The organism is Rhodobacter sp. TJ_12 (assembly GCF_020023995.1).
Taxonomy (GTDB): Bacteria; Pseudomonadota; Alphaproteobacteria; order Rhodobacterales; family Rhodobacteraceae; genus Rhodobacter.
Window position 1 is genome coordinate 166,908 of sequence record NZ_NRRD01000004.1, and the last position, 57,480, is coordinate 224,387.

Annotated in this window: 51 protein-coding genes and 2 tRNA genes (1 of these 53 cut by a window edge); 21 read left to right on the forward strand and 32 right to left on the reverse strand. The window is 62.6% G+C overall.

Annotation, left to right across the window (positions count from 1 at the left end; all coding sequences use genetic code 11):
• The 6 genes in view from CKO11_RS05645 to CKO11_RS05670 are tightly spaced (at most 15 nt apart) and all read left to right on the forward strand, a layout consistent with a single transcriptional unit that may run on beyond the window.
• Positions 1–358, forward strand: partial view of a D-alanyl-D-alanine carboxypeptidase family protein gene (locus CKO11_RS05645; RefSeq protein WP_411741990.1) — the 3' end only. It extends 833 nt beyond the left edge of the window; only the last 358 of its 1,191 coding nucleotides appear in the window; the start codon falls outside the window, past its left edge; it ends in the stop codon at positions 356–358.
• Between the two features lie 3 nt (positions 359–361).
• On the forward strand, positions 362–985 hold the full coding sequence (gene tmk / locus CKO11_RS05650; protein ID WP_223634093.1) for a dTMP kinase: 624 nt from the start codon (positions 362–364) through the stop codon (positions 983–985).
• Positions 982–2,094, forward strand: coding sequence for a DNA polymerase III subunit delta' (locus tag CKO11_RS05655; RefSeq protein ID WP_223634095.1), 1,113 nt, complete (start codon positions 982–984; stop codon positions 2,092–2,094). Before tmk ends, CKO11_RS05655 begins: the two co-directional genes overlap by 4 nt.
• 15 nt (positions 2,095–2,109) lie before the next feature.
• On the forward strand, positions 2,110–2,907 hold the full coding sequence (locus CKO11_RS05660) for a TatD family hydrolase (RefSeq protein ID WP_223634098.1): 798 nt from the start codon (positions 2,110–2,112) through the stop codon (positions 2,905–2,907).
• Positions 2,900–3,703, forward strand: coding sequence for an MBL fold metallo-hydrolase (locus CKO11_RS05665; RefSeq protein ID WP_223634101.1), 804 nt, complete (start codon positions 2,900–2,902; stop codon positions 3,701–3,703). Before CKO11_RS05660 ends, CKO11_RS05665 begins: the two co-directional genes overlap by 8 nt.
• A complete protein-coding gene (locus CKO11_RS05670; protein WP_223634103.1) occupies positions 3,700–4,650 on the forward strand; it encodes an AEC family transporter in 951 nt (316 codons plus the stop codon). The genes CKO11_RS05665 and CKO11_RS05670 overlap by 4 nt, the downstream gene beginning before the upstream one ends.
• A 232-nt stretch (positions 4,651–4,882) precedes the next feature.
• On the opposite strand, the gene CKO11_RS05675 is transcribed toward CKO11_RS05670, so the two are convergent.
• The 7 genes from CKO11_RS05675 to CKO11_RS05705 form a co-directional block, all read right to left on the reverse strand.
• Positions 4,883–5,833, reverse strand: coding sequence for an ABC transporter permease (locus CKO11_RS05675; RefSeq protein ID WP_223634106.1), 951 nt, complete (start codon positions 5,831–5,833; stop codon positions 4,883–4,885).
• Between the two features lie 13 nt (positions 5,834–5,846).
• Entirely contained in the window at positions 5,847–7,112 is a 1,266-nt protein-coding gene (locus tag CKO11_RS05680; RefSeq protein ID WP_223634109.1) for an ABC transporter permease, read from the reverse strand.
• A gap of 97 nt (positions 7,113–7,209) precedes the next feature.
• Positions 7,210–8,280 carry an ABC transporter substrate-binding protein gene (locus tag CKO11_RS05685; RefSeq protein WP_223634118.1) on the reverse strand — a complete coding sequence of 357 codons (1,071 nt, stop codon included), beginning with the start codon at positions 8,278–8,280 and terminating at the stop codon, positions 7,210–7,212.
• A 113-nt stretch (positions 8,281–8,393) separates the two neighbouring features.
• Positions 8,394–9,497 (reverse strand): ABC transporter ATP-binding protein, encoded by a 1,104-nt coding sequence (locus CKO11_RS05690; RefSeq protein ID WP_223634122.1) that lies wholly within the window; start codon positions 9,495–9,497, stop codon positions 8,394–8,396.
• A 74-nt stretch (positions 9,498–9,571) separates the two neighbouring features.
• Positions 9,572–13,204: a Hint domain-containing protein gene (locus tag CKO11_RS05695; RefSeq protein ID WP_223634125.1), complete on the reverse strand. Its 3,633-nt coding sequence runs from the start codon at positions 13,202–13,204 to the stop codon at positions 9,572–9,574.
• A 297-nt stretch (positions 13,205–13,501) separates the two neighbouring features.
• A tRNA-Leu gene (locus CKO11_RS05700) sits at positions 13,502–13,588 on the reverse strand.
• Positions 13,589–13,838: 250 nt separating this feature from the next.
• Positions 13,839–15,626, reverse strand: a complete 1,788-nt coding sequence (locus tag CKO11_RS05705) for a peptidoglycan-binding domain-containing protein (RefSeq protein ID WP_223634284.1) — start codon at positions 15,624–15,626, stop codon at positions 13,839–13,841.
• Between the two features lie 183 nt (positions 15,627–15,809).
• On the opposite strand from CKO11_RS05705, the gene lipB reads away from it, so the two are divergent.
• Together lipB and CKO11_RS05715 are read left to right on the forward strand one after the other, a co-directional pair.
• Positions 15,810–16,475: a lipoyl(octanoyl) transferase LipB gene (lipB, locus tag CKO11_RS05710; protein ID WP_223634128.1), complete on the forward strand. Its 666-nt coding sequence runs from the start codon at positions 15,810–15,812 to the stop codon at positions 16,473–16,475.
• Positions 16,476–16,768: 293 nt separating this feature from the next.
• Positions 16,769–17,185 (forward strand): c-type cytochrome, encoded by a 417-nt coding sequence (locus CKO11_RS05715; RefSeq protein WP_223634134.1) that lies wholly within the window; start codon positions 16,769–16,771, stop codon positions 17,183–17,185.
• A 105-nt stretch (positions 17,186–17,290) separates the two neighbouring features.
• On the opposite strand, the gene CKO11_RS05720 is transcribed toward CKO11_RS05715, so the two are convergent.
• The gene (locus CKO11_RS05720) at positions 17,291–17,749 is read right to left on the reverse strand and encodes a GatB/YqeY domain-containing protein (protein ID WP_223634137.1); all 459 of its coding nucleotides are present in this window, start codon (positions 17,747–17,749) and stop codon (positions 17,291–17,293) included.
• 162 nt (positions 17,750–17,911) lie between these two features.
• On the opposite strand from CKO11_RS05720, the gene carA reads away from it, so the two are divergent.
• Together carA and CKO11_RS05730 are read left to right on the forward strand one after the other, a co-directional pair.
• A complete protein-coding gene (carA, locus tag CKO11_RS05725; RefSeq protein WP_223634140.1) occupies positions 17,912–19,078 on the forward strand; it encodes a glutamine-hydrolyzing carbamoyl-phosphate synthase small subunit in 1,167 nt (388 codons plus the stop codon).
• A gap of 286 nt (positions 19,079–19,364) precedes the next feature.
• The gene (locus CKO11_RS05730; protein WP_223634286.1) at positions 19,365–21,347 is read left to right on the forward strand and encodes a glycosyltransferase family 2 protein; all 1,983 of its coding nucleotides are present in this window, start codon (positions 19,365–19,367) and stop codon (positions 21,345–21,347) included.
• A gap of 61 nt (positions 21,348–21,408) precedes the next feature.
• Here the strand turns inward: CKO11_RS05730 and CKO11_RS05735 are convergent, their stop codons facing one another.
• Entirely contained in the window at positions 21,409–22,044 is a 636-nt protein-coding gene (locus CKO11_RS05735) for a GntR family transcriptional regulator (protein ID WP_223634143.1), read from the reverse strand.
• Between the two features lie 159 nt (positions 22,045–22,203).
• Between CKO11_RS05735 and CKO11_RS05740 the strand changes: the two genes are divergently transcribed.
• From CKO11_RS05740 to CKO11_RS05755, 4 genes are all read left to right on the forward strand, one after another.
• Positions 22,204–22,863, forward strand: coding sequence for a pyrimidine 5'-nucleotidase (locus tag CKO11_RS05740; RefSeq protein WP_223634146.1), 660 nt, complete (start codon positions 22,204–22,206; stop codon positions 22,861–22,863).
• 148 nt (positions 22,864–23,011) lie between these two features.
• Positions 23,012–23,233 (forward strand): hypothetical protein, encoded by a 222-nt coding sequence (locus CKO11_RS05745; protein ID WP_223634149.1) that lies wholly within the window; start codon positions 23,012–23,014, stop codon positions 23,231–23,233.
• 151 nt (positions 23,234–23,384) lie between these two features.
• A complete protein-coding gene (locus tag CKO11_RS05750) occupies positions 23,385–23,567 on the forward strand; it encodes a hypothetical protein (RefSeq protein ID WP_223634152.1) in 183 nt (60 codons plus the stop codon).
• Positions 23,568–23,664: 97 nt separating this feature from the next.
• Positions 23,665–24,879, forward strand: a complete 1,215-nt coding sequence (locus CKO11_RS05755) for a UbiH/UbiF family hydroxylase (protein WP_223634167.1) — start codon at positions 23,665–23,667, stop codon at positions 24,877–24,879.
• 26 nt (positions 24,880–24,905) lie between these two features.
• Here CKO11_RS05755 and urtE read toward each other — a convergent pair whose 3' ends face one another.
• The 8 genes from urtE to CKO11_RS05795 form a co-directional block, all read right to left on the reverse strand.
• Positions 24,906–25,601 (reverse strand): urea ABC transporter ATP-binding subunit UrtE, encoded by a 696-nt coding sequence (gene urtE, locus CKO11_RS05760; protein ID WP_223634169.1) that lies wholly within the window; start codon positions 25,599–25,601, stop codon positions 24,906–24,908.
• Between the two features lies 1 nt (position 25,602).
• Positions 25,603–26,343, reverse strand: coding sequence for an urea ABC transporter ATP-binding protein UrtD (gene urtD / locus CKO11_RS05765; RefSeq protein WP_223634172.1), 741 nt, complete (start codon positions 26,341–26,343; stop codon positions 25,603–25,605).
• Positions 26,340–27,566, reverse strand: a complete 1,227-nt coding sequence (gene urtC, locus CKO11_RS05770; RefSeq protein WP_223634175.1) for an urea ABC transporter permease subunit UrtC — start codon at positions 27,564–27,566, stop codon at positions 26,340–26,342. Before urtC ends, urtD begins: the two co-directional genes overlap by 4 nt.
• A 70-nt stretch (positions 27,567–27,636) precedes the next feature.
• Positions 27,637–29,619 (reverse strand): urea ABC transporter permease subunit UrtB, encoded by a 1,983-nt coding sequence (gene urtB, locus CKO11_RS05775; protein WP_223634179.1) that lies wholly within the window; start codon positions 29,617–29,619, stop codon positions 27,637–27,639.
• A 62-nt stretch (positions 29,620–29,681) separates the two neighbouring features.
• Positions 29,682–30,974, reverse strand: a complete 1,293-nt coding sequence (urtA, locus tag CKO11_RS05780; protein ID WP_411741991.1) for an urea ABC transporter substrate-binding protein — start codon at positions 30,972–30,974, stop codon at positions 29,682–29,684.
• Between the two features lie 228 nt (positions 30,975–31,202).
• The gene (gene ureG / locus CKO11_RS05785; protein WP_223634182.1) at positions 31,203–31,829 is read right to left on the reverse strand and encodes an urease accessory protein UreG; all 627 of its coding nucleotides are present in this window, start codon (positions 31,827–31,829) and stop codon (positions 31,203–31,205) included.
• Positions 31,826–32,467, reverse strand: coding sequence for an urease accessory protein UreF (locus tag CKO11_RS05790; protein WP_223634184.1), 642 nt, complete (start codon positions 32,465–32,467; stop codon positions 31,826–31,828). Before CKO11_RS05790 ends, ureG begins: the two co-directional genes overlap by 4 nt.
• Positions 32,454–32,963 carry an urease accessory protein UreE gene (locus tag CKO11_RS05795; protein ID WP_223634186.1) on the reverse strand — a complete coding sequence of 170 codons (510 nt, stop codon included), beginning with the start codon at positions 32,961–32,963 and terminating at the stop codon, positions 32,454–32,456. The genes CKO11_RS05790 and CKO11_RS05795 overlap by 14 nt, the downstream gene beginning before the upstream one ends.
• Positions 32,964–33,043: 80 nt before the next feature.
• On the opposite strand from CKO11_RS05795, the gene CKO11_RS05800 reads away from it, so the two are divergent.
• Positions 33,044–33,385, forward strand: coding sequence for a hypothetical protein (locus CKO11_RS05800; protein ID WP_223634189.1), 342 nt, complete (start codon positions 33,044–33,046; stop codon positions 33,383–33,385).
• 5 nt (positions 33,386–33,390) lie between these two features.
• On the opposite strand, the gene ureC is transcribed toward CKO11_RS05800, so the two are convergent.
• From ureC to CKO11_RS05830, 6 genes are all read right to left on the reverse strand, one after another.
• Positions 33,391–35,097: an urease subunit alpha gene (gene ureC / locus CKO11_RS05805; protein ID WP_223634192.1), complete on the reverse strand. Its 1,707-nt coding sequence runs from the start codon at positions 35,095–35,097 to the stop codon at positions 33,391–33,393.
• Positions 35,097–35,402 carry an urease subunit beta gene (locus CKO11_RS05810; protein ID WP_223634196.1) on the reverse strand — a complete coding sequence of 102 codons (306 nt, stop codon included), beginning with the start codon at positions 35,400–35,402 and terminating at the stop codon, positions 35,097–35,099. The genes ureC and CKO11_RS05810 overlap by 1 nt, the downstream gene beginning before the upstream one ends.
• 9 nt (positions 35,403–35,411) lie before the next feature.
• Positions 35,412–35,714: an urease subunit gamma gene (locus CKO11_RS05815; RefSeq protein WP_223634199.1), complete on the reverse strand. Its 303-nt coding sequence runs from the start codon at positions 35,712–35,714 to the stop codon at positions 35,412–35,414.
• A gap of 9 nt (positions 35,715–35,723) precedes the next feature.
• A complete protein-coding gene (locus CKO11_RS05820) occupies positions 35,724–36,536 on the reverse strand; it encodes an urease accessory protein UreD (RefSeq protein ID WP_223634202.1) in 813 nt (270 codons plus the stop codon).
• Positions 36,537–36,674: 138 nt separating this feature from the next.
• On the reverse strand, positions 36,675–37,133 hold the full coding sequence (locus CKO11_RS05825; protein WP_223634206.1) for an Lrp/AsnC family transcriptional regulator: 459 nt from the start codon (positions 37,131–37,133) through the stop codon (positions 36,675–36,677).
• The gene (locus CKO11_RS05830) at positions 37,130–37,588 is read right to left on the reverse strand and encodes an Lrp/AsnC family transcriptional regulator (RefSeq protein ID WP_223634209.1); all 459 of its coding nucleotides are present in this window, start codon (positions 37,586–37,588) and stop codon (positions 37,130–37,132) included. The genes CKO11_RS05825 and CKO11_RS05830 overlap by 4 nt, the downstream gene beginning before the upstream one ends.
• 126 nt (positions 37,589–37,714) lie before the next feature.
• Here CKO11_RS05830 and ilvC point away from each other — a divergent pair, with 126 nt between their 5' ends.
• The 3 genes from ilvC to CKO11_RS05845 all read left to right on the forward strand — a co-directional run bounded on the left by ilvC (position 37,715) and on the right by CKO11_RS05845 (position 40,732).
• A complete protein-coding gene (gene ilvC / locus CKO11_RS05835; RefSeq protein ID WP_223634212.1) occupies positions 37,715–38,737 on the forward strand; it encodes a ketol-acid reductoisomerase in 1,023 nt (340 codons plus the stop codon).
• 265 nt (positions 38,738–39,002) lie between these two features.
• Positions 39,003–40,289, forward strand: coding sequence for a DUF2254 domain-containing protein (locus CKO11_RS05840; protein ID WP_223634215.1), 1,287 nt, complete (start codon positions 39,003–39,005; stop codon positions 40,287–40,289).
• A gap of 74 nt (positions 40,290–40,363) precedes the next feature.
• Positions 40,364–40,732 carry a hypothetical protein gene (locus tag CKO11_RS05845; RefSeq protein ID WP_223634217.1) on the forward strand — a complete coding sequence of 123 codons (369 nt, stop codon included), beginning with the start codon at positions 40,364–40,366 and terminating at the stop codon, positions 40,730–40,732.
• Between the two features lies 1 nt (position 40,733).
• Here the strand turns inward: CKO11_RS05845 and glmM are convergent, their stop codons facing one another.
• The 8 genes from glmM to CKO11_RS05885 all read right to left on the reverse strand — a co-directional run bounded on the left by glmM (position 40,734) and on the right by CKO11_RS05885 (position 51,312).
• Positions 40,734–42,080: a phosphoglucosamine mutase gene (gene glmM, locus CKO11_RS05850; protein WP_223634219.1), complete on the reverse strand. Its 1,347-nt coding sequence runs from the start codon at positions 42,078–42,080 to the stop codon at positions 40,734–40,736.
• Entirely contained in the window at positions 42,077–43,093 is a 1,017-nt protein-coding gene (folP, locus tag CKO11_RS05855) for a dihydropteroate synthase (protein WP_223634223.1), read from the reverse strand. The genes glmM and folP overlap by 4 nt, the downstream gene beginning before the upstream one ends.
• Before the next feature lie 48 nt (positions 43,094–43,141).
• Complete coding sequence (locus tag CKO11_RS05860) at positions 43,142–44,053, reverse strand: dihydroneopterin aldolase (protein WP_223634226.1); 912 nt, start codon at positions 44,051–44,053, stop codon at positions 43,142–43,144.
• Positions 44,054–44,145: 92 nt separating this feature from the next.
• Complete coding sequence (locus tag CKO11_RS05865) at positions 44,146–44,823, reverse strand: cell wall hydrolase (RefSeq protein WP_223634229.1); 678 nt, start codon at positions 44,821–44,823, stop codon at positions 44,146–44,148.
• Between the two features lie 274 nt (positions 44,824–45,097).
• Positions 45,098–47,635 carry a putative PEP-binding protein gene (locus tag CKO11_RS05870; RefSeq protein ID WP_223634232.1) on the reverse strand — a complete coding sequence of 846 codons (2,538 nt, stop codon included), beginning with the start codon at positions 47,633–47,635 and terminating at the stop codon, positions 45,098–45,100.
• 102 nt (positions 47,636–47,737) lie between these two features.
• Entirely contained in the window at positions 47,738–49,957 is a 2,220-nt protein-coding gene (glyS, locus tag CKO11_RS05875; protein ID WP_223634241.1) for a glycine--tRNA ligase subunit beta, read from the reverse strand.
• Positions 49,958–50,386, reverse strand: a complete 429-nt coding sequence (locus CKO11_RS05880) for a DUF6446 family protein (RefSeq protein ID WP_223634245.1) — start codon at positions 50,384–50,386, stop codon at positions 49,958–49,960.
• Positions 50,383–51,312: a glycine--tRNA ligase subunit alpha gene (locus CKO11_RS05885; RefSeq protein WP_223634248.1), complete on the reverse strand. Its 930-nt coding sequence runs from the start codon at positions 51,310–51,312 to the stop codon at positions 50,383–50,385. Before CKO11_RS05885 ends, CKO11_RS05880 begins: the two co-directional genes overlap by 4 nt.
• 209 nt (positions 51,313–51,521) lie before the next feature.
• Between CKO11_RS05885 and CKO11_RS05890 the strand changes: the two genes are divergently transcribed.
• Positions 51,522–53,336 (forward strand): trypsin-like peptidase domain-containing protein, encoded by a 1,815-nt coding sequence (locus CKO11_RS05890; RefSeq protein ID WP_223634251.1) that lies wholly within the window; start codon positions 51,522–51,524, stop codon positions 53,334–53,336.
• Positions 53,337–53,484: 148 nt separating this feature from the next.
• Positions 53,485–56,919: a pyruvate carboxylase gene (locus CKO11_RS05895; protein WP_223634254.1), complete on the forward strand. Its 3,435-nt coding sequence runs from the start codon at positions 53,485–53,487 to the stop codon at positions 56,917–56,919.
• 110 nt (positions 56,920–57,029) lie between these two features.
• Here CKO11_RS05895 and CKO11_RS05900 read toward each other — a convergent pair whose 3' ends face one another.
• Complete coding sequence (locus tag CKO11_RS05900) at positions 57,030–57,227, reverse strand: CsbD family protein (RefSeq protein WP_223634267.1); 198 nt, start codon at positions 57,225–57,227, stop codon at positions 57,030–57,032.
• A gap of 165 nt (positions 57,228–57,392) precedes the next feature.
• On the opposite strand from CKO11_RS05900, the gene CKO11_RS05905 reads away from it, so the two are divergent.
• Positions 57,393–57,467 (forward strand) — tRNA-Gly (locus CKO11_RS05905).
• Positions 57,468–57,480: the final 13 nt, after the last annotated feature.

Here is a 57,480-nt window from a genome sequence, read left to right on the forward strand (position 1 = left end):
TCAATTCGTGCTGAAAACCGTGGCCGAGAAAGACACGCGTCTGGCGCAGGCCCCGGTTTGGCTCGGCAAAGAAAAAACCGTCGATCTGGTCCCGGCGGCCGATGTGCGCATGCTATTGCCCGCAGGCGCAGGGCCGGGCGTCACCGCCGAGGCGGTCTATGACGCGCCGCTGACCGCGCCGGTGGCGGCAGGCACGCAGGTCGGACGGCTGGAAATTTCGGTCCCCGGTTTTGACGCGCCGCGCATGGTGCCGCTGGTCGCGGCCACCGATATTGCCCCCGGCGGTTTCGTGACCCGCTTCACCGCCGCCGCCGAACGTCTGTTCGCCCGGGCGATGGCGATGACGGCCAGCAGCTAAACGATGTTCATCACCTTCGAGGGCATCGACGGCTCGGGCAAATCCACGCAGGTGCGGCTTTTGGCCGAGGCGCTTGAGAGCTTGGGCCATGATGTGATCCGCACCCGTGAACCGGGCGGCAGCCCCGGGGCCGAGGAAATCCGGGCCCTTGTCTTGCAAGGCGATCCCGAACGCTGGTCCCCCGAGACTGAGATTTTGCTGTTTACCGCGGCGCGACGCGACCATTTGGAACGCACCATCACCCCGGCGCTGGCGGCCGGTAAGGTGGTGCTGTGCGACCGCTTTGCCGATAGCACGCGGATGTATCAGGGGCTCTCGCGCGGTGATTTGCGCGCCCATGTGGATGATCTGCACCGGCTGATGATCGGGCGCGAACCGGATTTGACCTTTTTGATCGATATCGACCCTGCCGTGGGGCTGGCGCGCGCCAAGGGGCGGCAGGGCCATGAGGAACGGTTTGAGGATATGGGCGTGGCGATGCAGGCGCGGATGCGCGCGGGCTTTCTGGATTTGGCCCGCGAATTCGCGCCGCGCTTTCGCGTGATCGATGGCGCGCGCACGCCCGAGGCAGTGGCCGCCGATGTGCTGGCCCAAACCCGCGCCGCATTGGCGGCGAAGCGCGCATGAGCACGACCGATTTTCCAGACCCTACACAGGTCGAAGGCGCGCCCCATCCCCGCCAAACCCTGCACCTTTACGGCCAAGGCCATGCCGAACAGGCCTTCTTGGAGGCGTTCAACTCGGGGCGTTTACACCACGCTTGGATGCTGACTGGCCCGCGCGGGGTGGGCAAGGCCACGCTGGCGTGGCGCATCGCGCGCTTTTTGCTGACCCAGCCCTTGGACGAGGGCGGCGGTCTTTTTGGCACCCCCGAACCGCCCCATAGCCTTGACGCCGACCCGGAAAACCCGGTCTGCCGCCGCATTCTGGCCGAAGCGGAACCGCGTGTCTTTCACCTCAAACGCGGGCTGAATGACAAAAAAACCGCGCTTTCCGATGAAATCCGGGTCGAAGAAGTGCGCAAGCTGACCGCCTTCTTGCATTTGTCCGCCGCCGATGGCGGGCGGCGGGTTGTCGTCGTGGATGCCGCCGATGAATTCACCACCGGAGGCGCGAATGCGCTGCTGAAACTGCTCGAAGAACCGCCGCCGCTGGTGACCTTTTTGCTGGTCACCCATCAGCCCGCGCGGCTTTTGCCCACGATCCGCTCGCGCTGCCGCGAATTGCGGCTGACCACGCTGGCCCCCGAAGACCTTGCCTTGGCGCTGACCGCCGCCGAAGCCGATGCAGGCGATGAAACGCTGGCCCTGTCGGCACTTGCGGGCGGTTCGGTGGGCGAGGCGATCCGGCTTTTGAACCTTGAGGGGTTGGAAAGCTACGCGATTCTGGTGGAGCTATTTTCCACCCTGCCCCGGCTTGACCGGATCAAGGCCTGGGCCCTGGCCGAGGGCGCGGCGGGCAAAACCAATGCCGCACGGTTCGATCTTATCTTGCGGCTGATGGATCTGTTCTTGTCACGGCTGGCGCGTGCGGGGCTGACCGGCCCCCCCGAACCCGAGGCCGCAAAGGGCGAAGCACAACTGATGGCGCGCCTGTCCCCCAACGGCGCCACCGCACTGAAATGGGCCGAATTGCATCAGGATTTGGGCGCCCGCGCGCGCCATGGCAAGGCCGTCAACCTTGACCCGGCGGCCTTGGTCATGGATATGGTTCTGGCAATCAATACCGCCGCCTAAACGGCAGGAGACAGCGTGACCAAGCCCCTTCCCCAGATCGTCGACAGCCATTGCCACCTTGATTTCCCGGACTTTGGCGAGGAACTGCCCGAGGTGATCACCCGCGCCAAAGCCGCCGGCGTGACCCGTATGGTCACGATCTGTACCAAGCTGCGCGCGGTTGATCAGGTCAAGGCAATTGCCGAGGCGCATGAGGGGGTGTTCTGGGCTGCAGGCACCCATCCGATGAGCGCCGCCGAGGAACCGATGGCCACCGTCGAAGAGCTGGTGGCGCTGGCCGCGCATCCAAAATTTGTGGGCATTGGCGAGACGGGGCTCGATTATCACTACACCGCCGACAGCGCCGAAGTGCAAAAGGTCTCGCTCCGCCTGCATATCGAGGCCGCGCAAGAAACCGGTCTGCCGCTGATCATTCATTCGCGCGCCGCCGATGAAGATATGGCCGAAATCCTGACCGAGGGGATGAAACGCAAGCCCTTTGGCTGCGTGATGCATTGCTTCTCGTCTGGGCCGGAGCTGGCGCGCCAAACACTGGAACTGGGCTGTTATCTATCGATGTCGGGCGTTGCAACCTTCCCCAAAAGCGGCGAGATCCGTGATATTTTCGCGCAAGCGCCGCTGGATCGGATCTTGGTGGAAACCGACAGCCCCTATCTGGCCCCGCCGCCGCATCGCGGCCGCCGCAACGAACCCGCCTATACCGTGCAGACCGCGCAGGTGGGCGCCGATGTCTTTGGGCTGAGCCTTGAAGAATTTGCGGCCGCGACCACGGCGAATTTCGACCGTCTGTTTACAAAGGCCCGCCATGGCTGACCGGCTGCGCTTCACGATCCTTGGCTGTGGCTCCTCTGGGGGCGTGCCGCGGATTGGGGGGCATTGGGGCGATTGCGACCCGCAAAACCCCAAAAACCGCCGCTCGCGCTGTTCGATGCTGGTGGAACGGGTCGGTGCGGCAGGCACCACGCGGGTGCTGATCGACACCTCCCCGGATCTGCGCGAACAGCTTTTGCGCGCCAAGGTGGCGACATTGGATGCCGTGGCCTTCACTCACCCCCACGCCGATCACATGCATGGGCTTGATGACATCCGCCAGATCACCTTCAACATGCGCGCGCGGCTACCCGTTTGGGCCGATGCGCCCACGCGCGCAGCGCTGCTAAGCCGGTTCGATTACGCTTTTGTGCAACCCAAGGGCAGCGATTACCCGCCGATTTGCGATCTGCACCAAATCGACGGCCCCTTTACCATCACCGGCGCGGGTGGGGCGATCCCCTTCACGCCGTTCACGGTAGAACATGGCAATATCCCCGCACTTGGGTTCCGAATTGGCGATCTTGCCTATCTGCCCGATGTTTCGGCCATTCCCAAAGCCGCTTGGGACCATTTGCAAGGGCTGGAATGCTGGGTGCTGGATGCGTTGCGCTACAAGCCGCACCCCAGCCATGCGCATCTGGCGCTTTCGCTGGACTGGATCGCGCAGGCCGGTGCCAAAACCGCTGTGCTGACCAATATGCATATCGATTTGGACCACGCGCGGGTGGAGGCGGAAACGCCCGACCATATCCGCGGCGCCTATGATGGCATGGTGCTGGACCTGCCCGCGCCATGAGCGGGCTGATCGACGTCATCTTGCCGGTCTTTCTGGTCATCGGCTTTGGCTATATCGTCGCGTGGAAGGGCCTTTTCTCCGAGGCAGCGGTCGAAGGTCTGATGCGTTTTGCACAAAACTTCGCCGTGCCGGTGCTTTTGGCGCGGTCGATCGCGCGGCTCGATCTGGGGGCAAGCTATGACCTTGGGCTGATGGTCAGCTTCTACGCGGGGGCGCTGATTTCCTTTGCCATTGGCGCCACGCTGGCGCGCGGGGTGCTGCGCCGCACTGGGCCCGATGCGGTGGCGATTGGCTTTGCATGCCTGTTTTCAAACTCGCTCCTATTGGGCGTGCCGATCACCGAACGCGCCTATGGGCACGAGGCGCTTTCGGGCAATTTCGCTATTATCTCGGTGCATTCGCCGTTTCTCTACACGATCGGTATCGTGGCGATGGAATGGGTGCGCAGCCAAGGCACCGGCGCCGGGCTTAGCCGCGTGGGGCTAAATGCGCTCATTGGTGTTTTGCGTACGCCCTTGGTGATCGGCATTCTGACGGGCTTTGCCATTCAGGCGGGCCAGCACCTGACCGGCATAGCGCTGCCCGCGCCCGTTTGGTCCGCGATGGATATGATCGCGGGCGCGGCCCTTCCTGCGGCGCTGTTCGGCCTTGGCGGCGTGTTGGTGCGCTACCGCCCCGAAGGCGACGGGCGGGCGATTGCCATGGTCACAGGGCTGTCGCTTTTGCTGCACCCCGCCATTGCCTATGGGCTGGGCCATTTCGTCTTTGACCTTGGCGCGCCCGCTTTACGCTCGGCCACGCTGACCGCTGCAATGGCGCCCGGGGTGAATGCCTACCTCTTTGCCAATATGTATGGCACGGCCAAGCGTGTCGCGGCCTCTTCGGTGCTGGTGGCCACGGCGTTGTCGATCCTGTCGGTCTGGGTCTGGCTCGCTATTTTGCCGTAACTGCGCTGAAAGCGAAAAGGGGCGCGCCCTGATCCGGCCCAGCACCTCGCTCACCGCAGCACAGGAAACGCACAGCTGTCTGTTTCCCCGATAGCGGCCCAAAGCGGGGACGAAAACGCCCCCTTCGCTTCGACTTTGTGCAAATATCCTCGGGGGGTGAATTTGCGGCGACAGACGCAAAAAGGGGGGCAGACAGCCCCCCTCTTCGGTTCATCTCAACTCAGGCGGTCGCTTAGCTGGGCGACATGCCCCGCAGCCGCTCCGACCGGCGGCGCAGCAGCTCCACCACCGTAAGCAGGCTCACCGACAAGATCACCAACAGCGTCGCCACCGACAAGATCGCCGGGCTGATCTGTTCGCGGATGCCGTTCCACATCTGACGCGGGATCGTTTGCTGGGTGTGATCGGCGATGAACAGCACGGCCACCACCTCATCAAACGAGGTGACAAAGGCGAACAGCCCGCCCGAAATCACGCCCGGCATGATCAGCGGCATCACAACCCGAAAGAACGCGGTGCGCGGGTTGGCCCCGAGCGAGGCGGCCGCCCGCACCAAGGATTGGTCAAAGCCCGACAGCGTCGCCGTCACGGTGATGATCACGAACGGAATGCCCAGCGCGGCATGCGCCAGAATGATCCCCACATAGGTGCCCGCAAGGCGGCCCCATTCAAAGCCATCCGCGCCCACCGTCGGCACCCATTGGCCCGAGTAGAAGAAGAACATCCCCGTTGCCGAAATGATGATCGGAACGATCATCGGCGAAATCAGCACGGCGGTGATCTGCTTGCGGAAGGGCATTTCCGGGCGCGTCAGACCAAGCGCGGCGATGGTGCCCAGACCTGCGGCCAAGATCGTCGCAAAGACGCCGATGATGACCGAGTTCTTGGCAGCCTGCATCCAGGCCGCATGCTGCCAGAAATCGAGCCAGAACGACATGTCGCGCGGCGCATCCGGGTCGATCATCCCGAAGGTGATCAGCTTGTCATACCACCGCATCGAATAGCCCTCGGGGTCGAAGGCAAGCATTTGCTCGGTGAAGGTAAAATAGGGCTCTGCGTTGAAGCTCAGCGGGATGATGATCAAGATCGGCGCGATCAGGAAGATGAAGATCGCCGCGCAAAGCACGATGTAGGTGTAGTGCCACAGCTTCTCGAGCGGGCTTGCATAGACGGGAAGTGCCATAGGTGTCGTCCTTTTAGCCGAGCTTCATCTTATCGATGCCGACGAGCTTGTCGTAGATCCAGAAGAAGATCAGCACGATCGCCAGCAGTTGCGCGGCAAGGGCGGCCGCGAGCGACCAGTTGAGCGATTTTTGCATGTGGAAGGCGATCATGTTGGAGATCATCTGGCCATCTGCGCCACCGACCAAGGCCGGGGTGATGTAATAGCCCATCGCCAGAATGAAGACCAAAAGCCCCCCTGCCCCAATGCCCGGCAGCGTTTGCGGCACATAGACCCGACGGAACGCCGTCCAAGAGGTGGCCCCAAGCGACCGCGCGGCGCGCACATAGCTGGGCGGGATCGTCTTCATCACCGAGTAAAGCGGCAAGATCGTGAAGGGCAGCAGAATATGGGTCATCGCGATGATCGTGCCCATCTCGTTATAGATCATCTGTATTCTGCCCTCGTCATCGATGATGCCAAGCCAGACAAAGACATCATTGAGCACGCCTTGGCTTTGCAACAGCACCATCCATGAGGTCGTGCGCACCAGAAGCGAGGTCCAGAACGGCAGCAGCACCAAGATCATCAGCAGCATCGCCTTGCGCATCGGCAAAGTGGCCAGAAGATGCGCGACCGGGAAGCCCAGCAAAAGGCACAGCGCGGTGATCTCAATCGACAGGATCAGCGTGCGCCCCATCAGCTTCTTATAGATCGCCTGCCCTTCATCCACCGCCGTGATTGCGCCGCTTTCGTCGCGGGTCAGGTCGTTGGCCGCAAGGTAGAAGTCAATCGTGAACGGGTTCGCCGCCGAGCGCATGGCGCGCCAAATATTCGGATCGCCCCAATCCTCGTCGATCTCTAGGAACGCCTCTTTATAGGGCGGCTCCATCTTCTTGGCCTTGCGCGCGCCGCCGGTAAACAGCGAGCGGGTGCCAGAAATATCATAGTTGATCCGGGTCCCCGCCTCGCCTGCCGTCTTCTGCTCGCGCATCAGAACAAGGTCCGAATGCAGCGCGGCATAGGCGCTTTCATCGATTTCCGAGCCTTTGGGATGGGTGTCGAACCATTGCACCAGTGCGGGCGCGTTCTTCGAGAACCCGTCGTTATAGACGGATTTGAACAACATCTGCCCGATGGGCACGATGAAGGTGATCATGATGAACAAAAAGAGCGGCGCAACGAGCATAAAAGCGCGACGGCGACGCACAGCAAGCGAAGCGGCAAGCGCGGCTTTAAGCGGGCGTCCGTCGGCCGTCTTCAATGGGCCGGTCGGGATATCGGAGGTTGCGTCGGTCATTCGGTTCCCCGGTCATGAGCGGTCACCCCACCGCGCGAAGGCGGCGGGCAGGAGGAGAACGGGCGGGGTTTTTCCCCGCCCGCGTTAGGTTAAATTATCAGCTCGCCAGCCAGGCGTTGAACTTCTCGTTCAACTCGGTGTCGTGATCCGCCCAGAAGGTCGGGTCGGTCCAGATCGGCGACATCATGTTGGCCGGGTTGGTCGGCATGTAAGGCGCCATCTCGGTCTTGCCGTCTTGATAAAGACCGACAAGCTCGTTCGACGATTTACGCGCCGGACCGTACGAGATGTATTTCGCCTGATCGGCCAGACGCTGGGTGTCGGTCGAGAAGGCCAGGAACTTCAGCGCATCTTCCTTGTTCGGCGCGCCTTTCGGGATCACCCACAGGTCGTAATCCATGTAGGAGCCGTCCCAGATCGTGCCGAAGGGTTTGCCCTCTGCGACTTCGGCGGCGAAGAAGCGGCCGTTGTAGCCATTGGTCATGACGACTTCGCCATCGGCCAGCAGTTGCGGCGGTTGCGCTCCGGCTTCCCACCAGACCACGTCATCCTTGATCGTGTCGAGCTTGGCAAGCGCGCGCGCAACGCCTTCGTCGGTGCCCAGCACGTCATAGATGTCTTCGGGCGCGACGCCATCGGCGTAAAGCGCCAGTTCCATCGTGCGCTTGGCCGATTTCAGCAGGCCACGCTTACCGGGATAGGTTTCGGTGTCGAAGAAATCGGCAACCGTGGTCGGCGCGGTGTCGAACTCGGTCTTGTCATAGGCGATCACGGTCGCCCAGACGATGTTCGCGACGGCGCAATCTTGAATCGCGCCCGGCACGAAATCTTCGGTCGCCGGGGTGCCATCGGGGGCCGGCGGCAGGATCGACGGGTCGATCTCTTCCAAAAGGCCCTCATCACACATCTTGATCGCATCCGACAGTTCAACGTCGGCAAGGTCAATCGAAACGTTGTTGGCTTCGGCCTGCGCTTTCAGCGGCGAGGCGGGGTTGTCAGCATCGATCGAATTGACCTTGATGCCGGTCATTTCGGTGAACGGCTTGTGATAGGCCTCGACTTGGCTGACGGTATAAGCTCCCCCCCAGGAAACGACGTTGATCTCGGCGGCCTGCACGGCGGCGCTTGTCGCGACCAGCGCGGTGCTGAGGATCATTAGCTTTTTCATGTAGTTGCTCCCTTGTTGGTTCTGTTGGTCCGGTGCCGCATACGGATGTTTCCCCGCTTAGCAGCTGATGCGGCGGGGCCGCCGCATCAGGTGGATGGTCTCTCTGTCCCTCCTCACATCGGATCAAGCGCGCGGGCATCATAAGGGTGCCAGCCGATCTTGATCCGCGCGCCCTCGTCCAGTTTGGTCTGGCCAAGGGCATTGCGCGATTTCATCACGAATTCCTCGCTTCCCGCAACCTTCATGCGGGTGCGGAAGATATCCCCCATATAAATCACTTCGAGCACTTCGGCGTCGATCATATGGGCGCCTTCGGGCATCAGTTCGGGCTTGAATTCGACCCGTTCAGGCCGGATCGACACAAGCGTCTTTTGCCCTTTGTGGCGAATGTTGACCGGCGTCGCGTCGATCAGCTCGCCCGTTTCCAGCCGCACAAGGCATTTCTCGCCGTCCAGTTCTTCAACGGTGCCGGGCAGCTTGTTGTTTTCACCGATGAATTGGGCCACGAAGCTGTTCTTGGGCTGTTCGTAAAGCTGATCCGGCGGGGCCAATTGCTGAATGCGGCCATCGTTGAACACCGCGACGCGGTCCGACATGGTCAGCGCTTCGCCTTGGTCGTGGGTCACATAGACCACGGTCAGGCCAAGATTTTCATGCAGGTGCTTGATCTCGAACTGCATATGTTCGCGAAGTTGCTTATCAAGCGCGCCCAAAGGTTCGTCCATCAACACAAGGCTGGGGTCGAACACCAGCGCGCGCGCCAAGGCGATGCGCTGTTGCTGGCCGCCCGAAAGCTGGGCCGGGCGACGGTTGGCAAAGGCCCCCATCTGCACCATGTCGAGCGCGCGCATCACTTTGGCCTCGCGCTCGGATTTGCCCATCCCACGGACTTCCAGCGGGAAAGACAGGTTCTCCCCCACCGTCATATGCGGGAAAAGCGCATAGTTTTGGAACACCATGCCGATCCCGCGTTTGTGCGGCGGCATTTCGTTGATGTTGGTTCCATCAAGCAAAATCCGTCCGTTCGTCGCCGTCTCAAAGCCTGCCAGCATCATCAGGCAGGTGGTTTTGCCGGACCCTGACGGCCCCAGCATGGTGAGGAATTCACCCTTGGCGATTGACAGGTTCAGATCTTTCACGACCAGCGTTTCGCCGTCGTAGCTTTTCTGGACATGGTCAAATACGACGAAACCATCGTCGGTCTGTGCAGCGGTCAATGCGGGCTCCCCGTGGCTTTTTTGTGGTTCGTTTGCTCCCGTGGCGCTGACTAAAACAGCGCCGTTTGCAGAATTCAACTGTCATTTCCGGCAAGTCGAAACGTAGGGACCGGTGCGACAGGTTTCGACACAAAACCGTCAAAATACGCCATGTCGCAGGCGCTGCGCGACCAGAGCACGCATGCCCTGCGATCAATTTCGCGGCGTCGCAAAAACTTTGCAGCGGGGCGCGAATAGACTTGATCCGGGGCGGCATCCCCCCACAGCACCCCCGCCAACCGGGGCATTGCGCGAATCAAATCCACCTGCGCTGCGCGATCAAGGCTGCGCAGCCCCTGCACGCCCGGCCAAAAGCTTTCCACCCAGAGCCCTTCAACCGCAATCAGCGCGTGATGCGGCAAGAAAAGATGGTGATAAGTCACCCCCTCGTCATGCCGCACCGCCCCGCGCATCCGCCGTGCACCGCCCCAGCCGCAAGCCGCCAAATGCCCTGCACGCGCCAAGGCCCCCGCGGCCCCTTCGGGCACAAAAACCCCGTGCAACGCCGAAAGCCGGACCGGCTGGGCATTCCCCAACCGTCCGGCTGCAATTTCAACTGGCAGGAGATTCGGGTCGTCATGCATCATTTTTGGGCTTACATGCCGCGATCCCGCCCAAATAACGGGCAACGGCGGCCCCGCTCTTGTATTGACCAAATCGCCGGGCTTCAGGCGCTCCACCGGGACCGGCCCGCGCGGCGTGGCAACCCGCGATCCGGCGACCAGACAGGGGATGCCCATCGCATGCAAAACCGGCGCACTGTCAACGCTGTCCTTCGTGATCCCCAAAAGCGTGACCGTCGTGCCATCGGGAAAGCCCAGCACCGCATTGCCCGAGCCGTCCTGCGTAACAGAGACATCCCAGGTGGTGACCGGATTTGCGCTGAAATCCTGTAGCCCGCTCACATCTAATTGGTCGGTGGTCAGGCTGCCCGCATAGCTCAGGTCAAAATCGGCGATGAAATCGGCCCCGTCGCCATCCGCGAATGTATAGGTGTCGGCCCCCGCGCCACCGGTCATCGTATCCGAGCCGGTCCCGCCGATCAGCGTGTCATCGCCATCATCGCCCGACAGCACATCATCATCGGCACCGCCCCAAATCAGGTCATTGCCCGCACCGCCCGCAATCGTGTCATTGCCCGCATCGCCCGCAAGCGTTTCGGCCTCGCTGCCGCCGGTAATGGAATCGTTGCCATCGCCACCCGCGATGGAATTGGCACCGGCCCCGGCGGTGATTGTATCGGCCCCCGCACCGCCATCGACCGTATCCGCGCCATCGCCGGTGGTGATGCTGTCATCGCCCGCCCCGCCCAGAATCGCGTTGTCCCCCGGCCCGCCCTGGATCGTATCGGCCCCGTCACCGCCGTCGAGCGTGTCTTTCCCGGTCGTGGTCGAGGCAATCAGCAGGTCATCGCCCGTGCCGCCCGAAATATCGTTTGACCCGGTGCCGCCGATGATCGTGTCATTGCCATCGCCGCCCGAAAGCGTGGTGTTGCCCGAGCCGCCATGGATCGAGTCATCGCCCAAGCCCCCATCGACCACATCATTGCCGCTGACGGTCAGAATCGTGTCATTGCCATCGCCGCCGGTGACCGTGTCGGCGCCAGACCCAGTGGAGATAGAATCGCCATAATCCGAGCCGATGATGACATCGCTGCCGCCGCCCGCGTCGATATCGACCCCGTCCAAGGCCGTGCTCGCGTCGAAACTATCGGCGAAATCGGTGCCGATGACCTGCTCGATCTCCCAAAAATAATGGACCGCCGGATCGCCGTCATAGGTGATGGTGCCGGTTTCCCAGCCGGTCCAAGTGACCGTCGCGCCCGCGCCGGACAAGATGATCGTGTCGCTATCGGTGCCGCCCTCGCCCCCGTAAATAGAGGTGGCGCCATCCCCGAAGCCAAGTAAGAAAGTATCGGCATCGTCGTCGCCGTGCAGTTCGTTCAGACCGGTGCCGCCGGAAAGCGTATCGCTGCCCGCCGCGCCGTGCAGGGTGTCATTGCCCGCACCGCCCGTGATCAGATCATCGCCGCTATTGGCCCAAACGGAATCGTCCCCATCCCCCGCATCGATCGTGTCATTGCCCGCGCCGCCGTCGATCGTGTCATTGCCCGCATCGCCATAAATGAGGTCATCGCCCGCTTCGCCGTAAAGTCTATCATCGCCATCGCCCCCGTAGATCGTATCCGATCCGCCCCCGGTATAGACGGTGTCATTGCCACTGCCCGCATCGACGTAATTCGCCCAGGTCGCGGTTTGCACCCCGCTTAGGTCATCAATGTAGTCGTTGCCGTCACCGCCATAGACGGTGTCTTGACCCATGCCGGAATAGATCGTGTCATCCCCGGTGCCGCCCCGAATAAGATCATGGCTTGAGCCGCCAATGATACTGTCATTGCCCGCCGCCCCATCAAGCGTGAGGCCCGAACCATCGGCGCCGGCATTAATCGTGTCGCCAAGGCTTGAACCATAGATCGCCTCGATATTATCGAACTGGACACTGTTTGCGCCCTGATCGGCATGGCCGTCTTCCCAATCGGTGAAGATGACCGAAATCCCGCCCACTCCGCTGAAATAGCTGAAATCAAGCGTGTCCTCATCCACACCGCCCGCGGTGGTGGTGGTGCCGCCAAAGACCGTGTCATGGCCCCAGTTCGCTTCGAAATAGAAGCGGTCGGCATCGGCATCGCCGTAAAGGATGTCGTCGCCGGTGTTGCCTGCAATGCTATCAGCCCCGTCGCCGCCGCGCACCGTGTCACTGCCAGCGCCCGCCAAAATGACATCTGTGCCCGCGCCACCCTCTATGCTGTCATTGCCATTGCCCCCCTCGATCCAGTCATTGCCGGTGCCACCAAGGAGCGTGTCATTGCCGTCTTCGCCAAAAATCGTGTCATTATCGGCGCCGCCATCGACATAATCATTGCCATACCCGGAATAGATCGTGTCATTGCCTGCATCGCCATAGATCGTGTCGTTCCAGACATAGCCGGTGGAGCCTGCGTAATCGTCGATGTAATCATTGCCATCGCCGCCGTGGACCTCGTCACCACCGGTGCCGTATTCGATAGAATCGTTGCCTGCCCCTCCATAGATCGTATCTGACCCGGCGCCGGCGTTGATCGTATCGTTGCCCCCGGCGGTGGTGATCGTGTCATCCCCCGCCCCCGCAAGGATCGAGTCGTTGTAATCCCCGCCCTCGATCGTATTGGCCAGATCCGGATCAAAGCTCATCGAGGCGAGCGAGACATAGGTCGGCCCATCGGTTACATCGGGCATTGAGGTCACGTGATAGGTGACACCGGGCGTCAGTGGGGCCGTGGCGACCTGCCCCACCACGACGCCATTAATTTCCAACACATAAAGCGTGATCGTAGCGCCATCCGGCGCGGTGAACACCGCGGCCTGCTCGGCGTAGATCCGCCCCGAGGTCAGCAGTGTGCCAGTGGCATCATAGATATCGGCGTTTTGCGTGAAATCGTTGCCGATTTCATCATTGGTGCTGTCGCCTTCAAGATTGGTGCCCTCGTCGTCGATCACGAAGGTCAGGCGCGAGGTATCGTAGTCCCAACTGGGGTCGATCATGAAGTTCGACCCGGTTGTGAGGGTAGACCCGCCCCCCTCGATCAGGATCTGCGCTTCATCAAAGCCTTGTATCGTGTAGATCGCCACGGCCCTTGCCCCATGCCTGACGCGCCGCATGCGCGGAGTCACCCAAGCTCAGGAACACATAAACTGCTAAATCTCCGGTTAAGCCCGGCAAGGCAGGATTTTCCATTTAACGAAGAATCTGAGCGAATTCGGAAACGCTTCTCGCGCCGAAAGCGCCTTGCCGTCGCCGGTCCGGAAACCGCTTGGCATATGGGCACAAACCAAAAGGATATAAGACAGGCACAGGCGCGCAAACGGGCAAGGGCAGAAAAGACGAAACCCGGAGCTTGCGCCCCGGGCTTACGGCCATCCGGCCAGTGGTGCGGTTGAGAAGACTCGAACTTCCACGGGAGTTACCCCACAGCGACCTCAACGCTGCGCGTCTACCAATTCCGCCACAACCGCACGTTTTGGCTTGGTGAGGGGCGTTTAGCCGAGCCTGCGGCGAATGAAAAGCCCCATTTTGACGCTTTGAACAATTCGGGTGAAAATTTCTTGTCGCAGGCTTTGGCCGGGGCCGCAGATCACGCAACTGGCGGGTTTCGCAACAGCCTTGCCAAGGCTGCCGCTGCGGTTTTGCCCAGATCCCAATTCCCCGCCCGAACGCACAAGGGGCGCCGTAGCGCCCCCCCGCAAACGGTCTAAATGCGCCCGATCAGGGTTGCGCGGGCAGCTTGGACGAGCCCTGCGCCACAAGATTTGCGGCCCCGGCGGCAAAGCTGGCCAGGCCGGAAATCCCGCCCGCGGCAGATTTGGTCGAGATCGTGCCCGCCGAAGCCGAGGCCGGGATCGCCGTTTCCGTCGGGGCCGGGCTGCTGGGCGCGGTGACCGGCACCGGCAAGAGCGGCACCGCCGTCGCGCGCCCATTGAGCGCCATCGACGCTTTCTTGATCAAGCTGGCCCGGTCGGGCTGTTCGGGCAAGAACACCGGGGTCTGACCGACTGACAGCGCATCCGCGCTCAGCCCATACCAATCCAGCGCCAAATCGGGATGTTTCTCGATCCCGACGCCCGCGGTCAGGTGGTGGCCCAGCATTTCCGCATAGACCATCTGCCCCGTCCCGGCGAGCACCAGCGCCGAGGCAATCGCCATCTCCGCCTCGTCCAGCCCATAGCCGATCGACAGGCAAACCTTGGAGGTGGAGATCAGTTGATCCTCGGCCATGCCCGATTGCCCGATCCAGCCTTGGATCGAGGCGACCATGTCATCGCGCGGGGTGGTGGTCAGCTTGGCGACCTGATCTTTCAGCGCGGCGCTAAAGCCCCGGCATTGCGTGGCGATTTGCTCGGGCGTGAAGCCTTGGATCTGCGCGGCCAGCGCGTCGCCATCAGCCTTCGCGGCCGCCGAAACGGCACAGAATTGTTCGCCCAACGCCTGCGCCGGGTCCGACATCGCCGCGACCGTTTGCAGCCCGCCATTGGACCCCGATTTTGCGTTCACGCCCGCGCAATAGCGCGCAAGTGTCAGTTTCGGCGCTGCCATGGCCGAGCCGAAGCTGGGCATCGTCGGCGCCGGCGCAGGCGTGGTGGCCGCCGCAAAACTGGGCATCGCCGAGGCCGGGGCCGGGGCTGTGGGTTGGGCCGCCATCATCGTATTGGGCAGCGCGGCGCCGGGGCTTGGCATCGGCACCGCCGGATTGGTCGCCATCGTGCCGCCGCCTTTCACTTCGCACAGCCCGTGACGGCAGGCGAAAGAGGCCGGGGTCGCATTGGCCACCTGAAAGTCATTACGCTGATAGCCCTGCGGCGTTGACGCAAAGACCCGCACCGTGCAGGCGGGGCCATTGCACCAAAAGCCCGACCCGGTGACCGAGGTATCGATCATGTAATCGGTCCGGCCATCGGCGTTCATATCGGCCAGTTGCACAAAGCCCGCGCGCTGCAAAAGCTGCTCGGGCTCGACATTGGTGTTGCGCGCGATTTCAAACACGGCTTCGGACACTTCGGGCGGCAGACCGCCGATCGTGCCCCCCGAGTAGCCCCCCGCATAGCCGGTATGGGCGGTGCCCCCCATCATTTCATCGCGCTGCGCCAAAAGCATGCCGCGCACGCCTTGCGGGCTGCGGGCGATGGTGCTTTGCACTTGCGGGCCGCCCAATTGCGCGCGGTTGTAGGCGGTGACAAGGATATTGCGCTCCATCTCGGTCAGTTGCCCGGTGGCCGGATAACCCAGAAGCGCTTGATATTGCGAGATCGCCGCGCGTGATCTTTTGCCCAGAACGCCATCGGCGGTGCCCACGGGATACCCGAAATAATTGAGCGAATTCTGCACTTCGCGGTTTTGCTCCCGCTGGGCCGACGACATGGTAGAGCGGCGCGTCGTGGTGCGGCGGGGCGACCGGTTGGCCTCATTGACAATGGCCGCCCCGATCATCCCGCCGATCAGGCCGCCAACCACATCGCCGCCGCCCGCCAAAACGGGCGTGCCGCCGGTAACCCCCACACTCAAGGCAACAATGCTTGTAAGGAGATGACGCGCTTTCATAATGTCCTCCGATTCCGGGGCAAAGCCCGTAAGCGATGCCGTCAAGACCGCATCGCGATAAAACTCCCGTGAGTTTTCGCCCGAATCGGGCTTGAGGCAAGGTTTTTGTCGCTCTAACACCCAAAAGAACAGGAGCCAGACATGCCAGAATGGATAAAATCCGACCGACCCGTCGCCTATGAGGACGCGCTTGCTTTCATGGAGGCACGGGTGGCCGCGATTGCGGCGGGCACCGCCGACGAGGCGATCTGGCTGCTGGAACACCCTCCGCTTTATACGGCGGGCACTTCGGCGCGGCAGGCGGATCTGGTCGATCCCGACCGGTTTCCGGTTTATGAGGCCGGGCGCGGCGGGCAATATACCTATCACGGGCCGGGCCAGCGCATTGTCTATGTGATGTTGGATCTGAACAAGCGCGGTCGCGATGTGCGCTGTTTCGTGCGCGCGCTGGAGGCTTGGGTGATCGCCGCTCTGGCCGAATTCAACGTCACCGGCGAAATCCGCGAGGGGCGCGTGGGCGTCTGGGTGCAGCGGCCCGAAAAGGGGCTGCAAGCCGATGGCAGCCCGCGCGAAGACAAGATTGCCGCGATCGGGGTAAAATTGCGCCGCTGGGTCAGCTTTCACGGAATTTCGATCAATGTTGACCCGGAGCTAGAGCATTTTTCCGGCATCGTGCCCTGCGGCATTCGCGAACATGGCGTGACCTCGCTTGTGGATCTGGGGCTGCCAGTCACGCTGGAAGACCTTGACGTGGCACTAGAGACCACCTTTGCCGCAGCCTTTGCACGCGCGTGCGTCCAACCTTAGCGCAACATAGCCCCCGGCGTGCCAAGCCCCGGCACGACAGTTGCATAACACGGATGTGACGAGGCCGTTGACCTTGGCCGCGCAATTTGAACAGATAGGGCCGCGCCTTTCATGGGGCGCAACAAACGATCCTGCCCGGCAACCTCGTGGTAACGGAATTTTGTGCATGCACAGCAAAATGTACTAATGTGAGATGCGCGACCTTTTGCCCTGTGGTAAGGGGAATACCGGGCACAAAGACTGCCTTTCGATCCCGGGCGCTCCGGGCAAGCAAACAGACCAAGGAACCAGCGATGAAGATCAGCCTCTATGCCACCCTCGCCGCGCTCGCTCTGGCCACGCCCGCGCTGGCCGAGGGCGATGCCGCCGTTGGCGAAAAAGAATTCACCAAGTGCAAAACCTGCCACTCGATCACCGCGCCTGACGGCACCGATATCGTCAAAGGCGGCAAGGTCGGCCCGAACCTCTATGGCGTGATCGGTCGTCAAGCCGGCAGCTACCCGGATTTCCGCTACAAAGATTCGATCGTCGAACTGGGCGAAAGCGGCTTTGTCTGGACCGCGGAAGAAATCGCCGTCTACATGCAAGACCCGACCGCCTTCTTGAAAGAAAAGACCGGCAACAAGCGTGCGCGCTCGGGCATGACCCACAAGCAAAACAAAAACCAAGAAGACATCGTCGCCTTCTTGGCCTCGGTCGTCACCGAATAAGACATTTCTTGAGGCAATCGCCTTGTGAGAGGCCCGGTCGGATCACCGACCGGGCCTTTTCTTATCCGCGCCGCATCGGCACCCGTGCCGAGACCGGCCCAAGCTTTAGCCGAGCCGCGCCTTGACCATTGGCCCGACCGCGCCGAAATCCATTTGCCCCGTATGGGCGGATTTCAACTCTGCCATCACCCGGCCCATATCGCGGATCGAGCTGGCGCCCAGCTTTTCGATCGCAGCGGTGATCGCGGCGTCAACCTCTTCGGCGGTCAGTTGGCGTGGCAGAAATTCCTCGATCACCGCGATCTCGGCCAATTCCTTTTCCGCCAGTTCCAACCGCCCGCCTTCCTCGTAGGCGCGCGCCGATTCCTGACGCTGCTTCACCATTTTGCCCAGAATCGCCAAGATCTCGGCATCGCCCACGCTTGAGCCATCGCCTTCGGCCCGCAATGCAATCTCGCGATCCTTGATCGCCGCATTGATCAGCCGCAGGGTCGACAGCCGCACCGCCTCCTTGGCCTTCATCGCCTCTTTCAGCGCCGATGCCAGCTTTTCGCGCATGCCCATGTCCTGCTCAGTTTGAACCAGCCGTCACCTTAGCCTGAAGCCCGCCGCCATACAACCGCGACAAATTATTGATTTCATTGAATTTCCTCTTTTTCCCAAAAGCCTTGACGCCCTCGGCGCCGAACCGTAGGTTCAGCCGAATTTTGCCCCGGGAGTCGCGCCATGCCCACACAAACCCCGCCATCGGAAAAACCCACCGCCCTGATCGCCACGGCAGATGGGCAATTGTTCTATGGGCGTGGCTTTGGGGCCGTGGGCGAAACCGTCGCCGAACTGGTGTTCAACACCGCGATGACCGGCTATCAGGAGATCATGACCGATCCCAGCTATGCCGGGCAGGTCGTGACCTTCACCTTCCCCCATGTTGGCAATGTCGGCGTCACCCCCGAAGATGACGAAACCGGCGAGCCGGTCGCCGCGGGCCTTGTGGTGAAATGGGACCCGACCGAACCGTCGAACTGGCGCGCGATCGAGCCGCTTGTGGGCTGGCTGGAAAAACGTGGCAGAATCGGCGTGGGCGGGGTCGACACCCGGCGTCTGACCCGCGCGATCCGCCAACAAGGCGCGCCGCATGTGGCCATTGCGCATGACCCGGACGGCAATTTCGACATCGAGGGGCTGGTGAAAAAGGCGCGGGAGTGGAAAGGTCTTGTCGGCCTTGATCTTGCCCGCGAAGTCAGCTGCACGCAAAGCTACCAGTGGAACGAGATGCGTTGGGCTTGGCCCGAGGGCTACAAACCCCGCAGCGAACCGGGCTTCAAGGTCGTCGCCATCGATTATGGCGCGAAACGCAATATCCTGCGCTGTCTGGCCTCGGCGGGCTGCGATGTGACGGTGCTGCCTGCCACCGCCACCGCCGAAGAGGTGCTGGCGCATAATCCCGAAGGCGTGTTTTTGTCCAACGGGCCGGGCGATCCGGCGGCAACGGGGGCCTATGCCGTGCCGATGATCAAGGGCGTCTTGGAGACAGACTTGCCGGTCTTCGGCATTTGTCTGGGCCACCAGATGCTGGCGCTGGCGCTTGGCGCCAAAACGATCAAGATGAACCACGGCCACCATGGCGCGAACCATCCGGTGAAGGATAAAACCACCGGCAAGGTGGAAATCACCTCGATGAACCACGGCTTTGCGGTCGATGCGCAGACCCTGCCCACGGGCGTCACGGAAACCCATATCAGCTTGTTTGATGGCTCCAACTGCGGCATCGCGCTGGAGAATCGGCCGGTCTTTTCCGTGCAATATCACCCCGAAGCCAGCCCCGGCCCACAAGACAGCTATTATCTGTTCGAACGGTTCGCCGCCGCGATGGCCACCCGCCGCAGCGCCTAAGCGGGGCCGCCGAGCGTCTGAAAATCCTCAAGAATTTGTAAACGGCGCCGATTTCGGTGCCGTTTCTTTTGCGCAATTACACACCCTAAAGCATAGGATTTCTCGCTTTTGTATTAACCAAGCATTAACCAAAGCTGCGCTTACTCGTCTTTGGATTGGTTAATCGCACGAGGACGATATGCGCAGCCTCGCCCGCTCGGGCATCATCTATGCCGATTTCGGCGCCAAGGCGCGGGCACGTCTGAAACAGCCCGGGCTCGAAGACAGTGCCGCGCAGACCATGCCCATGGCGCGGCCGATACCGCCCGCGCCCGCTACGGCCCGCCCGCGCCCGCAAAGACGGCCGCTGGGGCAAATTCTGCTGGAAATGGGCGCGGTGGCGCCCGGCGACCTGCTCAAGGCGGTTACGTTGCGCCACCGCGAAGACGTGCGGCTGGGCGATATTTTGCTGACCCATGGCTGGACCGGCGAGGCGGAGTTGATGGCGGCCCTCGCACAGCAATGGAACGCCACGGTCGTCGATCTGCTGGCCGAACCGCCCGATCCGCGCCTGATCGATGCGTTGGGCCCGGAGCTATGCCTACAAGAGGCCATGGTGCCCTGGCGCAGGTTGGGCGGGGTCACGCTGATCGCCACCGCCCGGCCCGAGGATTTCGCTGCGCTCAGCACACGCCTGCCCGCGCGGCTGGGGCCGTGGCGCATGGTGCTGGCCCCTGAAAGCGATGTGCATGCCGCGCTTTTGGCGCGCCGTCAGACCGCCTTGATCCGGCGCGCCGAAATGCGGGTGGACCCGGCGCAAAGCTGCCGCAGCCACAACGAACGACGCGCCGCGCGCATTGCGCTTGGCGTCGTGCTTGCTGCCGCGCTTGGGCTTGCGCTCGCCCCGGTGGCGGTCTTTGCGCTGCTGTTTGGCTGGGCGATCGTGACGCTTTTCGCAACCACGGGACTGCGGCTTGCCGCCTGGCTGGCGCAAATGCGCGCGCTGCGCCGCGCCGCGCGCCAAGACCCGCTCGCGCCCCCTCCCCCCACGGCCGGGGTGATGCGAAAACTCCCGATGATCTCGCTTCTTGTGCCGCTCTACGACGAATGCGACATCGCCGCGCGGCTGATTGAGCGGTTGGGGCGGCTGACCTACCCGCGCGAATTGCTCGATATCATTTTGGTGGTCGAAGAGGGCGACCGCACCACCCGCCATGCTTTGGCCGGAACCGCCCTGCCGCGCTGGATGCGCATTGTCACCGTGCCCGCAGGCCCGATCCGAACCAAGCCTCGCGCGCTCAATTACGCGCTGAATTTCTGCCGCGGCAGCGTGGTCGGGGTCTATGATGCCGAGGATATGCCCGACCCGGATCAATTGCACCGCGTCGCGCGCCGCTTTGCTGAAACCGGGCCAGAGGTGGCCTGCGTCCAAGGGGTGCTGGACTATTATAACCCCCGCACCAATTGGCTCGCGCGCTGTTTCACCATCGAATATGCCGCGTGGTTTCGCGCCATGCTGCCCGGGCTTGCGCAGCTTGGCCTTGTCGTTCCGCTGGGCGGCACGACTTTGTTCTTTCGCCGCGCCGCGCTAGAGAAACTGAGCGGATGGGATGCCCATAACGTCACCGAAGATGCCGATCTGGGCCTGCGTCTGGCGCGTCACGGCTACCGCACCGACTTGATCGACACCGTCACCCACGAAGAGGCAAACTGCCGCCCGCTGCCTTGGGTGCGGCAACGCTCGCGCTGGCTGAAGGGCTATGCGATGACATGGGCGGTGCATATGCGCGACCCGGTGCGGCTGTGGCGCGACTTGGGGACCAAGCGGTTTATCGGCGTGCAGGTGCTGATCTTGGGCGCGCTGTCGCAATATCTGCTGGCGCCGGTTCTGTGGTCTTGCTGGGCGATCCTGTTCGGTCTGTGGCACCCGGTCTCGGCGTTGCTCTCGCCGGGGGCAGAAACGTTGCTTCTGTTTGCCTTCGTGCTGACGGAATTGATCAATATCACCATCGCGGCTTGGGCGGTGCGCGGCCCCGCGCATCGCCACCTGATCCCATGGGTGCCAAGCTTGCATCTTTATTTCCCGCTGGGGGCGCTGGCCGGCTGGAAAGCGCTTTACGAGATGATCTTGCGCCCCTTTTTCTGGGACAAAACCTCGCATGGGGTGTTTGACGGCACGCCCGATATCCCTGCCCCGGCGGCACGCTCCGATATGGTGCTGCGGATTGCAGAGGCTGCCCGACCGCCCGCGCCCGCCCCACGCATTGCTTGCGCCCCGTTGATCGACTAGGGGCAAGTGACACGAAAATCCTGCCCAACCCGGACAGCGCATTCGCGCCCGGCGGGCGCGATTAGGGCTGCTCGCCCCGGCTTTCGGCATCAAGCTTGAGCCGGGTCTCAAACGCTTGCGAGATATGCACGCGCAGCGCCTGCGCCGCCCCCTCTTCATCGCCTGCGGCAATCGCATCGACAATCGCCTGATGTTCGTCCAGCGCGCGCGCACCGCGCCCCTCGGCGGCCAGCGAGGTCGTCGCCAAAAGCGCCATTGATCGATGTACAAGATCAAGCTGCTGCACAAGGTAGCGGTTGTGCGAGGCCAGATGCAATTGCCGGTGAAACCGCTTGTTCGCCCGCGCCAGCGCCACCGGGTCATTCAACTGCCCCCGGTCGACATCGATCATCTCTTGCAAGACGCGAATTTCTTCCGGCGCGGCATGTTTGGCCGCAAGCTGGGCCGCCAGCGCCTCCAATTCCGCGCGCACCACGTAAAGCTCGGCCAGTTGATTGTGATCGAGCGAGGCCACGATCAGGCTGCGCCCGTCACGCGCCAGCATCGCCTGCGTTTCCAGCCGTTGCATCGCTTCGCGCACCGGGGTACGCGACACACCAAACCGCTCGGCCAGTTCCGATTCCACCAGCCGGTCGCCGGGGCGATAAAGCCCCGCATCGATCGCTTCGAGAATGAGCGTGTAAGCGTCCTTCTGCATCGGGATCCCCGGCCTTGTGCTGCGCCGCCCCATTGTATGCCGATGTATGCGGGCACCCGGGGCGCCGCCAACTTAGGGCTTGCATGGCCCCGTGACAAGCCGCCACAGGCGCAAATTCTGACCATTGCGCGCAAAGGCGCGGCCAATTAGCTTCCCCCCATGCCTGCCAATGCCTTTTCGGATGTCGCGCACTGGGTGTTCGACCTCGACAACACGCTCTACCCGCCCTCGGCGCGGCTGTTTGACCAGATCGAACGGCGCATGACCGATTTCGTCGCCCGCGCGCTGAATGTGCCCGATGCCGAGGCCGATCATCTGCGCGACCATTATTGGCGGCTTTACGGCACCACCTTGGCCGGGTTGATGCATGAACACGGGCTGGAGCCCGGCCCCTATCTGGAAGCGGTGCATGACATAGATTTTGGCGTGCTGAGCCCCGATCCGGATTTGCGCAGCGCGATTGCCGATCTGCCCGGCCACAAGATCGTGTTCACCAATGGCTCGGCCCCCTATGCCGACCGCGTTCTGGCCGCGCGCGGTCTGGCGGGTTTGTTTGATGGGGTGTTCGGCGTCGAACATGCCGAGTATCATCCCAAACCGCAGCCAGAAGCCTTTGCCGCCGTCTTTGCCAAGGCGGGCATCGCCCCCTCTCGCGCGGCAATGTTCGAAGACGATCCGCGCAATCTGGCTGTGCCGCACGATCTGGGCATGCGCACCGTGCATGTGGCCCCCGCGCCCACGCCCGCGCCGCATATTCAGCACCACACCGCCGATCTTTCGGGCTTTTTGCGCCTCTTGCGCGCGCCCCGGCACCCCTAGCGGCGCGCCTTTTGGATCGCTGCTCGTCCCCGGGGCGGCCAATTTAAAATAATTCTAACCACGACCAGCGCGACAACTTGACGCGAATCTGCCTTTGAGTGTATGCAAAAGCATACCGCCGTCAGGGAGACGGCAAAGGGAGACCTCCATGACCATGACCTCCGCCAATACCGGCATGATGTCGGCTGCTTCGCACGGCCACGATGAGAAAAAAGACTACACGTTCGCGATGTATATCATTGCGGCGGTGGTGATCGGGATCATTGCGACGCTTGTGGTGACCATGGGGCTCGGCGGGCTGATCTTGTTTGGTGTTGGTGCGACGTGGTTCATGCTGGCGCTGCTGGTGGTGATGACCGCAGGCGGCTAAGACGCGTCGATTGTTTTCGCGAAGGCCCGGGTTTTCCCGGGCCTTTTGCATTTATGCGACCATATGCGCCATGGCCCGAATCCAAAACACGATTCAATTATTCATATATTGATCATGCATAATACCTGCAGTCGCAGGGGAAAGGATCACCATGAGCACGGCACAATCCACTTCGGGCAAGGGCGGCGCCCTTGTGATGTATCTCGTTGCGCTGATCATCATCGGCGGCGCGGTGGCGGGCTTTATGCTGGGCGGGGTCTTCTTGATGACCGTCTGGTTCGTGATCCTGACCTTCCTGATGCTGGGTCTGATGGTGCTGATGTCGGTGTCCTGACACAGCCGTGACGGCCTGATACGGCTTCTTGTCGCTGCGACGATTGAACTTGCGGCCCCGGCGCGCCATCTTGAAGGCGACATTCAGGGAGACCGCCATGACCGATCCGACCGCACAGCGCTTGCAAACCGACATCGTGATTTCCGGCGGGGGCGTGGCGGGCCTTGTGGCCGCCGCCGCCTTTGGCTCTGCCGGTTTCAGGGTGCTTTGCGTCGACCCGACCCCCCCGGTGACCGAGGAAGGCGCGGCCGGGGCGGATATGCGCACCACCGCCTTTTTGCACCCGTCCCGCACCGTGTTGGAACGCGCGGGGCTGTGGGCCCGGCTTGCCCCACATGCCGCGCCCCTGCAAGTGATGCGGATCATTGATGCGGGCGGCGACACGCCCGTGGCGCGCCTGACCCGCGATTTCGATGCGGCGGATCTGTCGGACGAGCCCTTTGGCTGGAACTTCCCGAACTGGCTCTTGCGGCGTGAAATGGTGGCGCGTCTGGCCGAATTGCCGCTGGTGGATTTCCGCCCCGGCGTGGCAACGACCGGGCTGGTCACGCGCGACAGCGGCGCCGAGGTCACGCTCTCCGATGGCACGCGGATCACCGCCAAGCTTGTGATCGGCGCGGATGGGCGCAATTCCTTTGTCCGCGAGGCGGCCGGGATCGCCGTCAAAACCACGCGCTACGGGCAAAAGGCGCTGGTCTGCGCGGTCACCCATGACCTGCCGCATGAAAATGTCTCGACCGAGGTGCATCGCTCCGGCGGGCCTTTCACGCTGGTGCCGCTGCCCGACCGCGACGGGGTGCCCTCGTCCGCCATTGTCTGGATGGAGCGCGGGCCCGAGGCAGAGCGGCTGGCCGAGCTGCCGCCAGCCGAATTCGAAGCGGCGATGACCGAACGCTCGACCGGGGTGCTGGGGCCGCTGACCCTAGTCACCCGCCGCGCGCTTTGGCCAATGATCACGCAAATCGCCTGCCGCTTTTCGGCCCAGCGCGTTGCGCTGATTGCCGAGGCCGCGCATGTGATCCCGCCCATTGGCGCGCAGGGGCTGAACATGAGCTTGGCCGATTTGCGCTGTCTGCTGGATCTGGCCGAGAAAGACCCCGGCCACTTAGGCGAAGCGGCCATGCTGAACACCTATCACCGCCGCCGCTGGCCGGAGGTCAAGGCGCGCGAGGTGGGGATCGACCTCTTGAACCGCGCCTCGATGCTGGAACCGCGCCCGCTGCGCGATCTGCGCGCCGGCGCCTTGGGCGCGCTTTATGCCCTCAAACCTGTGCGCAAAACCTTGATGAAGGCGGGGCTGGGCGTACGCTGAAAGGGTCGCAGGGGGGCAACGCCCCCTTACACGCTCACCACGTCGCGCAACGCGTCGCGCGACAGGCTCTCTTTCGTGCCTTCCATCGCCACCGCGCCACGTTTGAGCACATAGAACCGATCCCCCAGATCATGGGCGAAATCGAAATACTGCTCGACCAGCACAATCGCCATGCCTTTGGTATCGCGCAGATATTTGATCACGCGGCCGATTTGCTGGATGATATTGGGCTGAATGCCCTCGGTCGGCTCATCCAGCAACAGAAGCTTCGGCTTCATCAGCATCGCCCGGGCAATCGCCAATTGCTGTTGCTGCCCGCCCGACAAATCGCCCCCGCGCCGATTTAGGAACTCTTTCAGGATCGGGAACAGCTCATAAATTTCATCTGGAATGAACCGTTCCGAGCGCGGCAGCACCGCAAAGGCGGTTTCCATATTCTCGCGCACGGTCAGCAGCGGAAAGATCATCCGGCCTTGCGGCACATAGCCAAGCCCGCGCCGTGCCATCGCTTGTGGTGGCACCTTGCCCACCGCGTGCCCATCCAGCGTGACCGCCCCGCCCGATCGCGGATGCGCCCCGGCAATCGCCTTCAAAAGCGAGGTTTTGCCCACGCCATTCGTGCCCATGATGCAGGTCACCTCGCCCGCGCGGGCCTCCAAATCGATCCCATAAAGGATCTGCGAGCCGCCGTAATGAAGCGTAAGCCCTTCGGTTTTCAGCATCTTATCGCCCCAAATACACTTCAATCACTTGTTGGTTCGCGGTGACATGGTCAAGCGAGCCTTCGGCCAGCACCGCCCCTTCATGCAGCACGGTAACCTTGCAATTGAGCCGCCGCACAAAATCCATATCGTGTTCGACCACGACAACGGCATGGGTTTTGGCCAGATCGACCAGAAGGCTGGTTGTCTGCTCGCGTTCCGCCAAGGTCATCCCTGCGGCGGGTTCATCGACCAGCAAAAGCCGTGGTTCTTGCGCCAAGAGCATGCCGATTTCGAGCCATTGCTTTTGCCCATGCGACAGCTCGCCCGATTTGCGCGTGAGCGCCTCGCCCAGCCCCACTTGCGCGGCCAATTCCTCGACCCGCGCATGGTCGGCACTTGCAGGTTTCCAAAACAGCACTCGCCACGGGCTACGGTTGGCCTTCAGCGCCATCATCAGGTTTTCGGCCACGGTCTGATCTTCAAAAACCGTGGGGCGTTGGAATTTACGGCCAATGCCTTCGCGGGCGATGTGTGCCTCGTCTAGCTTCAGAAGATCGATCGAGCGTTCCCCCCAAAGCACCCTGCCCTCGTCCGGCCGGGTCTTGCCAGTGACGATATCCATGAAGGTGGTTTTTCCCGCACCATTCGGCCCGATCACCGCGCGCAACTCCGCTGCGCCGATGGAAAAACTAAGGTTATTGATCGCGCGGAACCCGTCAAAGGTGACCGAGATGCCGGAAACTTCCAGAAGACCGCTCATTCCTGTGCCTCCCGTTCTTGCAAAGCGCCCTCATTGGGGCCAAGCGGCGCCCCACGCCGTTGCGGCGGGCGCAGACCGTCAAGCAGATCGACCAGACCCGAAAGCCCTTTGGGCGCGAACAACGTGACCATCACGAAGCTCAGCCCCAACAGCACCTGCCACCAATCAACCCATTTGACCGTGTAAAACCCAAGGTTCAGGTCAGGCGCACGCCCCCCGGTGAACCATGTCGAAACAAGCGAGACAAAGGCCGCGCCAAACACCGCGCCCCAAAGCCGCCCCCGGCCCCCAATCGCCACCCAGACGGCCAGGTAGATCGAGGCGATGGGCGCAATTTCCGCCGGGTTGATGATGCCCGCCTGCGGGTAATAAAGCGCGCCCGCGATGGCGGCGATCAGCGCGGTCAGGGTGAAAACAAAAAGCTTATAGCCTTCGACCGGATAGCCCAGAAAGCGCACCCGCGCCTCGTCATCGCGGATCGCGCGCATCACCGAGCCGAACTTGCCAGACACGGTGAAGGCGGCCGCCAGATAGCACAAGCCCAGCGCCAAAGCCGAAGCCCATAGGAACCACACCGACAGCCGGTCCTGCCCCGCCCAAGCCAGACCGGGGATGTTTTGCAGCCCCGACAGCCCGTTGTTGCCGCGCAGACCAGAGTCGTTTTGAAACAGGTAAAGCGCCAGCGCCAAGGTCATCGCTTGCGTCAGGATCGACAGATAAACCCCCGTCACCCTAGAGCGAAACGCAAGCCAGCCAAAGACCAAGGCCAACAGCCCCGGCACCAACAGCACCAGCGCCAATTGCGCCGGCAGCGATCCCGCAAAAGCCCAAATCGCGGGCAACTCAGACGTGCCCACCACGCCAAAGATTTGGCTCGCGATGGCATCGGACAGCTCTTGTGGGGTCAGCGGCAGCCCGGCATTCGATTGAAGCACAATATCGCGGGTGCGCGCATACATCAGCCACATGCCAACCATATAGCCGCCCAGCCCGAAAAAGGCGAAATGGCCAAGCGACAGGATCCCCATATAACCCCAGACAAGGTCCATCGCGATGGCGATCAGGCACAGGCAAAGCGTCTTGCCCAAGGTCTTAACCATCGAGGTGGAGATCAACTCGGCGCCATAGGCGTTCGACAGGAAGGTGATCACCAGCGTGAAGAGCGCCAGCGCGGACAGAAAGATCAAAACCGAGGGGTTCTTGGAGAGAAAACCTTGGGTCATGCGCTGGCCTCCAAACGGCGGGCGGTGCGGGGCGTTTTGGCAAAGGGGCGGGATGTGATGTGTCTCATGCTCAATCCCCCGCCGCGCGACCCTTCAGCGCGATGATCCCGCGCGGTCGGAACTGGATGAAGATGATGATGAAAAGGATCATGTAGGTCTGCGCGGCAAGCGTGTTGGAGGGGTTGAGCGCCTCGATCCCCTTTTGCAAGCCGCCCACCAGAGAGGCCCCAGCCAACGTGCCCCAGATGTTGCCAACCCCGCCCACGACCACCGTCATGAAGCTTTGCACAATGTAATCGGCCCCAAGCTCCGAGGTGACCTTGGCAAAAAGCCCGATTGCTACGCCCGCGATGCCCGCAATGCCCGAGCCCAAGCCAAAGGTCAGCATGTTGATCTTGTCGGGGTTGATCCCCATCGAGGCCGCCATCGAGGGGTTTTGCGTCACGGCCCGCACCTCGAGCCCCAACCGGGTGCGGCTCATCACGAACAAAAACAGCCCAAGGAACACAAGCGCCAGCACAAAAATCGCGATGCGGATATAACTGATCGAGACCACATCATTCAGCACCCAAGCCCCATCAAGCCATTCCGGCGCGGTCAGCGGGCGCGCCTGCGTGCCGAAGATATTTTTGAACAACTGTTGCAGCGCGATGGAAATGCCGAAGGTGGCCAAAAGCGTTTCCAGCGGGCGGCGCACCAGATGGCGGATCACCAGCCGCTCCATTGCCACGCCCGCCGCAAAGGTCACGGCAAAGGCCAAGGGCAGCGCGACCAAGATCGACAGCGTGTAATCCGCGATATAAAGCTGCACGACATAGCCGGTATAGGCCCCCATGGTGATGAACTCGCCATGCGCCATATTGATGACCCGCATCACGCCAAAGGTGACCGCCAAGCCAATCGCCGCCAGAAAGTAGATCGACGCGAGCGAGAGCGCATCGAGCGCCAAATCCGCGCCCTGCATCGCATTCACTTTGAGCGAGACAGATTTCAGCGCCGCCGCCGCCGCCGTGGTGACGGCGGCATCGGGCTCGGCATAAATCTCGGCATAGCGGTGCGCGGCGACGGTTTGGGCGACCTCCGCATCGGTCGCGGCGGCGGGCACCAGCCCTGCGGCTTCCAATGCATCATAAGCTTCGTCGCGGCGCGCTGGCACATCAAGCTCGGCCAAGGGAATGCCCGCCACGGCGCCCTTTTCGATATGCGCCTCTAGCGCGGCGCGCAGATCCGCGCGATCAAGCCGGGCCGGTGCGCGATTTTCGGCCACAAGCAGATCATAGGCCTCTTCGGCTGTGAACCCATCTTTGCCGGGGCGCAGTTCCGTTGCCACATTCCCCGTGGGCGCGCCGTCAAAGGCACGGCGGGTCGTGGCAACAAGCGGGTTCAGACTGGCGCGGAAATCCAGCCCCAAATCGGCGCCAAAGCTTTCAATCGCGGCGACGCGGTCGGTGGCATTTTCGCCAAAGCGGATCGTCAGCAGGGCCAGCATCCGCTCTTTTTGGGCCTTGATCTCGGCATCGGGTTCTGCGGCGATAGAGGCCGCCAGCGGCGCGATATGTTGCGGCCCGCCATCGCGCGCCAAAGCCACCAACGCGTCTTGGCGTTTCGAAATGTCGGGATCGGAAAGCTGAAACTTGATCAGCGCGGCGGCAATCAGCCCGCGCACCCCGGCATTGGGCTTGATCTCAGAAATCTGTTTGCGCGGGGCCTCGCCCGCATCGGCGCCGGTGATCGGATCGACCAGACGGTAATTATCCCCCTGACGGTCGACCAGAAAAATCGCCTTGTCGGATTTGCGCTGCCCCAGCCGCTTGTCGGCCCAAGCCTCAAGGAACGCGGGCGCCCCCGGCCCTGCGGCGCTGATCGCCCCAATCACCGGACCAATCGTCTTGCGCGAGGGTTTGGCGATGGCTTTCGCGTTTTCGGCAATCACGGCAGCCAGCCCGGAAATGGGGGCCTCGGCCACGGCGGGCGACAGATCGGGGGCCTCTTGCGCAGGCGCGGGGATCGCAAGGGCAAGGCTGGCGGCCAGCGCCAGAAACAAGCGTCGCATGGGGGGAATCCGGGTTTGGGAAGGGGGCCGCAAAGCCCCCTTCGATTGCGTTTGAACGCCGATCAGTAGTTGGATTTGATCTGCACGCAGGTCTCGGTTTCGGTGTTATACATGCCGCAATCGAGCGTCTGCCAATCCGACTTCAGCACCGCCGAATCCGGCAGATAATCGGTCCAGGCATCACCCGGCACCGGGTCGGTTTCGCTGATGATGTCAAACTGGCCGTCTTCCAGAATCTCGCCGATCAAGACCGGCTTGGTCAGGTGGTGGTTCGGCAGCATGGTCGCGGTCGAGCCGGTCAGGTTCGGGAATTCCTGCCCGATCATCGCATCGGCCACGGCATCGGTGTCGGTCGAGCCGGCTTCTTCCACCGCATTCACCCACATGTTGAAGCCGATATAGGTGGCTTCCATCGGGTCATTGGTCACGCGATCTTCGCCCATGGCAGCTTTCCACGCGGCGACGAATTCTTCATTCGCTTCGCTTTCGGCGCTTTCGAAATAGTTCCACGCGGCCAATTGGCCGACGAGGTTTTTCAGATCCCCCTCGCCAAGGCCCGACAGCTCTTCTTCGCCAACCGAAAAGGCCACAACCGGAATATCTTCGGCGGTGATGCCCGAAGCCGCCAGTTCTTTATAAAAGCCGATGTTGGCATCGCCGTTGATCGTCGAAATCACGCCGACCTTTTTGCCATCGGCGCCCAGCGCCTTCACATCCGCCACGATCTTCGACCAATCGCTGTGGCCAAAGGGGGTGTAGTTGACAAAGATGTCTTCGGCCGCGATGCCTTTTTGCTGCAGATAGGCTTCAAGGATGTTGTTCGTGGTGCGCGGATAGACATAGTCGGTGCCCAAAAGCGCGAATTTCTCGACCCCAAGCTCGTCAAGGAAGTAGTCCACCGCCGGGATCGCCTGCTGGTTCGGGGCCGCGCCGGTGTAGAACACGTTTTTGGAGCTTTCTTCGCCCTCATATTGCACCGGGTAGAACAGCAGGCCGTTCAACTCTTCCAGCACCGGCAAAACCGATTTGCGGCTCACCGAGGTCCAGCAGCCAAAGATCACGTCCACATCGTCCACGGTGATCAGTTCGCGCGCTTTTTCGGCAAACAGCGGCCAGTCAGAGGCGGGGTCGACAACAACCGCTTCAAGTTGCTTGCCCATCACGCCGCCCTTGGCGTTTTGCTCGTCGATCAGCATCAGGACGGTGTCCTTGAGCGTGGTTTCCGAAATCGCCATCGTCCCCGAAAGCGAGTGCAGAACGCCCACTTTGATCGTGTCGCCTTCGGCCGCCGCCATGCCAGCGGTCAAAGCCAGACCGAGCGCGGCCCCCGAAAGCAGTTTCCCAATCCCTGTCATTCATTCCTCCGTGGGCGCGAGAGGAGGCAGCGCCCCGTTGCTTGTGCATGTTGATCTGTGGCGAGTGACCCCGCGTGTCAGAGCAAAGCCGGGGTGCTGCGACGCGGCAAGGCGGCGGTCAGCAGGGAAAGGGCCAAGACAGGGATTTGACAACTTTTTAAGCAAAAGCCCGGACTTTGCGCAAAGTCCGGGCCGCAAAGGAACGCATCTGGCATGTTTCTTGCGGCATCAGTCGGGAATCGATGCGAGTTCCAAACCGCCTTCTTGCACCAGAAATGCGACAATCTGGTCAATTCCCGCACCGTTTTTAAGCTGCGCCATCACATAGGGCCGCGCGCCCCGGGCGCGTTTGGTGTCTTGTTCCAGCAAACCCGGGTCCACCCCGACATAGGGGGCGAGGTCGGTCTTGTTCACCACCAACAGATCAGAACGGGTTACCCCCGGCCCACGCTTGCGCGGAATATCCTGACCGGCGGCGGTGTCGATCACATAGATCGTCAGATCGGCCAGTTCCGGGCTGAAGGTGGCCGCGAGATTGTCGCCCCCGGATTCCACCAACACAAGATCAAGATCGGGGATCTGCTCGGTCAGTTCCGCAATCGCCGCAAGGTTGATCGACGCATCTTCGCGAATGGCCGTATGCGGACAGCCGCCCGTTTCCACGCCCCGAATGCGCGCGCCGGGCAGCACTTGGGCACGCATCAGCGCCTCGGCATCCTCGCGGGTATAGATGTCATTCGTCACCACCGCCATCGAACAGCGCGCCGCTAAGGCGCGGCACAACTGCTCGGTCAGCGTCGTTTTGCCAGAGCCGACAGGGCCGCCGATACCCACGCGCAAAGGTCCATTGCTCATGTCTTGAAGATCCTTACATCCAGCGTTTCATGCGCGGCCGATTGGACATCGGCGCGAAAGGCGGTTTGGGCCAGATCGGCGGTGGTCGCCGCAGCGGCCCGGTGGGCGATTTGGGCAATGTCATCGTGCAAAGCGGCCAACACCCTTTGCCCCGCCGCCTGCCCCAAAGGAATAAAGCGCACCCCCGCAGACACGAGATTGGACGCAAAGGAATGTTGGAACAGGGCAATCACCCGCTCTGCCGGAAGCTGTAGCGCAAGCGCAGCATCGGCCAAAGCCAAGGGCAGAGGCATCGGGTTTGGGCAAGTGCCCGTCATCTCGGCCCGCGCCTTGGCAAAGGCCGCGCCCTGTTCCTCTGTCTCTTTCAATCTTTCTGCCGTGCCCGCCAGTGCGCGCGCCAAATCGGCCAGCGCACCTAAATCTTCGCCCCGCAAGGCGCAGGCCAGAAGCACCGCATCATTCCAACCTGCGCCATGGTGCAAAATGTCGGTCAGCCACTCCAGCAAGCTGGCCTCTGACGTAACCTCCCCCGCGCTGACCGCCTGCTCCAGCCCATGGCTATAGGCAAAGGCCCCGGTCGGGAACGCGGGCGACAGCCATTGCACAAGGCTTAAAAGGGCCAGATCAGGCGTGGACATGGAACCCGCCGTGGCCGTGCGCGTGGCTGTGGCCGTGATCATGCCCCCCATGATCGTGCCCCATCGTGCGACCGGTGCCATAGGCCCCGCTTTCCGGGCGGAACGGCTCCATGCGTTTTTCAACCTTGGCGCCCAGACCTTTCAGCATTGCCTCCAGCACATGATCATCGCGAATGACCAGCCGCCCCGTCTCGATCTGGCAGGGCGTGTGACGGTTGCCGATATGCCACGCAAGCCGCGTCAGATCACCGGTGATCACCAAGACCGGCTCCAGCCCGCAGCGCACCTCGATGAACCGCCCATCTTCAAGCGCGAACGCTTCGCCGCCCGTCAGGTTCACGACCTCCGGCAGATCAACCAGAAAATCGACCCCCGAGGCCGCGACCAGCCGCTTGCGGCGCAAGAACCGCGCCTCGTAATCCAAAGCGACATGATCGGCCGCCTCAGACCAGCTTCCCGCCGGCACAACCTTGGTGGCGCGCTGGGTGATCGTCATGGTTTTTCTCCGCCTTTAGAGTTTTCTTAAACATGAATGGGCAGCATGGGGAAAGTTCAACCGCAGAACCGGAGCCCCCCATGCGCGCCACCGCCGCCCCTTCGCCCGCCCAAGAGCTTGCGCAAATTCGCGCCGAGATTGCCCGGCTGCGCGCGCGCGAGGCGGACCTGAGCGAGATCGTGCAGCGTGACACCGCCCTGCCCAAGGTCGCTGCGATGCACAAGGCCGATCTGGTGACCCGGCGCGAACGGGTGTTTGACCCCCGGCTTCTGCCCGCCGATATCCGCCTTGATCCGGCCTATAGCCGCGAAAAGGTAACGCGCGTTCTGCGCACTGGGCCCGCCAGCGGTGCAGACCCCGGCCCGGCCCCCGAGGCGACCGCGCGCACCAAGCCGCGCACGCGGTTCCTTGCCAGCCTCTAACCCCCTTAGAACAAGAAGTAACGCTGCGCGAGCGGTAGGCTTTCTGCCGGTTCGCAGGTCAACAGCTCGCCATCGGCGCGCACCTCATAGGTTTCGGGGTGCACCTCGATTTGCGGCGTTGCGGTGTTGAGCTTCATCTCCGCCTTGCCGATCTTGCGGGTGTTCGCCACCGCCAATACCTGTTTTTCAAGCCCAAGATTGCCTGCAACGCCCTCAGCCTCTGCCGCGGCAGAAACGAAGGTGGCACAGCTTGCAAAGCGCGCTTTGCCAAAGGCCCCAAACATCGGCCGCGTATAGAACGGCTGCGCCGGGATCGACCCGTTCGGATCGCCCATTTGTGCGGCGACAATCGAGCCCCCCATCAGCACCATTTCGGGCTTCGCGCCAAAGAACGCCGGGCTCCACAGCACCAGATCGGCGCGTTTGCCCACCTCGACCGAGCCGATGTGATCAGCCATGCCATGGGTGATGGCCGGGTTGATGGTGTATTTCGCCACATAACGGCGCGCGCGCATATTGTCGTTTTCGCCGGTTTCCTCGGCCAAGCGCCCGCGCTGTTTTTTCATTTTATCCGCAGTTTGCCAGCAGCGAATGATCACCTCGCCCACCCGGCCCATGGCTTGGCTGTCAGACGAAATGATCGCCATTGCGCCCATGTCGTGCAGAATATCTTCCGCCGCGATGGTTTCCTTGCGAATGCGGCTTTCGGCGAAGGCCACGTCCTCGGGCACCTTATTGTCAAGGTGGTGGCAGACCATGAGCATATCGAGATGCTCTTCGACCGTGTTTTGGGTGTAGGGCCGGGTCGGGTTGGTCGAGGACGGGATCACGTTTTGCGCCGAGACGACCTTCAAAATATCGGGCGCGTGGCCGCCCCCTGCCCCTTCGGTGTGAAAGGCGTGGATCGTGCGGCCTTTGAAAGCGGCAAGCGTGTTTTCCACAAAACCCGACTCGTTCAATGTGTCGGTGTGGATCATCACCTGCACATCCATATCGTCGGCAACACTTAGGCAATTGTCGATCGCCGCCGGGGTGGTGCCCCAATCTTCGTGCAATTTCAGCGCCGAAGCGCCTGCCTTCACCTGCTCCACCAGCCCTTCGGGCAGCGAGGCATTGCCCTTGCCCGCCAGCGCAAGGTTCATCGGAAAGGCTTCAAAGCTTTGCAACATCCGCGAAATATGCCACGGCCCCGGCGTACAGGTGGTGGCCAGCGTGCCATGCGCGGGGCCGGTGCCGCCGCCCAGCATCGTGGTGATGCCAGAGGCCAGCGCATCTTCGATCTGTTGCGGACAGATGAAGTGAATATGCGCATCCATCCCGCCTGCGGTCAGGATTTTCCCTTCCCCGGCAATGATTTCCGTGCCCGGCCCGATGATCAGCGTCACCCCCGGCTGGGTATCGGGGTTGCCCGCCTTGCCGATGCCCGCGATCTTGCCATCGCGCAAGCCGACATCGGCTTTGTAAATGCCCGTGTAATCGAGGATCAGCGCATTGGTGATGACGGTATCCATCGCCCCGCCCGACCGCGGCGTTTGGCTTTGCCCCATACCATCGCGGATCACTTTGCCGCCGCCGAATTTGACCTCTTCGCCATAGGTGGTGAGGTCTCTTTCGACCTCGATGATCAGGTCGGTATCGGCAAGCCGCACCTTATCGCCCGTGGTGGGGCCAAACATATCGGCATAGGTTGCGCGCGAAATCAGGCTCGGCATCACAGATCCCCCATCACTTTGGCGTTGAAGCCGAACACCCGGCGGTTGCCCGAAAGCGGCACAAGGCGCACTTCGCGCGATTGGCCGGGTTCAAAGCGCACGGCGGTTCCGGCGGCAATATCAAGCCGGTAGCCACGCGCAGCGTCACGATCAAAGCTCAGCCCCGGGTTGGTTTCCGCAAAATGGTAATGCGAGCCCACCTGCACCGGGCGGTCGCCCGTATTGGCCACCATCAGCGTGATCGCCTCGGCCCCTTTGTTTAGTTCAATATCCCCATCGGCGGGGAAGATTTCTCCGGGAATCATTGGCTTACCTCAGCGGATCGGGTGGTGAACGGTGACAAGCTTGGTGCCATCAGGGAAGGTGGCTTCGACTTGGATCGAATGGATCATTTCGGGAATGCCATCCATACATTGGTCGCGGGTGATCACGCTTGCGCCCGCTTCCATCAGATCCGCGACCGAGCGCCCCTCGCGCGCGCCCTCGACCACAAAATCGGAAATGATCGCAATAGCCTCGGGGTGGTTCAGTTTCACCCCCCGCTCCAGCCGATTGCGCGCCACCATAGCGGCGAGGCTGACCAGCAGCTTGTCCTTTTCGCGCGGTGTCAGGTTCATAGCGTCCCCTCAGGTTTGCCAGACGCGCGGCGGCGGGCTGCCCCGGCGCAACGCATGCATCAGTTTCAGAATTTGTTTGCGCAGCGGCCAGCCATCTTCGGCCAAAAGCCGCACCACGCATTTGCCATCAAAGCCCGAGGCCGCCGCCTCGACCCCCGGTTCAGTCAGCACCGCCCGTGCCCCGCCCACCGCATCTTCGCCCCCCGGCGCGCACAGGACAAGCGTGGCAAAGGCGCGGGCCGGACCCAAAAGCGCCGAACGCGGCCCCTTCGCCAAAATATCGGTAGTGAGCATGAAGGGCTCAAAAAACACCGGCTTCCCGGCGCGGTTGATCCGGCGCATGTCAGAGAACTGCACGTCCTGCACCACCTCGCCCATAGCCGCGCGGCCTAAAACCACCGCTTCCAAAAGCAAACAGCCCGCATCGGGGGCAAGATGGACGGTGGTTTCGCGCACCAAATCGGCGCGATCAAAGAGAATGGTTTCTTGCGGCAGCCAATCCAGCCAGCCCCCCGGCCCCACCTGATGCGTCACCTGCACCTGCGCGGGCCCATGATCGGCGCGATAGGCGCGCTCGGCCGCTTGCGTGGTGGCCACAGCCCGCGTGCCGCCTTGCAAATCCACCCCATAGGAAAGCGTATCGCCCGAGGTCAGCCCGCCAGAGGTGTTCAAGAACACCACCTCGGGCAGGCTGCGCACATGCGGCAGCAGCGCCTTGGCCGAGCCTTGCTGGCGGAGCGTGGTGAGCCGCCCAGCATCAAACCCCACGGCGGCATGGCCGTGGCTGCGCTGATGGCGGACGGGGCGCGCGGTATCGAACATCAAAACCTCCGGGCCGATCTGACGCAGCACAGCGGGCAGCGTCCATGGCCCGCAGAACCGCAAGGGCCAGCAAGAAGCCGGCCAGCCCCACGAAGCCCTCTTTTGCAGCATTTCGCTACAAAAGTAGGCACAACTGAATCACCCCAAGGGGCCGGGGCGGCGCTCTTCGCTTAGCATCACATTCGCCTCGATCTGCCCGACCCCCGGCAATGTCATGATCCGGCGGCGCAGCACGCGCTCAAAATCGGTAATGTCGCGGGCCGTGACACGCAGCCGGTAATCGAACCGCCCAAGCACATGCTGCACCACCTGCACCTCTGGGATCGCCCGCACCGCGCGCTCAAAATCCTCAAAGGAAATCCGGCCCTTGATCGCCAACTTGATGCCCAAGAACACCGTCACGCCAAACCCCAAAGCTGGCAGGTCCAGCACCAGTTTGCGCCCCGCCAAAACGCCCGCCTCTTCCAAACGCTTCACCCGCCGCCACGCGGCAGGTTGCGACAAGCCCAGCCGCCGCCCCAATTCCCCCGCACTCAAACCGGCATCCGCCGAAAGCGCGCGCAAAATCGCGCGATCCGTATCATCCAGCGCGATCATAGCGGCAACTCCGACGTGTCTTTCAACGTCGAGATCAGCATCAGCGAATCCATATCGGCGATATGCGGCAGCGCCAGAATGCGCGCGCGGTAGATTTCTTGATAATGCGCCATGTCGCGCGCGATCAGGTTCAGCCGCACATCGGTCTGCCCCGTAAAGGTTTGAATTTCAATTACTTCCGGCACCGCACGCGCGGCATCCAGAAATTCGTCGAAGGCGCGCGGATCGGCCTTATCAAGCGTGAAGCGCAAAGACACCTCGACCTCCCAGCCAAGCTTGCGCCAGTCGATCACCGCCTCTTCGCCCTTAATGACACCGCCCGCGCGCAGCTTTTCCAGCCGCCGCCACAGGCTGGCAGGCGTCACCCCAGCCCGCTCGGCCAGATCTGCCCGGGCCAATCCGGGGCCCGCCAGCATTTGCCGCAAGATCCGCCGATCCACATCATCCACCTGCATGATTTTTTCGCCTTATCGACATTTGAAGAATGATATTTACCCCTATAACGCAAATTACTCAAACAAAGAACGCATCCTTTTCCAAATCCGCCTAAGATGTGCGCATCGAACAAATGGAGGAGCGCCATGCGCGTCTATTATGATCGCGATTGCGATGTGAACCTGATCAAGGACAAAAAAGTCGCCATCGTTGGCTACGGCAGCCAAGGCCACGCCCACGCGCTGAACCTGCGCGACAGTGGCGCGAAAAACGTTGCCGTCGCGCTGCGCGAAGGCTCCGCCTCGGCGAAAAAATGCGAAGCCGAAGGTCTGACCGTGATGGGCATCGCCGAAGCCGCCGCGTGGTGTGACGTGATCATGCTCACCATGCCCGACGAACTGCAGGCCGAAACCTACAAAAAATACATCCACGACAACCTGCGCGAAGGCGCGGCGATTGCCTTCGCCCACGGCCTGAACGTGCATTTCGGCCTGATCGAGCCGAAACCCGGCGTTGACGTGATTATGATGGCGCCGAAAGGCCCGGGCCACACCGTGCGCGGCGAATATGTCAAAGGCGGCGGTGTGCCCTGCCTCGTGGCTGTTGACACCGACGCGACCGGCAAAGCCATGGATGTGGCGCTGTCCTATTGCTCCGCCATCGGCGGCGGCCGTTCGGGCATCATCGAAACCACCTTCCGTCAAGAATGCGAAACCGACCTGTTCGGCGAACAAGCCGTGCTCTGCGGTGGCCTTGTCGAACTGATCCGCATGGGCTTTGAAACCCTCGTGGAAGCCGGTTACGAGCCGGAAATGGCCTATTTCGAGTGCCTGCACGAAGTGAAGCTGATCGTCGACCTGATCTACGAAGGCGGCATCGCGACGATGAACTACTCGATCTCGAACACCGCTGAATACGGCGAATATGTTTCGGGCCCGCGCGTTCTGCCCTATGACGAAACCAAAGCCCGCATGAAAGCCGTGCTGACCGACATCCAAAACGGCAAATTCGTCCGCGACTGGATGCAAGAATGCGCCGTGGGTCAGCCCTCGTTCAAAGCGACCCGCCGCAACAATGATGCGCACCAAATCGAAAAAGTCGGTGCCGAACTGCGCGCGATGATGCCCTGGATCGCCAAGGGCAAAATGGTCGACAAAGAGCGCAACTGATTTACGTTTCCTCCTTGAGAAGAACGGGGGCGGGCCTTGGCTCGCCCCCGTTTGCCATGAAGATTGGCGCATCTCGTCAGGGCCAACCGGGGCAGGCCTGACGCTTCTAAATGCCTCTCTGCGCCCCGCCGAGACGCGGGAAACTTCACCTTTCGAACCTTTTCCCGTCTAAAAATGCAAAAATCGGCTTTATCAGCACCCTTTTTCTGCATCACGCTTGCGCCATCTTCTTAATCGTGCAGCACTGTGCCAACGGGAGACAGGCATGAGTTCGGTCTGGAAATGGAATTTGCGCCAGATCGGGCGGCAGATCTGGGTGCCGATTGCGGCCTTTGCGGCGCTGGGGGTGGCGACGGCGGTTGGCGCTATTGTTGCCAAGCCCTTTGTGCCCGCCGAACTGGGGCTGCGGATCGGCGCAGACTCGGTCGGCACATTGTTGCAGATTTTGGCGTCGTCGATGCTGACGGTGACGACCTTTTCGCTGTCGATCATGCTGTCGGCCTTTACCGCCGCCGCCGGGGCCGCCACGCCGCGCGCGATCAAGCTGTTACAAGAAGACGATGTCTCCCGCTCGGTTCTGGCCACTTTCGTGGGGGTGTTCATCTTCTCGCTCGCCGGGCTGATCGGGCTGCAAAGCGGGCTTTACGATGCCGCCGGCCGGCTGGTGTTGTTCGTGGTCACGCTGGCAGTGGTCACGGCCGTGGTGGTGCAATTGGTGCGCTGGATCGGGCATCTGGCGGATTTCGGGCGGCTGGGCGATACGCTGGCGCGGTTGGAAACCGCGGCCGAGGCGGCGCTGCGCACGCGGCTCGAAAACCCGTTTCTGGGCGGGCATCGGCTTAGCACAACCGAGGCCGCCACCCTTGGCCACATCATCCGCGCCCCCGCCACCGGCTATCTGCAAACGATTGACATGAAAGGGATCGAACAGGGCGCCAAGCTGGCCGGGGTGCGGCTGGCCATTACCGTGCTTCCGGGCCATTTCGTGCATGAACGCGCGCCTGTGGCGCATGTTCTGGGCGACGCCTCCCTTGATGAAGAAGCCGAAACCTACATCGCCAGCCGCTTTGTGGTGGCCGAAAACCGCACCTATGAACAAGATCCGCGTTTTGGCATTTTGGCGCTGGCAGAGGTTGCCTCGCGCGCGCTGTCGCCTGCGGTCAACGACCCGGGCACCGCGATTGGCATTTTGGGGCGGCAGGTGCGGGTATTGTCGCAATGGCACATCCGCCCCGAGCCGGAATTGCGCTACCCCAGCCTGTCGGTGGCAGAGCTAAGCCTTGCCGATATGATGACCGATGCTTTTGCCGCGATTGCACGCGACGGGGCCGGTCTGATCGAGGTGCAGATCCGGCTGCAAAAGATGCTGATGGCGTTGCATGACATTGACCCCGCGCTGTTCGGCCCCGAAGCGTTGGTGCTTTCGGACCGGTCGTTGGCTTTGGCCGAGGCCGCGCTCGCGCTTGAGGAAGATAAGGCGATCTTGCGGGCGCTCAATGCAGAATTGCGCGCCCGCAGCACGCCCAGCGAACCCTTGGGCCGCACCACCTGAGCCCCGCTTGCGGGGGCGCTTGCGGGTATCGGGCTTTTGCGGCAGGCTCGCGCGGCAAGCTAGGGGAGGCGCAGATGAGCGAATTGAACAAGGAAGAACTGGCCGCACTGGAACGTGAGCGGGCAAAGATCTTCACCCCCGGCTGGTTTGGCGATCTTTTGCGCGGGCAGCTTGGCTTTGGCGATACGTTCTGGCTTGGCCTGTTTGGTGTTTTGTTGTTCGTCGTGCCCGCCGTGGTGCTGATTGGCGGGCTGCTTTACGCGCTGGCGACCCCGGCGACCTTTCCGTTTTTGCGCGTGATTTCCGGGCTTTACGGGCTTTGGGCGCTGGCTATCGTGCAAGCGCTTTTGCGCCGGGGCGTGCGCGGCGCTTGGCCAGTGATCGGTGTCGTCGCGGCGACAGGGCTTGCACTTTACGCGCTGAGCACCGCCGCCACGCTGTAACTTAGGCGGTTTCGCGTTCCACCGCCGCGACGATCTCGGCCACCGTTTCGGCCAGCATCGCTTCATCTTCGCATTCGGCCATCACCCTGATCAACGGCTCCGTGCCCGATTTGCGGATCAAGATACGGCCTTTTCCGGCGATGCGGGTCTCGGCAGCAGCGATCACTTTTTGAACCTTTTCGGCCTCAAGCGGTGCCTGACCTGCCTGATACCGGACATTTTGCAACATTTGCGGCACGGTTTCGAATTGGCGCACCAGCTCGGAGGCGCGCTGTCCGGTTTCCGCCACCGCCGACAGGAATTGCAGCCCCGCCATCAGCCCGTCGCCGGTGGTCGCGTAATCGGTCATCACGATATGGCCCGATTGCTCGCCCCCAAGGTTGAAACCGCCTGCGCGCATCCGCTCGACCACATAGCGATCGCCCACCCCGGTGCGTTCGAGCCCCAGCCCCTTGCCTTGCAAGAACCGCTCTAGCCCAAGGTTCGACATCACCGTGGCCACCAACGCCCCACCGCGCAGCCGCCCGGCCTCGGCCCAGCGCGCCGCGAACAGCGCCATGATCTGATCGCCATCGGCAACCTGACCGTTTTCATCCAAGATCATCACCCGGTCGGCATCCCCATCAAGCGCGATCCCCAGATCGGCACCATGGGCGACCACCGCCTCTGCCGCGGTCGATGTATGGGTGGAGCCACAATCTTTGTTGATGTTCAGCCCATTGGGTGCCACCCCGACAGAGATCACATCGCAGCCCAATTCCCACAACACCTGCGGCGCGGCCTTATAAGCGGCCCCATGCGCGCAATCGACAACCACCTTCAGCCCCTTGAGCGTGTCGCGCACCGGAAAGGTGGTTTTGGCATATTCGACATAGCGGCCCAGACCGTCATCGATCCGCTTTGCCCGGCCGATATTTTGCGGCTGCGCAAGACGGATGTCCCCGGCCACGATCGCCTCGATCTCGGCCTCGGCCTCATCGGACAGTTTGAACCCATCGGGACCGAAGAACTTGATCCCATTGTCTTTGGCCGGGTTGTGGCTGGCGGAAATCATGATCCCCAGATCGGCCCGCATCGAGCGGGTCAAATAGCCCACGGCGGGTGTCGGCACCGGGCCCAAAAGCAGCACATTCATGCCCGTCGAGGTCAGCCCGGCGGTCAGCGCGTTTTCCAGCATATAGCCCGAAAGACGCGTGTCCTTGCCGATCACCACCCGATGCCCATTGCGGCCATCGCGGCGGAAATAGCGCCCCGCCGCCGCGCCAAGACGCAAGGCCATCTCGGCGGTCATCGGGGCGGTATTGGCCTCTCCGCGCACCCCGTCGGTGCCAAACAGCTTCCGCGTCATTGCGCGCCCCCTTTTGTTATTGCGTTATAAAGTCTGACGCCTTGGACGATTTCGGCCACATCATGGACACGGTGCATCTGCACCCCCTGCCCCAGCCCCGCCAGTGTCACCGCCAAGGTGCCCGGCATTCGCGCCTCTGCCGCCTCGGCCCCGCCGATCGTGCCAATGAAGCGCTTGCGCGAGACCCCCAGCAAGATCGGGCAGCCAAGGGTATGAAACAGGCTCAGCCCACGCAAAAGCGCCAGATTATGGGCCAGCGTTTTGCCAAAGCCGATGCCGGGGTCCAGCATCACCCGCGTGCGCGCGATCCCCGCCGCCTCGGCCACCGCCAAACGCGCGGCCAAATGGTCGTAAACATCCAAAAGGACATTGTCGTAATGCGGGTCCGCCTGCATCGTGGCGGGGGTGCCCTGCGCATGCATCAGGCACAGCGCCGCATCCGAGGCCGCGACCGTTGCAGCCATCGCCGGATCAAAAAGCATCGCCGAGACGTCATTCACCAGCCCCGCCCCCGCCTGCACGGCAGCCGCCGCAACGGGTGCCTTGCGCGTATCAATGGAAATCGGCGCGGCATAGCCTTGCGCACGCAGCGCGGCAATCACCGGGGCGGTGCGGGAAATTTCTTCCTCCACGGGCACTTCCGCCGCGCCGGGGCGGGTGGATTCGCCGCCGATATCCAGCATATCGGCGCCAGCCCCCGCCAAAGCCTGCGCTTGCGCCAAGGCGGCCTCGGGCGCGTTGAACCGGCCACCATCCGAAAAACTATCGGGCGTGACATTAAGAATACCCATGATCGAGGGGCGATCAAAAGCCACCCCCGCCAAGGGCGCGCGCGGCGCGGTCAGCCGGGCCTGCACCTCTGCGGGCAGATCAGTCGCGGGCATCAGCCCCTGCGCGCCCGCACGGCTAAGAACCTCGACATGGCTGAACCAGCACCAGCCCCCGGCCAGCGTCAGCGCGCCAGCGGGGCGGGTGGCATCGGTGTGAACGATGGGTCGATAATAAAGCGTCATGTGCCTGTCTTGGCGCGCAGGCCCGGCAATGGCAAGGCTTCGCGCGGCTTAACGCGCCACGATCTGCACGGGCACGCGGCTTCCCGCCGGGGCTGAAACATCCCCGTGAAGTTCAAGCCGGGTCGCCGCAAGCTGTTCGGCCAGCCACAAAATCAGATTGCCTGCATCGCGCACTGCGCCCTTGGGGCCGTCCACTGCATCAAGCACAATTTTCGACGGCGCCCAGACCAGCATCTGGCCGTGGCGCATTGCCCAATCGATCTCGGTCCGGGTGGCTACCACGACACAGCGCGGATCGCGCGCCGCCAGCACCCAGGCGTTTTGCTCGATTGCCAAAAGATCGATGCGGCGCTGGGTCGGGCGATGACCGGTTTCGGGCGGCGCTTCCTCGGGCATGCCCACAGCCAAGATCACCGGCACGCCCGAAGCGGCAAGCGCATCCAGCCGGGCCGACAGATCGGGCGCGGCAATCACATCATTGGAAAGATAGGCCACCACCGGATGCAGCGCGGTCTCATCTTCATGCACCTTCACCGGGGCAGAGGCGCGGGCGCGGACGATCTCCACCCCCAGCGCTCCGGGGCCACGATCGAGCTTTTCAATCCGCACGAAGACCCGCATCGCGCGCGGCTCCAGCAAGATCCGCTCGGCCACCCGCTCGGCCAAGGTCTCCAGCAGGTTCAGCCGCTCGGCGGCCAATTCCGCCGCGATGGCCTCGGTGATGCGATCATAAGACAGAATGCGGTCCACGTCGTCTTCGAGCGGCTCTGCCGCCGGGCGCACCTCGACCACCACATTGAAATTCAGCCGCTGGCTGTTGCCACGCTCTTGCTGAAACGCGCCGATATCGGCCTCGACCACGTGATCGCGCAAACTGATCCGGTCGCGCGGGTCGGCAGGGGCCGAGGCCAGCGCACGTTCTTCGGGATGAGCGAAGGCAAGGGAAGTGTCGGATGTCATCGGGCCGCCTTTTTGCCCCGGTATAGAAAAGGGGCGAGCGCGAGCCCACCCCGAAACGTCATTTGCGACCGCTCTTGCGACCTTGGGCCAGCTTAACCACCGGCAGTCTGCAGCGGACGGCGGTAGAACGTGTGCCCGCCGATGCGCACAGTCTTTTCAAACCGGCGCGCCCAAGAGGGATGCACGGCCGGCGTGTGGAAGAAGGTGGCGCCCCCAGTCAGGCCGCGCGGGGCCCCATCAAGCATGGCACGGGCGATCCGGGCCGAACGGTCCCACGCCTTACGGTCGCGGATGCGGTCCGAGCGGCCATCGCAGGTCCAGCTAAATTGGCAACCGCGCGAATTGGATTGGTGCACCACCCCGCAAACGCTGCGCGGAAAGCGCGGATCATCGACACGGTTCAGCACAACCTCGGCCACCGCGACTTGCCCTGCGACCCCCTCGCCGCGCGCTTCATGATAAAGCGTGTTGGCGAGGCATTGGAATTGCGCATCGCCTTTGGGCGCGGGCTGGCTGGCCAGCCATGCGGCGGTGATTTTCGCGGGCGGCGTGTCTTTTGCGCGGGTCCAAGGCCAGACAACTTTTTGCGCGGCTCCGGCTTTGGGCACGGTGGTCAGCGCCTCCACCCGTGCGGCGGGCACGTCTTCCAGCGCCACACGCTCTTGGAACAAGAGCGCCATCAGCCCCTGCTCGGCGATTTCGCTCGGATCGTTCGACTGGCTTACCGTCGTATCGGCACGCGAGCCTGAGGCAAGGGCCAGGAGGATCATCGCCCCCCCCGTCCAGCTTTTCAGCACTGACATGGTCTTCTTTCGATAAGGTCATTCGCCCCGGCCATCACCGCGACGCCGGGGGCTTAGCCTAAGCCCGTCAACTTGTCCATAAAACGAAATGGCGCGGCCCATTTTCGCCTCGAAAAGTGGCGAAAATCCGCGCAAACGGCCGCTGAGTGTCACGACCTCTCACGAACATGCGACTAAAGGTATCGTGGCATGATTACCAGAGTCTTCGTCGCGTTAACCTTTTTTTGTGCGGTTTTCCGCCTCACACCCGCTGGCGTGGCGCCAGCAGGGCGAAATGGGCGGCCGCCAGCCGTGCGACGGGCACCCGAAACGGCGAGCACGAAACGTAATCGAACCCCGCCGCCCGACAAAAGGCGATCGATTCGGGGTTGCCGCCATGTTCACCGCACACTGAAATCGTTACATCGCCGCGTGCCGCCTTGCCACGCGAGGCGCCCATCAACAGCAATTCGCCCACCGCTTCGACATCCAGAATATGGAACGGATCTTCGGCATAGACGTGCTGATTGACATAGGCCGACATGAACCGCCCCGCATCGTCGCGCGAGAGACCATAGGTCATCTGCGTCAAATCGTTGGTGCCGAAAGACAGAAAATGCGCATGTTCGGCGATTTCGCCCGCCCGCAATGCGGCGCGCGGCGTTTCCACCATCACCCCCAGACGATAGGCGAAATCGGCCTTCATCTCGGTGCGCACGGCGGCGGCCACCGCATCGACGCGGGTTTTCACGATCTCCACCTCACGCGCGGCGGACACCAGCGGGATCATCACCTCGGGCACGACGGGCGCGCCGCGACGGCTGGCCTCGACCGTCGCTTCAAAGATCGCGCGGGCCTGCATGTCATAAATCTCGGGCACGGTCAGGCCAAGCCGCACGCCGCGCATCCCCAACATCGGGTTGAATTCCGAAAGCGCCTCGACCCGGCGGGTGACCTCGGACAGCGGGCGCCCCAAAGCCTCGGCCAGGTCGCGCAGACCTTCGCGGTCATGCGGCAGAAATTCATGCAAGGGCGGATCGAACAGCCGAATACAGACCGGCTGCCCCGCCATGATGTCAAACAGCGCGATAAAATCGGCCCGCTGCATCGGCAACAGCCGCTCCAGCGCGACCCGGCGATCATTGGCCGTATCGGCAAAGATCATCTCGCGCATCACCGTCAGGCGGTCTTCGTCAAAGAACATATGCTCGGTGCGGCACAGCCCGATCCCATCGGCATCGAACATCCGCGCGGTGCGCGCATCATCGGGCGTGTCGGCATTGGCGCGAATGCCGATGTCACAAACCGTTTCCGCCCAGCGCAGCAGCGTGCGGAACCCGTCATCCAGCGCCGGTTCCAGCATGTCTGCCACGCCCGCCAACACCTCGCCATTGGTGCCGTCGACGGTGATCTGATCGCCTTCATGAAACACCCGCCCGCGTGGGCCGTGCAGGCTGCGCTCGCGCCAGTTGATCTGCACATCCGAACAACCAACGATGCAGGGCAGCCCCAGCCCGCGCGCGATCACCGCCGCATGGCTGGTCATGCCGCCGCGTTCGGTCAGCACCGCCACCGCAGCATGCATGCCGCGAATATCCTCGGGCCCGGTTTCACGGCGCACCAAAACGCAAGGCTCGCCGCGCGCGGCGCTGGCCTGCGCGGCGGCGGCGGAAAACACGATCCGCCCAACAGCCGCGCCAGGGCTTGCCGCGATGCCAATGGCAAAGCGATCCCGCGGGCCGCGCGGGTCCACCTGATAGTGCAACAGCTCCGACAGCGCGCGTGGCTCTACCCGCAACAGCGCATCTTCGCGCGAAATCACCTCATCCTCGGCCAAGGCCACGGCGATTTTCACCGCCGCGCGGGATGATCGCGCAACCCGCACCGCATCAATCACCGCCACGCGCCCGCCTTCAACGGTGAATTCGATCTGCATTTCCTCGCGCAGCCGCGCCCGGCAGATCGCCCCGTAATGGCGCAATTCTTCAAAGGCGGCGGGGGCAAGATCTTCAAGCGCCGGCCCGCGCGGATCGTGGGTCAGATAAAGCGTATCGGGCGCCGCCGCACGGCCCTGACTTTGGCCCCGAAACCGCCCCGTGATCCGGGGCATGCCGGTCACACTATCGACGAATTGCATCGTGCCCGAGCCAGAAACCCCCGGCCCGACGCCCAGCGCCATGCGCTGCACCAACAGCCCCAAAACAGCATCGCTTGGCGCGCCCTTCGCTTCGCGCAGAAGCCGTGCGGTTGTGCCCTCCCACGCGCGCGCCATGGACCGCAACACCTCGGCCAATTGGCGCGCGGGGTCTTGCGGGAATGGGGCCTCCATCTCGGTTTCAAACGCCGAAAGCGCCGCGCGCAGCGCGCCCGGCCCCGGGGCGCCATCGAACATATCGGGGTCAAGCCGGGCGACATGCACCGCATAGCTTTGCACGAACCGCAGATAGAGCGCATCCGCCGCCTCATGCCCGTGGCTGTCGGCCAGCTTGCGATGCATCGCATCGTTCATGCCCACATTGAGCACCGTGCCCGGCCCACCCCATTCGGGGTTTTCCGGGCTGGAGCGCACCGAAACCAGAAAATCTTCGCCAAAATGCGCCACGATCGCCGCCGTATCGGGCAGCACCCCCGCCGCAATCGCGCGCACGGTTTCCACCGGCAGCGCCAGCGTCTCGGGCACCGGCATATCAAGCCGAATGAGCCGTTGCAGGCATTTGGCGCGCCACCCGTGCCGCACGGTCTTCACCTTTGCGGAAGGCGTCAGCGCGACGAACTCGGTGGCTTCGGCGTTTTTTGGCATCCTGACAAGTCCTTGGCCCGCATTCAGGATAGGCTTCTGCGCGCGCTTCGCAAGTATGAACGGAACGTAACAGCCCGCCGGAACGGCGGGCTGCGAGGGCGTTCAGCCTTCAAGTTTCGTCAGATCCGCCACAGAGAGGCAAATCTGACGGATGCGCGAGAGCAGATTAAGCCGATTGCGCCTAACGATGGCGTTTTCGGCATTGATCTGCACGGCGGTGAAGAAGGCATCGATCGGCGCGCGCAGCTTGGCCATTTCGGCCATCGCAGTAGCGAAATCTTCTGCCGCCATCGCGGGCGCCAGCGCGGCTTCGGCTGCATCAAGCGCGGCGAAGAGGGTTTTCTCTTCATCGGCCTCGGCAAATTTGACATCGGCGCCGTAGCTGTATTCCACCCCATCCTTCGCCTCGGCTTGGGTCAGGATGTTGTTGGCGCGTTTGAAACCTTGGATCAGGTTGCCGCCATCTTCGGTTTTCAGGAAGGCGCTCAGCGCTTCGGCGCGTTTGACGACGAGCGTGAGATCATCCGAGCCGGGCATGGCGAGAACGGCGTCGATCACGTCGTGGCGGATGCCTTCGTCTTTGAGGAACACCTTGAGGCGGTCGTGGAAGAAGGAGATGAGGTCTTCGGATACATTCGTGCGCCCATCCTGACGCAGCTCAACATCAGGAATTTCGGCCGTTATTGGTCCCAGCATCGTGTTCAACGCTGTCGGATCGGCATCGAATTTTTCCGCGAAAGACTTAACGTCATCCACGGCCGTTTTTCCAGCTTGAACGCCGATCCAAATGCAGTTTTTCAAAACGCCATAAGCGAGTTTCTTTGACAGAGGAAGTCTCAGATCATTGCTCAAAATGAGACGGATCACCCCAAGCGCGGCGCGGCGCAGGGCGAAGGGGTCTTTCGATCCGGTGGGCTTTTCATCAATTGCCCAGAAGCCCGTAAGCGTGTCGATTTTGTCAGCCAGCGCCACGGCAACCGTCACGGGCTCAGACGGCACCGCGTCGCTGGGGCCCAGCGGCGCGTAATGGCCTTTGCAGGCGTTCGCCACGGTATCCGGCAGCCCCGCTTCGCGCGCGTAATAGCTGCCCATCAGGCCCTGAAGTTCGGGGAATTCGCCCACCATGGCCGAGCGCAGATCCGATTTCACCACCCGCGCGGCCTCTGCCGCCAAATCGGGTTGCGCGCCGACCAAGGGCGCAATCTCGCGCGCCAAAGCCTCGATCCGGTCGATGCGGGCCTTTTGGCTGCCAAGCTTGTTGTGGAAGGTCACATTCGCGAGCCCCGCGCCCATGCCCTCCAGCCCCTCGGATTTCACCAGCCGCAGGTCATGTTCCCAGAAGAAGCGCGCATCCGACAGCCGCGCCGACAGCACTTTGAGGTTGCCCTTCAAGATAGTCTCGCCATGGTCCGCCGTTTCGCGGTTCGCCACGGTCACAAACCCCTCGATCCGGCCCGTTTTCGGATTTTTGACCGAGAAGAATTTCTGGTGTTCCTTCATCGAGGTTTGCAGCACCTCGGGCGGCAGATGCAGGAAGTCATCCGCAATCGCCCCCATCAGCGCGACGGGGAATTCAACCAGCCCCGCAACCTCATTCAAAAGACCTTTGTCTTCCACGAGTTCCAGCCCCTGCGCAAAGGCCAATTGGCTCGCGTCGTGCCAGATCATCTCGGCGCGTTCTGCCGGATCCAACACCACTTTAGCGGCTTTCAGCTTCGCGGCGTAATCCTCGAACCCGGTCACGGCAAAGGATGCAGGGGCCATAAACCGGTGGCCCGCCGTGGTGTCACCTGCGGTGATGCCATCGATGGTCAGCGGCACCACGGTGCTGCCCGCTTCATCGGACAAAAGGCACAGGATCGAATGCAGCGGGCGCACCCAGCGCAGGCTGCCCGCGCCCCAGCGCATCGATTTCGGCCAAGGGAAATTGCGGATCACCTTTTCCAGCACTTCGGCAATGATTTCGGGTGCTTGACGGCCCGGCTTTTCCATCACCGCAAACCAGACTTCGCCCTTTTTATCGGCGCGTTTTTCCAACTGGTCGAGCGTCAGCCCGGTGGAGCGCAGAAAGCCCTCAAGCGCTTTTTCCGGCGCGCTGACCGACGGCCCTTTACGTTCTTCGCGCAGCGTCGGGCTTTCAGAGGACAGCCCATCGAGCACCAGCACCAACCGCCGCGGCGTTGAAAAGGCCTGCGCGCTGGCATAGGTGAGCCCGGCCTCCACCAGCCCGTCAGTCACAAGCTTTTTGAGGTTGTCGCGGGCCGCGCCCTGCATGCGGGCGGGGATTTCCTCGGAAAAGAGTTCAATCAGAAGCTCGGGCATTTACTCGGTCCCCGCAAGGTCGCTTGGTTGTTGCCAGACGAAGGCCCGGCCATCGGGATAGACGGCGACGACACGATCCACCCCGGGGGCGATATCGCGCGCGCTGAGGAAAGCCACCGCTTCCCCGGTTTCAAGATCGGCACCGATCCGGCCCGCATCATAGCAGCCGAAATCAGGCGGCGCGGCCAATGGATGGGCCGCGTCATAGACGGTGAAAGTTTCGGTCAAGAGCCCAAGGCTCAAGGGCGTGCGAAAACAGGCGCGAAAATCGACCGGCGCGCCGGTTTCGCCCACCGCCTGCCACGCCTCTGACAAGATCGGCTCGGGCCGCCCGGTGATAAGCGAGGTCAGCGCCACCGGCGCGGGCACAGAGGCCATCGCCCCACTTGCAAGCCCCAGCGCCGCCAAAGTCACGGCCAGCGGTTTCACGCCTGAGCCTCCGCCACGAAGCCGCCCGCCTCGGTCTGCACAAAGGCATCGGCGCATTTCTTGGCAAGCGCGCGCACGCGGCCAATATAGGCTTGCCGTTCCGTGACCGAAATCACGCCGCGCGCATCAAGCAGGTTAAACAGGTGGCTAGCCTTGATGCATTGGTCATAGGCCGGATGCGCCATCACGATACGCTTGCCGCTGTTGGGGTCTTCGGGCGGCAAGGACAGGATCTTTTCGCATTCGGCCTCGGCATCTTCAAAATGGCGCAGCAACATCTCGGTCGTGGCCGCATCGAAATTATGGCGCGAATATTCTTCTTCGGTTTGGCGGAACACATCGCCGTATTTCAGCGGGATCGGGCTGTCGGGATCGTTGAAGGGCATGTCCATCACGTGATCGATGCCCAGCACATACATTGCCAGCCGTTCCAAGCCATAGGTCAGCTCGCCCGAGACGGGGTGGCAATCATGCCCGCCGACCTGTTGGAAATAGGTGAATTGGCTGACTTCCATGCCATCGCACCAAACCTCCCAGCCCAAGCCCCAAGCGCCCAGCGTCGGGCTTTCCCAATCGTCTTCGACAAAGCGGATGTCGTGCAGGTTCAGGTCGATCCCGATGGCTTCAAGCGAGCCAAGATAAAGCGCCTGCAAATCCGGCGGGCTCGGTTTGATCAGCACCTGGTATTGATAGTAGTGCTGCAAGCGGTTCGGGTTTTCGCCGTAGCGCCCGTCGGTCGGGCGGCGCGAGGGCTGCACATAGGCCGCCGCCCAAGGTCGATTGCCCAAGCTGCGCAGCGTCGTGGCGGGGTGGAACGTGCCCGCCCCCACTTCCATGTCATAGGGCTGCAAGACCGCGCAGCCTTTAGAGGCCCAATAGGTCATGAGCCGCAGGATGATTTCCTGAAACGAGCGGGGCGCTGCCATGGTCTGTCACCGATCTAATCTATCGAACGCCCCCTCTTAGGCAAGGGGCGGCGGGCGGTCAACGGGCCCCCCCGCCCCATGCCATCTGCAAAGCGCGAATCTGCACGCATTTAGGGGGTGACGGGGGCGCGCATCCTGCTAATTTGCCGCAAATGTTTCACAGTGGAATTTTCGGGGGACAGATGCAGGCAGGAAAACGGGCCGCGCTCATGGCAAGCGCATTTGGGCTGGCGGCGGTGGTGTGGGCCCAAGTGGCACATGCCGAACAGGCCTGGGTGCAGATTGAGGCGCAACCAACGCTGGAACAAGCCGAGGAACGGCTGCGCACGCTGTCGGCGACTTTCCCCAACATCGCGGGCTTTGCCCTGACTGGTGGCTGGTATGGGGTGCAGCTTGGCCCCTATGACAGCCCCGAGGCCGCCCGCAGCGCGCTTTTGGACATGCGCCGCGCGCGCCAAATTCCCGGTGACAGCTATGTGGCCGACCCGGCCACCTTCCGCAGCCAGTTTTGGCCGGTCGGCGCGAACCTTGCCGCCCCCGGTCTTTCTGCGCCTGATCGTTCGGCCGATGCAACACCCACGCCGCCCAGCGAGCCCGCACAAATCATCGTGATCTCCCCCGACGACACCACCCGCGTGACCGACACGACCGCAGCGCCCCAGATGGCACAGGCTACGCCCGAACCGGCCCCGGAACCGGTAGAAACGCTGGCGGAGTCGCGCCGGTTGGAAGCCGCGCTTAGCCGCGAAGAGCGCATGGAGATTCAACGTGCGCTGCAATGGCTGGGGCTTTATGACAGCGGCATCGACGGCGCCTTTGGCCGGGGCACGCGTGGTTCGATCTCGGTCTGGCAGGAAACGCAGGGCTTTGACCCGACGGGCGTTCTGTCCTCGGCGCAACAGGCGCAGTTGTTGCAAACCGTCGCCGCCGAGCGCGAAAGCCTGGGCATCACCCCGGTCGATGAGGTCAAGGCGGGCATTGCCATCGACCTGCCGCTGGGGCTGGTGGAATTCGACCATTACGACCCGCCCTTCGTGCATTACCGTGACAAGAACGGCTCTGGCGTGCGGGTGATCTTGATTTCGCAACCGGGCGATCAAAACACGCTGTTCGGCCTTTACGATGCGATGCAAACGCTAGAGATCGTGCCGCCGAACGGCCCGCGCGAACGCAACAAATCGGGCTTTTCGCTGGTGGGCGAGGATGCGCGCATCCATTCCGTCACCGAGGTGAAACTATCCAAAGGCATGGTGAAGGGCTTCACGCTGGTTTACCCCGCCGATGAGGGCGCGCGGATGCTGCGCGTGCTTGATGCGATGAAATCGAGCTTCCGCGCGGTGGGCGATTCCGCGCTGGACCCGACCTTGGGCCAGCCGATGGGCGTGGGCCGGGCCGATCTGATCGGCGGGCTGGATGTGCGCCACCCGGAATTTGCCCGATCGGGCTTTTTCATCGATGCCGAGGGCGCGGTGCTGACCGCCGCCGCGGGGCTGGGCCAATGCGGCAAGGTCACCATCGAGGGGCTGCCCGCGACGGTCGCCTTCACCGATGCCGATCTGGGCGTTGCCGTGCTCAAACCCGAAGACAAGCTGGCCCCGGCCTCGGTCGCGGCTTTTGAAACCGAAACCATCGTGCGCGGCGCGCCGATCGTGGTGGCGGGCTTTTCCTATCCCGAAGCCCTGTCCGCCCCGGTTTTGACCTTTGGCACGCTGTCGGATTTGACGGGCCTTGCCGGAGAGGCCCAACGCGCGCGCCTTGCCGTGCCGACGCTGGCGGGCGATGTGGGCGCACCGGTGCTGGATGCGACCGGCGCTGTCTTGGGCGTGGTTTTGCCGCGCGCGGATGACGCCACACGCTTGTTGCCTGCTGAAATGACGGTGGCCGTACAAACCCAAGCGCTGGTGCCGGTTTTGGCGGAAAACGGCTTTGCCCCGGTGGCGGCGGATATGCAGACGCATCTGGCGCCGGAGGATCTGTCGGCGCTGGCGGGCGGCTTCACCGTGCAGATCGAATGCTGGAAATAAGGGGACTTTGCAAACCCGGGTGAATTGGACAGTAAATTTGCCCGACTTTGCAGTTTTGGCCTTGCGCCGCGTTGCGGCGCCGCTAGGTTTTCCGTCAACCATTCGTCACACATGCCTGTGGGACGTGCCGGTTTTCGGGGAGACCTAAATGTTCAAGAAAATCCTTGTCGCAAACCGCGGCGAAATCGCCATCCGTGTCATGCGGGCCGCCAATGAACTGGGCAAAAAGACGGTCGCCGTCTATGCCGAGGAAGACAAGCTGGGCCTACACCGGTTCAAGGCCGATGAAGCTTACCGCATCGGCGAGGGGCTGAGCCCCGTCGGCGCCTATCTGAGCATCGAGGAAATCATCCGCGTGGCGCAAGAATCGGGCGCGGATGCGATTCACCCGGGCTATGGGCTTTTGTCGGAAAACCCCGATTTCGTCGAAGCTTGCGCCAATGCGGGCATCACCTTTATCGGCCCGAAGGCGGAAACGATGCGCGCCCTCGGCGACAAAGCCTCGGCGCGCAAAGTGGCGATTGCGGCGGGCGTGCCGGTCATTCCGGCCACCGAGGTGCTGGGCGATGATTTCGAGGCGATCAAGAAAGAGGCCGCCGAAATTGGCTATCCGCTGATGCTCAAGGCGAGCTGGGGCGGCGGTGGGCGCGGCATGCGCCCGATCCTGAACCCGGAAGAGCTGGTCGAAAAAGTCCGCGAGGGCCGGCGCGAGGCCGAAGCCGCCTTTGGCAATGGCGAGGGCTATCTGGAAAAGATGATCACCCGGGCGCGCCACGTTGAGGTGCAGCTTCTGGGCGACACGCATGGCAATCTGTATCACCTGTTCGAGCGCGACTGCACCGTGCAGCGGCGCAACCAAAAAGTGGTGGAACGCGCCCCGGCCCCCTATCTGAGCGACGCAGAGCGCGCCGAAGTCTGTGAACTGGCGCTCAAAATCGGCGCTGCCGTGGGCTATCAAAACGCGGGCACCGTCGAATTCCTGATGGATATGGAGACGGGCAAGTTCTACTTCATCGAGGTGAACCCGCGCGTGCAGGTCGAACATACCGTCACCGAGGAAGTGACAGGGATCGACATCGTGCAAAGCCAGATCCGCATCGCAGAAGGCGCGACTCTGGCCGAGGCGACGGGCGTGACCGATCAGGCGCAAATCCAGCTTTCGGGCCATGCGCTGCAATGCCGGGTGACCACCGAAGACCCGCAAAACAACTTCATCCCCGATTACGGGCGGCTGACGGCTTACCGGTCGGCCACCGGGATGGGCATTCGCCTTGATGGCGGCACGGCCTATGCGGGCGGCGTGATTACCCGCTATTACGACAGCCTTTTGGTGAAGGTCACCGCTTGGGCGCAATCCCCCGACCAAGCCATTCGCCGCATGGACCGGGCTTTGCGCGAATTCCGGATTCGCGGGGTATCCACGAACATCGATTTCGTCATCAACTTGCTCAAGCACGAGACCTTCCTCGACATGAGCTATACGACGAAATTCATCGACACGACGCCGGAGCTGTTCCAATTCCGCAAGCGGCGCGACCGAGCAACGAAAATCCTGACCTATATCGCCGATATCTCGGTCAACGGGCATCCGGAAACGGCAGGCCGCCCCGAACCCGCCGCCGACGGGCGCGCCCCGCGGGTCCCCGAATTGCGCGGCCCCGTCGTGCCCGGCACCCGCGATCTGCTGGAAGCCCAAGGCCCGAAAGCAGTCGCCGATTGGATGCGGGCGCAGAAAAAACTGCTTATCACCGATACGACGATGCGCGACGGCCACCAAAGTTTGTTGGCCACGCGGATGCGTTCGGCCGATATGATTGCCGTCGCCCCCGCCTATGCGGCGAACCTGTCGGGGCTGTTCTCGGTCGAATGCTGGGGCGGGGCCACCTTTGACGTGGCGTATCGGTTCTTGCAAGAATGCCCGTGGCAACGCCTGCGCGATATTCGCGCGCGCATGCCCAATATCCTGACGCAGATGCTTTTGCGCGCCTCGAACGGGGTGGGGTATACGAACTATCCCGACAATGTGGTGCAGTTCTTCGTGCATCAGGCGGCGAAATCGGGCGTGGATGTGTTCCGCGTGTTCGACAGCCTGAACTGGGTCGAAAACATGCGCGTCGCGATGGATGCGGTGATCGAGGCGAACAAGGTCTGCGAAGGCACGATCTGCTACACCGGCGACATTCTGAACCCCGACCGGGCGAAATATGACCTGAAATACTACGTCGGGATGGCCAAGGAACTGGAAGCCGCAGGCGCCCATGTGCTGGGTCTGAAAGACATGGCCGGTCTGCTTAAGCCCGCGGCGGCGCGCGCGCTGATCACCGCGCTGCGCGAAGAGGTCGGCCTGCCGATCCATTTCCACACCCATGACACTTCGGGGATCGCGGGCGCGACGGTGTTGGCCGCCGCCGATGCGGGCGTGGATGCCGTCGATGCGGCGATGGATGCGTTTTCGGGGGGCACCTCGCAGCCCTGCCTTGGTTCGATTGTCGAGGCGATGCACCACAGCGAGCGCGATACCGGGCTCGATATCGACGCGATCCGCCACATGTCGAATTATTGGGAGGCCGTGCGTCACCAATATGCCGCCTTTGAAAGCGGGCTCGAAGCCCCGGCCTCTGAGGTCTATCTGCATGAAATGCCCGGCGGTCAGTTCACCAACCTCAAGGCGCAGGCGCGCTCGCTCGGCCTTGAAGAACGCTGGCACGAGGTGGCGCAGGCCTATGCCGATGCCAACCGCATCTTTGGCGATATCGTGAAGGTCACGCCCTCGTCGAAGGTTGTGGGCGATATGGCGCTGATGATGGTGGCGCAGAACCTGTCGATGGCGGATGTGCTTGATCCGGCGAAAGACATGGCCTTCCCGGATTCGGTGATCGACATGCTCAAGGGCAATCTGGGTCAACCGCCCGGCGGCTGGCCCGAAGCAATCGTGGCCAAAGTGCTTAAGGGTGAGAAACCCTCGACCGAGCGGCCCGGCAAGCACCTGCCCCCCGTCGATCTGGAAGAAACCCGCGCGAAGCTTTCGGCTGAACTCAACGGTTTCAAGATCGATGACGAGGATCTGGCGGGCTATCTGATGTATCCCAAGGTGTTCTTGGATTACATGGGGCGGCATCGCCAATACGGCCCGGTGCGCACGCTGCCAACGCCGGTCTTCTTCTATGGGATGAGCGCCGGCCAGCAAATCTCGGCCGAGATCGATCCGGGTAAAACGCTGGAAATCCGCTATCAGACCGCCAGCGAGACCGATGAAAAGGGCGAGGTGAAGGTTTTCTTCGAACTGAACGGCCAGCCGCGCGCGGTGCGTGTGCCCAACCGGGCGGTGACGGCGACGACCCAAGCGAAACCGAAAGCCGATCCGGCGAACCCCGCCCATATCGGCGCGCCGATGCCCGGCTCGGTCGCCTCGGTCGCGGTCACTGTGGGGCAAAAGGTGCATCCGGGCGATCTGATGCTGACGATCGAAGCGATGAAGATGGAAACCGGCCTGCATGCCGACCGCGCCGCCACGATCAAGGCGCTGCATGTCAGCCCCGGCGCGCAGATCGATGCGAAAGACCTGCTGATCGAACTGGAATGACGAAAAGGGGGCGCCGCGAGAGTGCGCCCCCTGCCCCGCCATCCAGAGCTTGGTAAAAACGAAAACGGGGGCCTTCGGGCCCCCGCTTCCTTTTAAATCCCGTTACAGGATCAAAGCGAGTCGAAGAACGCGTCGACTTCCTGCTTCGCTTCCTCTTTGGTCTTGCCATATTTCTGCTGCACGATGCCTTCGAGCTTTTCACGCTCGCCCGCGACCTGATCGATCTCGTCATCGGTCAGCTCGCCCCATTTGGCGCGCACGGTGCCCTTGAGTTCCTTCCACTTGCCTTCGATCACGTTGGTTTCCATGGTGGTCTCCTCTCGGTGTTTGCATCATGCGCGGCTTCATCCGCGCATCTGCCAAATCAACGCAGCCCCCCGCCATCCGGTTCCAAAGAGTTTTTCGCCCTGCGGCGCATTTTCCACTTGCAGCCCCGCGCGCGATTGCCTAAATCGCCTGCACCGAAAGGTAGCGCGGGCGTAGCTCAGGGGTAGAGCATTACCTTGCCAAGGTAAGGGTCGTGAGTTCGAATCTCATCGCCCGCTCCATTCGGAACCCAGA

Coding starts and splice junctions, on each gene's coding strand:
- tmk (WP_223634093.1), top strand. CDS start 362: ATGTTCATCACCTTCGAGGGCATCGACGGCTCGGGCAAATCCACGCAG.
- CKO11_RS05655 (WP_223634095.1), top strand. CDS start 982: ATGAGCACGACCGATTTTCCAGACCCTACACAGGTCGAAGGCGCGCCC.
- CKO11_RS05665 (WP_223634101.1), top strand. CDS start 2,900: ATGGCTGACCGGCTGCGCTTCACGATCCTTGGCTGTGGCTCCTCTGGG.
- CKO11_RS05670 (WP_223634103.1), top strand. CDS start 3,700: ATGAGCGGGCTGATCGACGTCATCTTGCCGGTCTTTCTGGTCATCGGC.
- CKO11_RS05675 (WP_223634106.1), bottom strand. CDS start 5,833: ATGGCACTTCCCGTCTATGCAAGCCCGCTCGAGAAGCTGTGGCACTAC.
- CKO11_RS05680 (WP_223634109.1), bottom strand. CDS start 7,112: ATGACCGACGCAACCTCCGATATCCCGACCGGCCCATTGAAGACGGCC.
- CKO11_RS05685 (WP_223634118.1), bottom strand. CDS start 8,280: ATGAAAAAGCTAATGATCCTCAGCACCGCGCTGGTCGCGACAAGCGCC.
- lipB (WP_223634128.1), top strand. CDS start 15,810: ATGCCAGAATGGATAAAATCCGACCGACCCGTCGCCTATGAGGACGCG.
- CKO11_RS05715 (WP_223634134.1), top strand. CDS start 16,769: ATGAAGATCAGCCTCTATGCCACCCTCGCCGCGCTCGCTCTGGCCACG.
- CKO11_RS05720 (WP_223634137.1), bottom strand. CDS start 17,749: ATGGGCATGCGCGAAAAGCTGGCATCGGCGCTGAAAGAGGCGATGAAG.
- carA (WP_223634140.1), top strand. CDS start 17,912: ATGCCCACACAAACCCCGCCATCGGAAAAACCCACCGCCCTGATCGCC.
- CKO11_RS05730 (WP_223634286.1), top strand. CDS start 19,365: ATGGCGCGGCCGATACCGCCCGCGCCCGCTACGGCCCGCCCGCGCCCG.
- CKO11_RS05735 (WP_223634143.1), bottom strand. CDS start 22,044: ATGCAGAAGGACGCTTACACGCTCATTCTCGAAGCGATCGATGCGGGG.
- CKO11_RS05740 (WP_223634146.1), top strand. CDS start 22,204: ATGCCTGCCAATGCCTTTTCGGATGTCGCGCACTGGGTGTTCGACCTC.
- CKO11_RS05745 (WP_223634149.1), top strand. CDS start 23,012: ATGACCATGACCTCCGCCAATACCGGCATGATGTCGGCTGCTTCGCAC.
- CKO11_RS05750 (WP_223634152.1), top strand. CDS start 23,385: ATGAGCACGGCACAATCCACTTCGGGCAAGGGCGGCGCCCTTGTGATG.
- CKO11_RS05755 (WP_223634167.1), top strand. CDS start 23,665: ATGACCGATCCGACCGCACAGCGCTTGCAAACCGACATCGTGATTTCC.
- urtE (WP_223634169.1), bottom strand. CDS start 25,601: ATGCTGAAAACCGAAGGGCTTACGCTTCATTACGGCGGCTCGCAGATC.
- urtD (WP_223634172.1), bottom strand. CDS start 26,343: ATGAGCGGTCTTCTGGAAGTTTCCGGCATCTCGGTCACCTTTGACGGG.
- urtC (WP_223634175.1), bottom strand. CDS start 27,566: ATGACCCAAGGTTTTCTCTCCAAGAACCCCTCGGTTTTGATCTTTCTG.
- urtB (WP_223634179.1), bottom strand. CDS start 29,619: ATGCGACGCTTGTTTCTGGCGCTGGCCGCCAGCCTTGCCCTTGCGATC.
- urtA (WP_411741991.1), bottom strand. CDS start 30,974: ATGACAGGGATTGGGAAACTGCTTTCGGGGGCCGCGCTCGGTCTGGCT.
- ureG (WP_223634182.1), bottom strand. CDS start 31,829: ATGAGCAATGGACCTTTGCGCGTGGGTATCGGCGGCCCTGTCGGCTCT.
- CKO11_RS05790 (WP_223634184.1), bottom strand. CDS start 32,467: ATGTCCACGCCTGATCTGGCCCTTTTAAGCCTTGTGCAATGGCTGTCG.
- CKO11_RS05795 (WP_223634186.1), bottom strand. CDS start 32,963: ATGACGATCACCCAGCGCGCCACCAAGGTTGTGCCGGCGGGAAGCTGG.
- CKO11_RS05800 (WP_223634189.1), top strand. CDS start 33,044: ATGCGCGCCACCGCCGCCCCTTCGCCCGCCCAAGAGCTTGCGCAAATT.
- ureC (WP_223634192.1), bottom strand. CDS start 35,097: ATGCCGAGCCTGATTTCGCGCGCAACCTATGCCGATATGTTTGGCCCC.
- CKO11_RS05810 (WP_223634196.1), bottom strand. CDS start 35,402: ATGATTCCCGGAGAAATCTTCCCCGCCGATGGGGATATTGAACTAAAC.
- CKO11_RS05815 (WP_223634199.1), bottom strand. CDS start 35,714: ATGAACCTGACACCGCGCGAAAAGGACAAGCTGCTGGTCAGCCTCGCC.
- CKO11_RS05820 (WP_223634202.1), bottom strand. CDS start 36,536: ATGTTCGATACCGCGCGCCCCGTCCGCCATCAGCGCAGCCACGGCCAT.
- CKO11_RS05825 (WP_223634206.1), bottom strand. CDS start 37,133: ATGATCGCGCTGGATGATACGGATCGCGCGATTTTGCGCGCGCTTTCG.
- CKO11_RS05830 (WP_223634209.1), bottom strand. CDS start 37,588: ATGCAGGTGGATGATGTGGATCGGCGGATCTTGCGGCAAATGCTGGCG.
- ilvC (WP_223634212.1), top strand. CDS start 37,715: ATGCGCGTCTATTATGATCGCGATTGCGATGTGAACCTGATCAAGGAC.
- CKO11_RS05840 (WP_223634215.1), top strand. CDS start 39,003: ATGAGTTCGGTCTGGAAATGGAATTTGCGCCAGATCGGGCGGCAGATC.
- CKO11_RS05845 (WP_223634217.1), top strand. CDS start 40,364: ATGAGCGAATTGAACAAGGAAGAACTGGCCGCACTGGAACGTGAGCGG.
- glmM (WP_223634219.1), bottom strand. CDS start 42,080: ATGACGCGGAAGCTGTTTGGCACCGACGGGGTGCGCGGAGAGGCCAAT.
- folP (WP_223634223.1), bottom strand. CDS start 43,093: ATGACGCTTTATTATCGACCCATCGTTCACACCGATGCCACCCGCCCC.
- CKO11_RS05860 (WP_223634226.1), bottom strand. CDS start 44,053: ATGACATCCGACACTTCCCTTGCCTTCGCTCATCCCGAAGAACGTGCG.
- CKO11_RS05865 (WP_223634229.1), bottom strand. CDS start 44,823: ATGATCCTCCTGGCCCTTGCCTCAGGCTCGCGTGCCGATACGACGGTA.
- CKO11_RS05870 (WP_223634232.1), bottom strand. CDS start 47,635: ATGCCAAAAAACGCCGAAGCCACCGAGTTCGTCGCGCTGACGCCTTCC.
- glyS (WP_223634241.1), bottom strand. CDS start 49,957: ATGCCCGAGCTTCTGATTGAACTCTTTTCCGAGGAAATCCCCGCCCGC.
- CKO11_RS05885 (WP_223634248.1), bottom strand. CDS start 51,312: ATGGCAGCGCCCCGCTCGTTTCAGGAAATCATCCTGCGGCTCATGACC.
- CKO11_RS05890 (WP_223634251.1), top strand. CDS start 51,522: ATGGCAAGCGCATTTGGGCTGGCGGCGGTGGTGTGGGCCCAAGTGGCA.
- CKO11_RS05895 (WP_223634254.1), top strand. CDS start 53,485: ATGTTCAAGAAAATCCTTGTCGCAAACCGCGGCGAAATCGCCATCCGT.
- CKO11_RS05900 (WP_223634267.1), bottom strand. CDS start 57,227: ATGGAAACCAACGTGATCGAAGGCAAGTGGAAGGAACTCAAGGGCACC.